We start from the raw sequence: 57,671 nt of genomic DNA, 5'->3' as shown, positions 1-57,671 counted from the left end.
AACGCGCGCACCGCCGGGGTACGGTGGGCGTTCTGCGCGAGCAGGGCGTAGAACTGCGGGATCTCGATGCCCGGTTCGGACAGCCGCAGCGGCCCGGCCGGCTGGCGCTCCAGGCCGGTGGCGATCCGGCGCAGGTCCAGCCACGGGATGCCGACCCCGCCGCCGGGGGCGTGCGGGTTCAGCCAGAGGCCGTAGTGGTCGGGGTAGAGGGTGCGGGCCACGTCGAGCCCGTCGACCACCTCGTACGACCTGTTCCAGCCACTCGCGCTGAGTTCCTGGGCGGAGGTGACGCAGGGGGCGTAGCCGTGCCCTTCGACCTCCATGTTTCCGTACTGGGCGTCCGGGGAGCCGGCCTGGCCGTGCCACAGCAGCATCCAGACCTGGCCGGAGGAGGGGGTCGCGAGCGCGCGCAGGAGCGCCTCGTAGGCGTCGTAGCGCCCGGGCGTGACCTGGCGCAGCATGTGCTCGACCGAGCCGGTCGCGGCAGTGCCAGCGCTCACTTTTTATCGCCCCTTCGAGAAGTTGCCCCGCGTCGGAGTCCAGCTTAGGCGCTCCGCCGGTCCGGCCGTTGAGAGCGCGGGGCCCGCTGCGATCGTCGGGCCGCGGATCCCGCGTGGCCGGGCGTGCCCCGCGGCACAGCCGCACCCGGACACGGCCCCGTGCCCCTCGGGCGGGTTCACCGGTCCCTCGTGTAGAAGGGGCGGACGCGGGCTCTCAGCCAGTCGCCCACCGGGTCCTGGGCGACGTCCAGAAGGACCAGGTTGACCGGCCAGGGGGCCGAGGTCCTGCCCAGAGCCCTGCCCAGGGCCTCCAACGGCAGGGCCCTCAGGTCGCCTTCCAGCCGGGAGAGTTCCACTCCCACGAACATCACCGGGTCCGCCGTCTCGATGGCGGCCAGGCAGCGGCGGGCCGTGCGGACCACGCCCGTGGCCTCGAACTCGGCCGAGGCCGCGGCCAGGAAGTCCATCGGGTCGTCCTGCCAGTCGGGCTCGTACAGACGGACCCGGCCGCCGGCCGCGGTGCCGTCCAGCGGAGTGCGGCCCGCCCGGCAGAGCTCGGCCACGGCGGGCGGGGGCAGCGGGACGCCGACCACACCGTCCGGGTTCACCAGGATGCCCACCTGCGGGGGCAGTCCCCGGGCGAACTCCACCGCCGGCGCGATCGTGAACGACATGTGCGAGCCGACGACCTGCCGGAACTGCTCCTCGGAGCTGAAGACCGGCACGTACACCTGGCCCTCGATCTCCATCGTGGGCAGGTCGAGGGGGCCGCTGTGCGGGCCGCCGCCGCCGGGCAGCGGCACCCAGACGAAGCTGCGTCCGAGCACCTCGACGATCCGGCCGCCGGCTCCCGGCACGCCGAGGGAGACGGAGAGCACCTCCTCCAGCTCGTTGCCGGGCCATCCGCCGTGCGGATGGGGGTGCGCCTGCGCCGGAAAGTCCGCGGAGAAGTCCGTCGGAAAGTTCGCCGGGGGGAAATCCATCTGCCTACCGCCTGCTGAGAACCGCTCACTCCGTTGTGGCTGAAAGGCTAGCGGGTACCGGGGGCCGCGCCCGAGCCCTCAGCCCGTGAACCCGATGCGGCGCAGTGTGTCGGCCGCCGCGCGGTCGAGCAGGACCGCCGAGCCGCAGCCCTGGGGCAGCCGGCCCTTCTCCACCGAGCACGCCAGCCGGGCGGCGGCGTGGCGGTGGCGCAGGAACGCGTACCGGGAGACGCCCCGGCCGCGCTCGCGCTGCCCCTCCAGGGCCGTGTCCGCGGCGACGTCCAGCAGCAGCAGGTGGAGGGTGCCGCCGCGGCGGCGGGCCTCGCGGGCCAGCCAGTCACGGACCCAGGCCTGGGTACCGCAGTCGTGCACGACGACGCCCTCGCCGCTGCGCAGCGCCCGGCGCAGTCCGGCGTAGTGGGCGAGCCGGACCAGGGGGCGGTAGAGGCCGTAGGGCAGGAAGCGGGGGGCACGGGCGTCCCAGCGGTCCCGGGTGTCCTGGGAGTCGACGCGGATGCCCTGCACGGTCCGCCGCATGAGGGTGGACTTGCCGCTGCCGGGCAGACCCGTGACCACGACCAGGTCACGGGGGCCGAAGAGCAGGCCGTGCGGGCTGCGGCCGGCCCGCTCCCGCAGGTCGCGGACGACGGGCGCCGACTGCGGGCCGGCCGCCTCCCGGGCCGGGGCGACGGGCTGCGCGGGCAGCGCGATCCCCGAGCCGGTCGCGAATGCGGTGGGCCTTGCCCTGGTCGACCTGTTCACCGTGATCGTCCTCCCCTGGGGTCAGATGGTGTCCTCATCCCCACCGAGCGTAAAGAGAAGGTAATGCGCCACGCCCGGCGATTTCGTGCGCGTACCGACACAAGCCGGTTACAGATGCGGCCTGCCGTGATCGGGGCGAGCCGTGCAATGATGGCCGCGCCAACTGCATACCGGCCGTTTGAATCCGCGCGGGAGAGTCCTCAGCAGCAGCTTCGCTGGGGCGCCGAAGGAGCAAGTCCCTCCCTTGAATCTCTCAGGCCCCGTTACCGCGCGGGCGAGGCACATCTGAAAAGCGGGCCGCTGTCTCCAGTGGCTCCACCCAAGGTGCAAGTCATGACCGATCCCGTCGCGGGTTGTCATGGCGAACCTCTCAGGTTCCGATGACAGATGGGGAGGAACGACCTCGCCGTGCCGTCATGCCTTGGGAGACGAACGCCCGATGAGCAGTACCGACCCCGCATCCGACCAGACCGCCGCGCAGCGCCACACCGCCCTCGACGCGGTGCATCGCGCGCTCGGCGCGACGATGACCGACTTCGCCGGCTGGGACATGCCCCTGCGCTACGGCTCCGAGCGCGACGAGCACCACGCCGTCCGCACCCGGGCCGGGCTCTTCGACCTGTCGCACATGGGCGAGATCACCGTCACCGGCCCGCAGGCGGCCGCCCTTCTCGACTTCGCCCTGGTGGGCAACATCGGGGCGGTCAGGAACGGCCGCGCCCGCTACACGATGATCTGCCGGCCGGACGGCGGCATCCTGGACGACCTGATCGTCTACCGGCTGGCCGACACCGAGTTCATGGTGGTGGCCAACGCCTCCAACGCGCAGGTCGTGCTGGACGCGCTGACCGAGCGCGCCGAGGGCTTCGACGCGGAGGTCCGCGACGACCGCGACGCCTACGCCCTGATCGCCGTGCAGGGCCCCGAGTCCCCCGGCATCCTCGCCGCCGTCACCGACGCCGACCTGGACGGCCTGAAGTACTACGCCGGTCTGCCCGGCACCGTCGCCGGCGTTCCCGCCCTCGTCGCGCGCACCGGCTACACCGGCGAGGACGGCTTCGAACTGTTCGTCCGGCCGGAGCACGCCGTCGAGCTGTGGCAGGCGCTGACCAAGGCCGGCGAGGGAGTCGGACTGGTGCCCTGCGGTCTGTCCTGCCGGGACACGCTGCGCCTGGAGGCGGGCATGCCGCTGTACGGGCACGAGCTGAGCACCTCCCTCACCCCGTTCGACGCGGGGCTCGGCCGGGTGGTGAAGTTCGACAAGGACGGCGACTTCGTCGGACGTACGGCGCTGGAGGCGGCCGCCGAGCGCGCCGCCTCGCAGCCCCCTCGCGTCCTCGTCGGCCTGGTCGCCGAGGGCCGTCGGGTCCCGCGCGCCGGGTTCGCCGTCGTCGCCGGCGGCGAGGTGATCGGCGAGGTCACCTCCGGCGCCCCCTCCCCCACTCTCGGCAAGCCGATCGCGATGGCGTACGTCGACGCCGCCCACGCGGCGCCGGGGACCACGGGCGTCGGCGTGGACATCCGAGGCAGCCACGAGCCGTACGAGGTCGTGGCGCTGCCGTTCTACAAGCGCCGGAAGTAGACACTGGGCGCGTTGACGCCCGCCCGCACGTGACCCTGGGCACATTTCCGCTGCTCACGTGCGTTTCCAGCAGTCCCCCCTTCACCAGCACCCTCCCGCGTACAGGAGAATTCAAGCCATGAGCAACCCCCAGCAGCTGCGCTACAGCAAGGAGCACGAGTGGCTTTCGGTCGCCGAGGACGGCGTCTCGACGGTCGGCATCACGGAGCACGCGGCCAACGCGCTCGGCGACGTGGTCTTCGTACAGCTCCCGGAGGTCGGTGACACGGTGACCGCGGGCGAGACCTGCGGCGAACTGGAGTCGACCAAGTCGGTCAGCGAGCTGTACGCGCCGGTCTCCGGCGAGATCGTCGAGGTCAACCAGGACGTCGTCGACGACCCGGCGCTGGTGAACTCCGCCCCCTTCGAGGGCGGATGGCTGTTCAAGGTACGCACGGCGGGCGAGCAGGACGACCTGCTCACCGCCGACGAATACACCGCCTTCACCGCCGGCTGAGGAGTCGTAGACGCATGTCCGTCCTGAACACGCCCCTGCACGAGCTCGACCCGGAGATCGCCGCCGCGGTCGACGCCGAGCTGAACCGCCAGCAGTCCACGCTCGAGATGATCGCCTCGGAGAACTTCGCTCCGCTCGCGGTGATGGAGGCGCAGGGCTCGGTCCTGACCAACAAGTACGCCGAGGGCTACCCGGGCCGCCGCTACTACGGCGGCTGCGAGCACGTCGACGTGGCCGAGCAGATCGCGATCGACCGGATCAAGGAGCTGTTCGGCGCCGAGTACGCCAACGTGCAGCCGCACTCGGGCGCCTCCGCCAACCAGGCCGCCCTGTTCGCGATGGCCCAGCCCGGTGACACGATCCTCGGCCTGGACCTGGCGCACGGCGGTCACCTGACCCACGGCATGCGGCTGAACTTCTCCGGCAAGCAGTTCGACGTGGTCGCCTACCACGTGGACGACGCCGGACTGGTCGACATGGCCGAGGTGGAGCGGCTCGCCAAGGAGCACCGCCCGAAGGTGATCATCGCGGGCTGGTCGGCGTACCCGCGGCAGCTGGACTTCGCGGAGTTCCGCCGGATCGCGGACGAGGTCGGGGCCTTCCTGTGGGTCGACATGGCCCACTTCGCGGGTCTGGTCGCGGCAGGTCTCCACCCGAACCCGGTGGAGTACGCCGACGTCGTCACGTCCACCACCCACAAGACGCTGGGCGGCCCCCGCGGCGGCATCATCCTCGCGAAGAAGGAGTTCGCGAAGAAGCTGAACTCGTCCGTGTTCCCGGGTTTCCAGGGCGGCCCCCTGGAGCACGTGATCGCGGCCAAGGCGGTCTCCTTCAAGGTCGCGGCGAGCGAGGACTTCAAGGAGCGTCAGGCCCGCACGGTCGAGGGCGCGAAGATCCTCGCCGAGCGCCTGACCTCGCCGGACGCCCGCGCGGCCGGGGTGAACGTCCTGTCCGGCGGCACCGACGTGCACCTGATCCTGGTCGACCTGCGCGAGTCCGAGCTGGACGGTCAGCAGGCCGAGGACCGGCTCCACGAGGTCGGCATCACGGTCAACCGCAACGCGGTCCCGAACGACCCGCGCCCCCCGATGGTGACCTCCGGACTGCGGATCGGCACGCCCGCCCTCGCGACCCGCGGCTTCACCGCCGAGGACTTCGCCGAGGTCGCGGACGTGATCGCCGAGACGCTGAAGGCGCCGTCCCCGTTCCCTGCGGCCGACGCGGCGGCGCTCAAGGCCCGGGTCACGGCCCTGGCCGACAGGCACCCGCTGTATCCCGGTCTGGGCAAGTAGTTCCCTTTCCCGGGTGCCGCGCACACTGAGAGGTGTGGGCGGCACCCCGCACCACCCTGCATTGAGGAGTTCCCCGTGGCCATCTCGGTCTTCGACCTGTTCTCGATCGGCATCGGCCCGTCCAGCTCCCACACGGTCGGCCCGATGCGCGCGGCCCGCATGTTCGCCCGGCGGCTGCGGGGCGAGGGTCTGCTGGACTCCGTCGCGTCGGTGCGCTGCGAGCTGTACGGCTCGCTCGGCGCGACCGGCCACGGCCACGGCACGCCGAAGGCGGTGCTGCTCGGCCTGGAGGGCTCCTCGCCGCGCACGGTGGACGTGGAGGGCGCGGACGACCGGGTGGAGCAGATCAAGGTCTCCGGCCGGCTGCGGCTGCTGGACTCGCACGAGATCCCGTTCTCCTACGACGACCACCTGGTCCTGCACCGCCGCAAGGCCCTGCCCTACCACGCCAACGGCATGACGATATGGGCCCACGACGCCCAGGGCGCCGAGCTGCTGGCGAAGACGTACTACTCGGTCGGCGGCGGCTTCGTCGTGGACGAGGACGCGGTCGGCGCGGACCGCATCAAACTCGACGACACGGTCCTGAAGTACCCCTTCCGCACCGGCGACGAGCTGCTGCGGCTGGCGAAGGAGACCGGCCTGTCGATCTCCTCGCTGATGCTGGAGAACGAGCGCGCCTGGCGCACCGAGGACGAGATCCGGGACGGCCTGCTGGAGATCTGGCGGGTGATGCAGGCCTGTGTGTCCCGGGGCATGTCCCGCGAGGGCATCCTGCCCGGCGGCCTGCGGGTCCGCCGCCGGGCGGCCATGACGGCACGTCAACTCCGGGCGGAGGGCGACCCGTTGGCGCTCTCCATGGAGTGGATCACGCTGTACGCGATGGCGGTGAACGAGGAGAACGCGGCCGGCGGCAGGGTGGTGACGGCCCCGACGAACGGCGCGGCCGGCATCATCCCGGCGGTCCTGCACTACTACGTGAACTTCGTGGCCGGCGGCGCCTCCGAGGGGGAGAAGGAGGACGGGGTGGTCCGCTTCCTGCTCGCGGCCGGCGCGATCGGCATGCTCTTCAAGGAGAACGCCTCCATCTCCGGCGCCGAGGTCGGCTGCCAGGGCGAGGTCGGCTCGGCCTGCTCGATGGCGGCGGGCGCGCTGGCCGAGGTCCTCGGCGGCTCCCCCGAGCAGGTCGAGAACGCGGCCGAGATCGGCATGGAACACAACCTCGGCCTGACCTGCGACCCCGTGGGCGGCCTGGTCCAGATCCCGTGCATCGAGCGCAACGGCATGGCCTCGGTGAAGGCGGTCACCGCGGCCAGGATGGCGATGCGCGGCGACGGTTCGCACAAGGTGTCCCTGGACAAGGTCATCAAGACGATGAAGGAAACGGGCGCGGACATGAGCGTCAAGTACAAGGAGACGGCCCGGGGCGGGCTGGCGGTGAACATCATCGAGTGCTGACCCGGCAGCGGGTCGCGGGGACAGGGGAGCTTCGCCGTATGAGCGGGTCGGTCAGCGCTGTCAGCAGCAGCGGGACGTACTCCTTCACCAAGCCGAACCGGGAGAGCGTCACGCTGGTCGCCGGGGTCGGGGTGGTGGGGGACGTGCATGCCGGGGCCACGGTGAAGCACCGGTTCCGGATGGAGAAGGATCCCTCGCAGCCGAATCTGCGGCAGGTGCACCTCATCCACGAGGAGCTGTTCGAGGAGGTGCGTACGGCCGGGTTCGAGGTGGCCGCCGGACAGCTCGGGGAGAACGTGACCACGCGCGGGATCGACCTGCTCGGGCTGCCCACCGGGACGCGGCTGCGGCTCGGCGGACAGGCCGTGGTCGAGGTGACCGGGCTGCGCAATCCCTGCAAGCAGATCGACGACTTCCGCAGGGGCCTGATGAAGCAGGTCGTCGGGCGGGGCCCGGACGGACGGCCGGCCTTCAGGTCCGGGATCATGAGTGTGGTGCTCAGCGGGGGTGTGGTGCGGCCCGGGGACTCGATCACGGTCGAGCTGCCGGACGGACCGCACCACCCCCTGCGGATCGTCTAGGTGACTGATGCGAAGGTGTGAGTGGTCGAGAGAGACCTCACCTGCTCGCGCAGGCTGACACCAGCCGCGTGCACCCACGGCGATCTGCCGCCCGAGCCGGGCCACGGCGATCTGCCGCCCGAGCCGGGCCACTACGGGCGGAGCCCGGCCGGGCGGGTGGGAGCTACGGGAGGCGTGTCGCAGTCCGGATGAGGTCGGCGACGGCCCTGGACCGGCTGTGCGGTGGCCAGGCGATCACGGTGGTCACTGTCGGCGCGTCCAGCACGGGCACGGCGGCGAGGTCACCGTGCGGTTGGGCTCGGCACGACTCCGGTGAGACCGCACAGGCCTGCCGAGCGCGACGAAATGCAACAACTGCGCATGGTCGCGGACCTGCGGGCCTGGGCACCCTCGGCTGGAGCGTCGGCGTCGGCGCCCGCGACGACCGGCGCCGAAGCGTCGCGGTGGAGAAACTGCGCGCCGCGGGCATCGACGCGTTCGCCGTACCGCTGGACGTGACCGACGACGCGAGCGCGAGGGCCGCCGCACGGCTGATCGACGAACAGGCCGGACGCCTCGACGTGCTCGTCAACAACGCCGCCATCGCAGGCGACATGCCCCAGGAGCCCACCCGGATCGACCCCGCCACCATCCACACGGTCGTGGACACCAACGTGATCGGCGTCATCCGCGTCACCAACGCGATGCTGCCGCTGCTGCGCCGCTCCGCCGCACCACGGATCGTGAACATGTCCAGCGGCGTCGGCTCCCTCACCCGGCAGTCAGGACCCGCCGCCGAGCGGACGGCAGGTCCGGTGTCCGCGGCGTACGCGCCGTCGAAGACGTTCCTGAACGCCGTCACCCTCCAATACGCCCGGGAGCTGAGCGGCACGAACATCCTGATCAACACCGGCTGCCCCGGCTACGTCGCCACCGACCTCAACGGCTTCCGCGGCGTGCGCACCCCCGAACAGGGCGCGGCGATCGCCGTCGAACTCGCGACTCTGCCCGACGACGGCCCCACCGGACAGTTCTTCGACGACGCCGGCGCGGTGCCCTGGTGACGTGCACGGCGGCCATCACCCGCCAGGCTGACGGCCGACGAACGGCAGACCCTGCTCGACATGCTCCACGCCGGACCCGGCCTCGGGCGCGAATCGTCAGACACGCCCTGGGCCGGTTCTAGCCGCGGAAGGTGGCCGGGCGTTCCGGGCTCGCCTCGGCGAGGGCCGCGGTGACCGCCTCGGTGCCGGCCCGCAGGCCGTAGACGGGGGTGTCGGGCTGCTGGCGCCATGAGTCGTCGATGCCGCCCGCGTCGACGGTGTCGAAGCCGAGATCGTCGATCAGGGCGCGGACCTTCGCCTTCGCCGCCTCGTCGTCGCCGGCCACCGGGAGCGCCATGCGGTCGGGGTCGCCCGCGGGGAGCGGGCGGTCCAGGATGTCCTGGGCGTAGGTGCCGTTGAAGGCCTTGATCACGGCGTGGCCGATGTGGCGTTCGATCCAGCGGCTCTCGGTGAGGCCCTCGTCCTCGATCTCCGCGATCCGGCCGTCGCGCTGCTGCGGGTAGTAGTTGTTGGTGTCGATGACGGCCACACCGTCGGCCGCGCCGTCCAGGACGCCGGACGGCAGGCCCGGGACGGCCTTGAGCGGAATCGTGACCACCACGACCTCGGCATCGCGCGCCGCCTCCTCGACGGTGACGGGGGTCGCTCCCGTCTCCTCGGCGAGATCCTTGAGCGTCTGCGGGCCGCGGGAGTTCGCGACGGAGACGTCGTGGCCGAGCGCGCTGAGGCGCCGGGTGAGGTTGCCGCCGATGTTGCCCGCGCCGATGATGCCGATCTTCATGAGAGGCCTTGCCTTCCGGGACCGAGACGATTCGGATTCGATGCACATGCATGCACCTGTGGGTCCAACCCCGGCGGGCGGCGGGCTATTCCGGCTCCGCGACGATCCCTTCGAGATTCTCCGCGGCCCGGCGCCGTCCGTCGATCGGATCCTCCGGTTCCGCCCCGAGGACGGCCGCTTTGAATTCCGGGCCCCCGTCCGCGACACCGCGGACCGGCGCCTCGCGGGCCTCGCGGGCCTCGCGGGCCTCGCGGGCCTCGCGGGCCTCGTCGGCCTCGTCGGCGGTGCCGGGCTCCCGGACGCGCAGTCCGGTCAGGGCCAGGAGGTCGACCAGGCCCTTGGGCGGGGAGGCACCGCACGCCGGACCGTGCGCGTCGAGCGCCGGTCATGAGGAGGGGGCGCCCCGCATCGCGAGGCGCCCCCTTTCCGCTCGTCTCACTTGTTCAGGTGCGCCCAGAACTCGTCGAACGAGAGGAGCTTGTCACCGTCGAGGTCGCGGCTCTTGATGATGACCTCGGCGACCGACTCGGTGACGTTCCAGTCACCCCCCTGGGCCAGGGCGGTCTTGAACTCGGCCGCGGTGACGAAGCCGTCACCGTCCGTGTCGATCCGCTGGAACTCCTTGCGCGCTTCTTCGATGTCGGCCACCGATCCGCCCCTCTTCGTCATGCCTTGCGGTCATACTCGCTGTTCTACTGACGCAGGTCAGGTTAACGGCCCTGGTGAGCGCGGAGTGCGGCGACCACCCAGGAGAACTCCCCGTCGTACGAGGGCTGGCGTCCGACGCCGTTCACGATCGCCGACAAGTGGCGGTACCGGGCGACCCGTACGTTGGAGGCGGCGGTCAGCCGGTCCAGGACGGCGGCCCGGTCGGCGTCGCCCAGCAGGTCCCGCAGGAGTTCCCCGGCCGCCGGGTCGCCGGGGGCGACGCCCTGCCGCAGCGCCTCGCCGCCGAGCCGCACGAGACGGCTCATGAACCACAGGGAGGTGCCGGCCGGGACGTCCGGCCCGCGGTCCGCCGCGTTGAACTCGACCATCGTGCGCATCAGCACCCGGAACTCCGGGTCCTGGATCAGCTCGGCCGGGTCCACCCAGGCGTCCACCTGTTCGGGAGCGGGATCGTCCGGCAGGTCCGCCGCGGCGAACCGCAGCCGGGTGCGGATGTCGGGGTCGGCGGTGTCGACGCCGTCGAAGATCTCCGCCGTGAAGTCGTCGAGAAGCCGTTTGCGTTCGGCCGCCGACAGCCGGGCCAGTCTGTTCATCAGGGTCATCTCCTCCGCGGTCGAGCCGCGTCGCGCCACGGACGACAGCACGGCCCGGGTCACCTTCAGCGCTCCGATCTGCGCGTCCAGCGCCGTCACGTGCGCCGCCGCGACCTCCGCGACCGTCCGCTCCCCGGCCAGCACCCGGCGCACGTCGGCCAGACCGAGGCCCAGCTCGCGCAGGGTGCGGATCAGTTCGAGACGGGCGGCGGACTCGGCGTCGTAGAGGCGGTAGCCGCCGGCCGAGCGGGCCACCGGGGTCAGGACGCCCTCGTCGGACCAGTAGCGGATGGTGCGCACGGTCAGTCCGGTGGAGCGGGCCGGCTCTCCGATGGTGAAAAGTCCGGTGCCGTCGTCGATCATGTGTGCGAGTGTGGGCCTTCCAGTGGGTGGAGACTCAAGGCGCGCGAAGGGAACCGGTGCGGTGGGGAACCTGCGGGACGTTCTCGACGCGGCCGCGCGCGGTGTCTTCCCTCCCCCCGACGGCCGCACGACCGTCCTCCCCCAGCCCTCCCCGCGCGACGCGGGCGTCCTCTCCTTCACCGCGCACTCGGTGGTGTTCGTCGACGAGGACCCCGCGTGGGTGTACGACACACTTGCCGCCGCCGACTGCGACGCCCTCGCCGCGTCGATGAGCCCCCGGTTCCTGACGGCCCTGCTGGACCGCACGGGCCGGGTCGCGGAGACGGTCGACGCGCTGGTGGTCGGCTCCCCGCTGCCGGGCCCGCCGCCCCTCGCGCTGACGGAGATCGAGGACCCGGACCATCCCCGGGTGGTCAGCTCGCGCAGGCGGCGCGACGCGGTGCGGGTGTGGGCCGCCGAGGGCGGTGTGGTCGTCCTCGGGCGCGGGGTCGCGGACCGGCTGGAGGTCGCCGTGGAGGTCGAGGAGGGCGTACGGCACCGGGGGCTGGGCCGGGCCCTGGTGGGCGCGGCGCGGCACCTGGGCGGGGGCGAGCCGGTGTGGGCGCAGATCTCGCCGGGGAACGCCCGCAGCACACGGGCGTTCCAGGCGGCGGGCTATCTGCCGGTCGGGGCGGAGGCGCTGCTCACCGTCCGGCGGGAGCCGGGCGTCGGGGCGGTCAGTGCCGCGGTACGTGGTCCAGGTCGCTCGCACACCCGCTGAGCACCTCGGTGTTGGCGGCCTTGCCGACGGGACACGCGCCGAGGACGTACTGGCGTGCGACGCCGCCCGGAACGGACACGCTCGGCCGCTCGTGATCAATACACCTAGCGGAAGATGCCGGTGTGACCGAGGGAGTAGCGGCCCGGCTGCGGGTAGACGGCCAGACCGTGCGGGCCCCTGCCGACCTTGATCCGGGCGAGCTGCTCCCCGGTGCGGGTGTCGATGGCGTACACCTCGGAGTTGTACCGCCCGGACAGCCACAGCACCTTGCCGTCCGCCGAGACGCCGCCCATGTCGGGGCTGCCGCCGTTCGGAAGACGCCACTTCTCGGTGAGCGCGTTCTCGTGGAAGTCGAAGACGGAGACGGTGCCCTCGCCGCGGTTGGAGATGTACATCTCGCGGGAGTCTCGGCCGATGTACAGCCCGTGGCAGCCCTTGCCGGTGTGCAGGAACTCCGGCTTGCCGAAGGTGTCGCCGTCGACGATCCACATCCCGTCGGCCATCATGTCCGCGACGTAGAACCGCTTCCCGTCGGGCGAGACCTTCACGTCCTGCGGCATGGCGCCCCTGTAGGGCAGTCGCTGCTGTCCGACGACCTTCATCTTCTCGGTGTCGACCTTGAGCAGTTCACCGCTGAACTCGCAGGACACGATGAAGTACCTCCCGTCGAGGGAGAAGTCGGCGTGGTTGACGCCGTAGCAGGTGACCGGTTCCGTCTTGATCCGCTTCATGGTGTGCGGGTCGCGGAAGACGAGTTCACGGTCGAGGGAGGCCATGACGACGGCGTATCTGCCGTTGGGCGTGAAGTAGAGGTTGTACGGGTCGTGCACCTCGACCGGCTTGCCCGTCCTGCCGGTCCTTGGGTCGATGGGGGTGAGGGTGTGCCCCCGGTTGTTGTTGACCCACAGCGTCTTCATGTCCCAGGAGGGAACGACGTGCTGCGGCTGGCGCCCCACCCGGAGGGTCTCGATCACCTCGTACGTCTTCGGGTCGATGACGGAGACGGTGTCGGACTCGGTGTTGGGGACGTAGACCCGGGACGGGAAGTCCTTGACCACCGGGGAGAGCCTGCCGGGCCGGTCGGCGGCGTAGACGTCCTTCGGGTCGAGCACCGGCGGCATGCCGGGCAGGCCTTCGACGACGGGCTTGCGGGCCTTCCTCGCCGGTGCGGGAGCGGCCGCCTTCGTGGCACCGCTCCGTCCTTCCCCGGCCGCCCCGCCCCCGCCCCCGGCGCCGCAGGCGGCGAGGACGGTGAGCGCGGCGCCGGTGAGCAGGACGCTTTTCACGAGGGTGCGGTGCATCAGCCGATCAGCTCCGTGGTGGTGACCGCGCGCAGTCCGCGGCGGTCGAGTTCGTCGAGTACGGCGGGGAGTGCGGCGACCGTGTCCGCGTACCCGAAGTGCAGGCTCACGACGGACCCGTCCCGGACCCCGCCGAGGATGTTGCGGGTGACGGCGGCGGCACCGGGCGAGGTGAAGTCGAGGGAGTCCACGTCGTAGGAGAGGACGTGCGGGTAGCCGGCGCGACGGGCCAGCGTCGCCACGAGCGGGGAGGCGCGGGTGGCCCGGGAGGGCCGGAACCAGGTCCCGATGGATCCGGTGAGTCTGCGCAGCCGCTCGGCGCACCCGGTGATCTCGGCCGCCGCCTCGGCCTCCGGCATGGCGTTGATGTCCAGATGGCGCTGGGTGTGGTTGCCGAGGTCGTGGCCGCCGTCGAGAATCCGGCGGGCGAGGTCGGGGTGTTCGTCGAGCCAGGATCCGACGGCCAGCACGGTGACCCGCGCGCCGTGCCGCTCGGCCTCCCCCAGCAGGGCCCGGGCGACGGAGGGCTCCCCCTGACCGTGGAAGGTGAGAGCGACCCGGGACCGACCGCTCGGACCGTGACTGATCTGGGCGGGCTGGCGGGGGAAGGCGCGGGGCGCGGGGGCGGCGAGCGGACGGGCGGAGGCCTCGGGGGCTCGGGTGGGGGACGCGGGGCCCGGGGAGCCGGAGGCGGGGGCATGCGGGGCGACGGCGCCGGAAGGGGACTTGAAGGGCGAGCACGCGGCCGCGAACGCACCCCCGGCGACGAGCCCGGCGCCCGCCCGCAGCACGGAACGACGGTCGGATGTGGTCACCCGCACCATTTAAGGGCGAATATGGGGCATTTCCGGCCATTGACGCAACGCAGTGTGCCACCAGGGCATGCACGCGCAGCCTGTCCGGCGTTCGAGGGCGAGGCCCGTTCAGGGACGAAGCGGGGGCCCGGGGGCCGCGGCCCCCGGAAGGCGGCCACGAGACCCACCCGCACATACCCGACCGACCGCCGCGGACATCAGCGGTCGGCGACCCGCATCTCGAACCACGTCGTCTTGCCGCGGGGAAGCAGATCCACGCCCCAGCGGTCGGAGAGCTTGTCGACGAGGAACAGCCCCCGCCCGCTGACGTCCAGTTCCTGGACCGGCATCAGACAGGGCAGCCCCCGGGAGGGATCGCGGACCTCGACCCTGATCCAGCCGCGTCGGCGCCGCATACGGAGGCCGAAGACCCGCGCACCGGTGTGCCGTACGGCGTTGCCGACGAGTTCGGAGACGAGGAGGACCGCGTCCTCGGTCATCTTGGGGGTCAGTCCCCACTGGCGCAGGACGACGACCTGGGCCAGCCGTCGGGCCGTGGCGGCGGACTCGGGGCGGGACGGCAGCGGAACCTCGCCGTCCGTCGGGTTGCCGAACAACTCCAGCGCCTTCAAGGCCCGTTCGTCCTCGACCGCAGGCGACCAGCGCGCCGCGGTCGCACGGCTCGGCCCCCGCGGCTGTTCGATGCCCTCCAGCCCCGCCATGCCCCCATCATGGCCGCCCGGAGCCCCCTCCGGGGCCGTTCCGACGGAATACGCCCCCCGGAATCCACTGTTCCGGATGGATCGATCGGCATATGCCAGAGACAGTTCAAAGCCCCACAAACCGGGACTGACCTGCGGCGACAACTCGCCGGGAGACGCTCGGCGGGGCCGCTCGACAAGGCAGGCTTAAGGTCGCCTTAAGGTTCCCATAAACCGCCCCATCGAGGGACCCGGATGAGACGCCCCGTCAATTGCAAGTGATTCCGGGGAGTTCGAAGGAGACCTCCCTCACAGGAACTTGGCCTTGCCCGGGCCTTCCTCGACGAAGCTGCGCATGCCGATCTCGCGGTCGGCGGTCGCGAACAGACCCGCGAACCAGTTCCGTTCGACCGCCAGACCCGTCTCGATGTCGGTCTCCAGACCGGTGTCGATCGACTCCTTCGCGGCGCGCAGCGCGATCGCCGGACCCTGCGCCAGCTTCGCGGCCCAGCGGTGCGCCTCCGTGTACACGTCGGCGGCCGGGACGACCCGGTCCACCAGACCCAGGGTCAGCGCCTCGTCGGCCTTCACCATCCGGCCCGTGAAGATCAGGTCCTTCGCCTTGGAGGGGCCGACCAGCCGGGAGAGGCGCTGGGTGCCGCCGGCGCCGGGGATCAGCCCGAGCAGGATCTCCGGCTGGCCCAGCTTGGCGTTGTCCCCGGCGATCCTGAAGTCCGCGCACAGCGCGAGCTCGCAGCCGCCGCCCAGCGCGTAACCGGTCACCGCCGCGACGACCGGCTTGGGGATGCGGGCCACCGCGGTGAAGGAGTCCTGGAGGGCGCGGGCGCGCAGGACCATCGCGGTGTGGTCCATCTCCTGCATCTCCTTGATGTCCGCGCCCGCCGCGAACACCTTCTCGCCGCCGTACACGACGACCGCGCGTACGTCGTCACGACGGGTCGCCTCCTCGGCGAGCTCCTTGAGCCGGTCCTGGGTGGCCACGTCCAGCGCGTTCATGGGCGGGCGGTCGAGGCGCAGCGTGCCGACGCCGTCGGCGACTTCGAGATTCACGGTCATGGCAGCAGGTTAACGCTGACTAACGATGGCGGAGCCGGTGCGGTCGGTCACATCGGCCGGGGGAGGAGACGACGAAGGGCCCGGTGCCGTGGGTCGCGGCGCCGGGCCCTTCGGAAAGTCATCGAGCGGGTGCTACTTCGTCCACTCCGCCCACGGGATGTTCCAGCCGTTGAGGCCGTTGGCCGGGTTGACCGTCGGGTCGGTGGAGTTCTTCACGACCACCACGTCGCCGACCATCGAGTGGTTGAAGAACCACGCGGCCGGCACGCCGCTGTCGTAGCCGCCGCGCACGTCCCGCAGGCCGATGCAGCCGTGACTGGCGTTGTAGTTGCCGAAGGCGTCGCCGCCCCAGTAGTTGCCGTGCACGAAGGTGCCGGAGTCGGTCAGGCGGATGGCGTGCGGGACGTCCTTGATGTCGTACTCGCCGTCGTAACCGACCGTGTCGCCGTTCATGCGGGTCACGGTGAACTTCTCACTCATGACCATCTGGCCGTTCCAGGTGGCGTAGCCGGGCTTGCCGGTGGTGACCGGAATGGTCTTGACGACCTTGCCCTCCTGCGTGACCTTCATCGTGTGCTTCTTGGCGTCCACGACGGACACCTGGTCGCGGCCGATGGTGAAGGAGACCGTCTTGGCCTGCTTGCCGTAGACGCCCTTGCGCCCCTCGACGCCGTCGAGGTTCAGCTTCACGGTGACCTTGGTGCCGGCCTTCCAGTACTTCTCGGGACGGAAGTCGAGACGGTCGTTGCCGAACCAGTGGCCCTGGACGTCGACGGCCGGCACGGTCGTGACGGAGATGGCCTTCTCCACGTCGTCCGGGTGGGTGATGCCCCGGGTGAAGCGCACCGAGAAGGGCATGCCGACACCGACCGTGGAACCGTCCTCGGGCGTGAAGTTGCCGGTGAAGGTGTTCTGCGGGCTCAGCGTGGTGAAGGACGAGTCCTCGGCGGCCGTGCGGCCCTCGGAGTCCTTCGCGACCGCGTGCACCTGGTACTTGGTGGACCCGGCGAGGTGCGTGGCCGGCGTCCAGCCGACGCCGTCCGCGGAGATCGCGCCGGCGACGGCCGTCCCCTTGTCGTCCTTGACGACGACCTCGGTCAGTTTGCCCTTGGCGGCCGTCACCTTCAGGGCGCCGCTGGTGTCGACGTCCTTGGCACCGGTCTTCGGGGCGATGGTCACGACCGCCTCGGACTGCTTGCTCTCGGCGGCGGCCGAAGCGCCCTTGCCTTCGGAGCCCGCGTCCTTCGCGGACCCGGAGTCCGAGTCCCCGCCCCCGCCGCAGGCAGTGACGGCCAGCAGCAGTCCGCCGACGATCAGCGCCAACCGCTTGTCGCGGCCGCGCGAGCGCCCCCCAACCGACGCCCCCGATATCGGTCGCACGTTCAAAGTCGTTCTCCCCACTCCCCCGGGCCCTCCCCGGGCCCGCACCGCGACGCGTCCCCCGCGTTCGCCGCATATTAACCACAAGGTCAACGGCCTGGACGGGCCAAGATTGTCACCGTTCAGTCCCAACTAGGACCGTGCGAACGCGGGGAAGGTTGCATCGGGGAGCGAGGTCATTTCCGGGCGCCGCCGGCGATCCACTCCTTCCAGGTCATGTTCCAGCCGCCGAGCCCGTTGTCCGGGGCGACCTGCTTGTCCCTGCTGTGCACGACCTCGATGACGTCACCGACGAGCGAGCGGTCGAAGAACCAGCCCGCGGGCGTGTCCGAGGCGCCGCCCTTGACGTCCCTGAGGCCCACGCAGCCATGGCTCACGTTGGCCCGGCCGAAGACGTCCTCCGCCCAGTAGTTGCCGTGCAGGAAGGTGCCGGAACTCGTCAGCCGCATGGCGTGCGGCACGTCCGGAATGTCGTACTCGCCCTTGCCGTTCGCCTTCTTGAAGCCGACCGTGGCGCCGTTCATCCGGGTCAGCTCCAGCATCTCGGTCACCACCATCTTCCCGTTGTAGGTGGTGTTCTTCGGCGCCCCGGCCGTGATCGGCACGGTGGCCAGCAGTTCGTCGTCGCGCCGCACCTGCATGGTGTGCTTCGCCGCGTCCACCAGGGACACCTGGCTGCGCCCGACGGTGAAGGAGAACGACTTGTCCTGGAGCCCGTAGACACCGGGCGCCCCCTCGACGTCCCGCAGCCCGAGCGTGACGGTGACCCGGGTGCCGGGCTTCCAGTACTCCTCGGGCCGGAAGTCGAGCCGGGTGTCCCCGAACCAGTGCGGCCGGATGTCCACCGCGGGTTCGGCCGTGACCCGGACGGCGCGCTGGACCGCGGCCCGGTTGTCGATCTCCCGGTTGAACTCCAGCGAGACGATCATCCCGGTGCCCACGGTGGAGCGGTTCTCCGGGGTGACGTAGCCGATGAAGCGCTCTTCTGGGACGTAGGTGGTGAAGGTGGTGTGCCGGGCCGAGCGGTTCCCGTCGCCGTCCAGGGCGACGGCGTCGACGGTGTAGCGGGCGGCGAGCCCGAGCCGGCCCTCGTCCGGCCGCCAGCTCGATCCGTCCGCGGTGATCCTGCCCGGGACCGGGGTCTCCTGGGCGTCCTGCGACCTGACGACCTTCACGGACTCCAGCCGCCCGCCCGGTACCCGCACCAACAGCCGCTCCTCGGGCCGTACTCCTTTCGTTCCGTCCGCCGGGGTGACGCGGATGACGTCCTCGGGGGCCGGGGGCTTGCCGAGCACCCGGTCGAGTCCGCTCCGGCTGTCCTCGCCGGTGCAACCGGCGGCCCCGGCCAGTAGTCCTGCCCATGTCAGTACGGCGGCCAGTGCGACCCCCGCGCGCCGTGCGCGCCCTTGTACGTGCCTCACATGGTGCCCAACGATCGGGCACGCTCCGGGGAAACGTGAGTGCGAGGGCCGCTCTGGGCAGAAATGGGGGGAGGACGACGCGACGGGGAGCCGCGGCCGGGACACCGCGCGCTCTTTTCCCACGTCGTTCCACGAGCCGCGGGAGGCTGAACGGTGTCCAGCGCAGCCGAGCAGGAGGCGGTGGCGGAACGCGCCACGCCGGACACCGTCATGAACGGTGCGTCGCGCAAGGTGCCGGGTCCACCCGTGTGGCCGGGCGCGTCCACACCACTGGGCGCCCGGTTCCGGGTCGGCCCGGACGGGGTCGCGGGCACCAACTTCGCACTGTGGGCGGGTGGGGCCGAGTCGGTCGAACTGTGCCTGTTCGACGAGGCCGGCCGGGAGACCCGGGCCCGCCTCACCGAACTCACGCACGAGATCTGGCACGGCTTCGTGCCCGGGGTCATGCCGGGCCAGCGCTACGGCTACCGGGTGCACGGCCGCTGGGACCCGTGGACCGGCGGCCGCTGGAACCCGGCGAAGCTGCTCCTGGACCCCTACGCCAGGGCGGTGGACGGCGAGTTCAGCCTGCCGCCGGAGGTCTACGGGCATGTCCGCGACTGGCCCCAGCAGCAGGTCGCCGACACCGTGCGCGACGAACGGGACTCGGCGCCGCACGTCCCCAAGGGCGTCGTCGTGCACGATGACGACGACTGGGCCGACGACCGCCGCCCGAAGACGCCCTGGGCGGACTCGGTGATCTACGAGCTGCATGTGCGCGGCTTCACCCGGCTGCACCCGGGGATCCCGGAGGAACTGCGCGGCACGTACGCCGGTCTGGCGCACCCGGCGGCGGTGGAGCACCTGGTGAGGCTGGGCGTCACGGCGGTGGAGCTGCTGCCCGTCCACCAGTTCGCGCACGAGGACCATCTGCTGCGCCGGGGGCTGAAGAACTACTGGGGCTACAACTCCGTCGGCTACTTCGCCCCGCACGCCGCGTACGCCTCCGCCGGGACGACGGGCGGCCAGGTCGGCGAGTTCAAGCGGATGGTGCGCGCCCTGCACGCGGCCGGCATCGAGGTGATCCTCGACGTCGTCTACAACCACACGGCGGAGGCCGGCGAGCTGGGGCCGACGCTGTCGCTGAAGGGCATCGACAACCGGGGCTACTACCGGGTGCAGTCGGACGCGCGCAGGTACGCCGACTACACGGGCTGCGGGAACACCCTGCACGTGGTCCAGCCCCATGTGCTGAGGCTGATCACCGACTCGCTGCGCTACTGGGTGACGGAGATGGGCGTCGACGGCTTCCGTTTCGACCTGGCGGCGGCGCTGGCCCGCTCCATGCACGACGTCGACATGCTGTCCCCGTTCCTCGCGGTGATCGCGCAGGACCCGGTGCTGCGCCGGGTGAAGCTGATCGCCGAACCCTGGGACGTGGGCTCGGGCGGCTACCAGGTGGGCGCCTTCCCGCCCCTGTGGACGGAGTGGAACGACCGCTACCGCGACGCCGTGCGGGACTTCTGGCGGCAGTCGCTGCCGGACGTGCGGGAGATGGGCTACCGGCTGTCGGGGTCGAGCGACCTGTACGCGTGGGGCGGACGCCGGCCCTACGCGTCGGTCAACTTCGTGACCGCGCACGACGGCTTCACCCTGCGCGACCTGGTGTCGTACGACCGCAAGCACAACGAGGCCAACGGCGAGGGCAACCGGGACGGTACGAACGACAACCGCTCCTGGAACGGCGGCACCGAGGGCGAGACGGCCGACGAGCGGGTGCTGGCGCTGCGGCGGAGGCAACTGCGGAACCTGCTGACGACACTGCTGCTGTCGACGGGCGTGCCGATGCTGGTCGCGGGCGACGAACTGGGGCGCACCCAGCGGGGCAACAACAACGCCTACTGCCAGGACAACGAGATCAGCTGGGTGGACTGGGGGCTGCTCGAGGAGCCGCGGTGGCGGGCCCTGTTCGACCTCACCGCCCGGCTGATCGCGCTGCGCCACCGGCACCCGGTGCTCCGCCGCCGCGCCTTCTTCTCCGGGCGGGCGCATTCGGCGGACGGGCTGCGGGACCTCGCCTGGTTCACCGAGCGGGGCACGGAGATGACCGAAGGGGACTGGTACGCGCCCGCGGCGACCCTCGGGATGTACCTGTCCGGACGGGACATTCCCGGCCGGGACGAGCGGGGCGCGCCGATCACCGACGACAGCTTCCTCGCCGTCCTGCACGCCGGGGACCGACCGGTGAGCTTCGTCCTGCCGGGGGCGCCGTGGGCGGAGCGGTACGAGGTGGTCGTCGACACGTCGAACGAGGAGCAGGGGGAGGCGCCGGGTGTGACGCACCGGGCGGGCATGCCGGTCACGGTGCCGGGGCGGGCGGTGCTGCTGCTGCGCGTGGTGGGGTGGGACGACGTTTCAGGCCCGTGAACTCCCCCGCGGATTCCTGGTCCTGAAGCCGGCCGGCCGAGCACGAGGGCGGCCTGGGAGCGGACCGCGGCCGGGCTGCCGCCGTACACCGACCGAGCCGCGCCCCGCAGGGACGGGTCACGGGCGGCGCGGGATCGGCCGACTCGCCCGAACGGGCCTCGGCCGATCGGCTGACGTGCCCGTACGACCCCTCGAACACGCAGGTCGCAGGACCGGCGGCGGAGTCCGGTCCGGCCAAAACTCGGTGGGCGTTGTCAGTGCCGGTCCGTAGGCTCGCGGTGATGCCCAGGACACCTGCAACCGCTTCCCAGGACCGCTCCGCCGTACGTTCCCTGCTGCGTCTGTGGCCGTACGTCCGTCCCGTGCGGATACGGCTGTTCGCGGCCGCCTTCGTCGCCGTGCTCGCCTCCTGTACGGGGCTGGTCATCCCGCTCGTCCTGAAGTGGATGGTGGACGGCCCCGTCGCCGACCGGGACACGGCCGGGGTCTGGCTGGGCGCGCTCTGCCTGTTGCTGCTCGGCTTCGCGGAGGCGCTGCTGTTCGGGTTGCGGCGCTGGCTGGTGGCACGTCCGCTGTCGCATGTCGAGGCCGAGATGCGGGCCGATCTCTACGGGCGGCTCCAGCGGCTGCCGGTGGCGTTCCACGACCGTTGGGCCTCGGGGCAGTTGCTGTCCCGGGCGACCTCCGATCTGGGTCTGCTGCGCATGTTCCTCGCCTTCCCGCTGACGTTCCTGCTGGTCAACGCGGTGACGATCCTCTTCGGGTTGGTCATCATGCTGCTCCAGGACTGGACGCTCGGACTGGTCGTCCTCGGGCCCGCCATCCCCGTCGTCGTGATGTGCGTGTACTTCGAGAACCGGTACGCCGTCGTGGCACGGCGCGCCCAGGACCAGGCCGGGGACCTGACGACGGTGGTCGAGGAGAGCGTCCTCGGGATCAGGATCATCAAGGGCTTCGGGCGGCACCGCAGTCAGGCGCGGGCCTTCCGGGAGCTGTCGTCGACGCTGCGCGGCACGGAGCTGCGCAAGGCACGGCTGCTGGCCACGATCTGGGCCGTCATCGTGACGCTCCCGGAGGTGGCGGTCGGGGCGGCGCTGGTGCTCGGCGCGGTGCGGGTGGCCGACGGCGAGCTGTCCGCGGGCACCCTGGTCGCCTTCCTGTCCACGGCGCTCGCGCTGCGCTGGCCGGTGGACTCGATCGGCTTCCTGCTGGCGATGAGCCAGGAGGCGGCGACGGCGACGGAGCGCTACTTCGAGGTGATGGACGAGGCGCCCGAGGAGCCCGACGGCCGGGGCGGGCGGGCCGCCGCGTCCGACGGCGGTCTGCGCTTCGACGGCGTCACCTTCCGCTATCCCGACGCCTCCCCCGACTCCCCGCCCACCCTCGACGGCGTCGACCTGCACATCCGGCCCGGCGAGTCCATGGCGCTGGTCGGGGCGACCGGCAGCGGGAAGACGACGCTCACGGCCCTGGTCCCCCGGCTGCACGAGGTGACCGCCGGCCGCATCACGCTCGACGGCGAGGACATCACCGCGATGTCCCGCGAGGAGCTGCGCTCGCGGGTCGCCGTCGCCTTCGAGGAGCCGACCCTGTTCTCCGCGAGCGTCGGGGAGAACGTCCTCATGGGAGCGGCGGACGGGGCGGGCGCCGCCGAGCTGGAGCGGGCGCTGGGCGTGGCCCAGGCGGACTTCGCGCACGCGTTGCCGCAGGGCGTCGAGACGCAGGTCGGCGAGCAGGGGCTCAGTCTCTCCGGCGGGCAGCGGCAGCGCCTCGCACTGGCCAGAGCCGTGGTCGGGCAGCCCCGGTTCCTCGTCCTGGACGACCCGCTGTCCGCGCTGGACGTGCACACCGAGGCTGCCGTGGAGGCGGCTCTGCGGCAGGTCCTCGCCGACACCACCGCGCTGATCGTGGCGCACCGCCCGTCCACCGTGCTCCTCGCCGACCGTGTCGCCCTGCTGTCCGACGGGCGCGTCACCGCCGTGGGCACCCATCACGAACTGCTGCGCAGCAACACCGAGTACGCCCACCTCATGTCCGGAGAGCCGTCCGGATCACCGACCGGAACACCGCCCGCAGAACCGTCCGGAACACCGACCGGAACTCACTTCGGGGAACAGGAGGCCGACCGCCGATGACCGCCCCCACCACCGCTCTCCCCGTCACCGACGACGACCCCGAAGTCCCTCCGCGGACCGCCGCCGACGACCCCTTCGACAAGGACGTCCTGCCCACCCCGCCCGGCGCCACGGGCGCGCTGCTGCGCTCCCTGCTCGAGCCCATGCGGGCGCGGGTCGCCTTCACCTCGCTCCTGCTGCTGCTCCAGCAGGCGGCCGTGCAGGCCGGCCCGCTGCTGGTGGCGTACGCCATCGACCGCGCCGTACCGGCGTTCCGGGCCGACGACCACGGGCCGCTGGTCGCGGTCGGCGTCGGCTATCTGCTGTGCGCGCTGGTCTCCGGCGGACTTCAGTACGCGTTCCTGATCGCCTCCGCCCGCGTCAGCCAGGACGCGCTGCTCGATCTGCGCGGCCGGATCTTCCGGCACGCGCAGGCGCTGAGCCTGGACTTCCACGAGCGCTACACCTCGGGCCGGCTGATCTCCCGCTCCACCACGGATGTGGAGTCGCTGCGCGAACTGCTCAGCGAGGGTCTCCAGGAACTCGTGACAATGTTCCTCTCCTTCCTCTACATCTCGGCCATGCTGCTCTGGCTGGACCTGGGCCTCGGGGCCGTCGCGGTGGCGTCCTTCGGTCCGCTGTACCTCCTCGTCAGGGTCTACCAGCGGCGCGCCGGGCAGGTGTTCCGGGCCCGCTCCACCGCGATCGCGGCCGTGATCGTGAAGTTCGTCGAGACGATGAACGGCATCCGGCCGGTGCGCGCGTTCCGCCGCGAGCCCGTCAACGACGCCGGCTTCCGTGTCCTGAACCAGCGGCACGAACGGATCAACGGCAACGCGCTCCTGGAGATGGCCCGGTACGTCACCGGATCGCGGCTGGTCGCCAACACGGCGGTCGCGGGGATCGTGCTGTGGGGCGCCACCCGGGTGGCCGACGGCTCGCTGGAGCTGGGCGTGCTGGCGGCGGCCGTGCTGTATCTGCGGCGGCTGTACGACCCGATAGACCGGCTCGCCATGTTCCTCAACTCCTACCAGTCGGCGGCCGCCTCGCTGGAGAAGATCGCGGGGCTGCTCGCGCAGACGCCGTCCGTGCCCGAGCCGTCGGCGCCGCGGGAGCTGCCGCCGGCGGGTGAACTGCCCGGCCGGGAGGTCGTCTTCGACCAGGTCTCCTTCGGCTACCGCACGGGTGGCGAGATCCTCCCCCGCTTCGACCTGACCCTGCCCGCCGGGCAGACCGTCGCCGTGGTCGGCTCGACCGGCGCGGGCAAGTCCACGCTGGCCAAGCTGCTCGCCCGCTTCTACGACCCGTCCGAGGGGCAGGTGCTGCTGGACGGGGTCGACCTGCGCGAGCTGGCCGTGCCCGAACTGCGGCGCGGGGTGGTCATGGTGACGCAGGAGGCGTTCCTGTTCTCCGGCACGGTCGCCGAGAACATCGCCATCGGCCGGTCGGACGCGAGCCGGGAGGAGATCGAGCGGGCGGCGAAGGCGATCGGCGCGCACGAGTTCATCAGCACCCTGCCCGACGGCTACGACACCGACGTCCGCAAGCGCGGTGGCCGTATCTCCGCCGGGCAGCGACAACTCGTCGCGTTCGCCAGGGCGTTGCTGGCCGACCCGGCGGTGCTGATCCTCGACGAGGCGACCAGCTCGCTCGACGTCCCGGGCGAGCGGGCCGTGCAGGCGGCGATGGCGACGGTGCTGAAAGGCCGTACGGCGGTGGTGATCGCGCACCGGCTGTCGACCGTGGAGATCGCCGACCGGGTCCTGGTCATGGAGCACGGGCGGATCGTCGAGGACGGCAGCCCGGCCGCGCTGATCACGGGCACCGGCCGGTTCGCGGACCTGCACCGGGCCTGGCGGGACAGTCTGGCGTGAACGTCCAGGGGGAACTGCGGGGGCCGGAGGGACGAGTTGATGATCGACGCGTACGAGGATCCCGGCACGCCCGACAGCCGCGGCGGCTGGGCCTACCTGGCGTGGCTGGTGCGCTGCCAGCCGTGGCGGGCGCTGGCCGGGGCGGTGCTGGCCAGCGTCTGGATGGTGCTGCTGGCGGTGGCGCCGTACCTGTTGTCGAAGGCGGTGGACGACGGTCTCGAGCCCGGTGACACGGCGGCGCTGGCCGGCTGGACGGCGGCCCTGTTCGCGGTGGGCGCCTTCAACGCCTGGGTGAGCATCATGCGGCACCGCACGATGACCCGGGTGCGCATGGACGGGTACTTCCGCACCACCAAGGTCGTCGTCGGGCACACGCTGCGGCTCGGTGCCGCGCTGCCGCGCCAGGCGGGGGCCGCGGAGGTCGTCACCATCGGGGTGAGCGACGTGCACACGATCGCGGGCGCGCTGACGGTGATCGGGCCGGGCGTCGGCTCGGTCGTCGTCTACGTCTTCGTCGCCGGGCTGCTGCTGTCGGTGTCGCCGCTGCTGGCGGCGGTCGTGCTGCTGGGGATGCCGGTGGTCGCGGTGCTGGTCGGGCCGCTGATGTCGCGGTTGCAGGGCACGGAGACCGAGTACCGGGAGCGGCAGGGAGTGCTCACCGCGCGGATCGGCGATCTCGCGGGCGGGCTGCGGGTGCTCAACGGGCTCGGTGGCAAGGAGCTGTTCGCGGCCTCCTTCGACCGCGACTCGCAGCGGCTGCGGGCGCAGGGCTACCGGGTCGGCGCGGTCACCAGCTGGATGCAGGCGCTCGGGTTGGGCCTGCCGACGCTGTTCCTCGCCGTGGTGACCTGGCTGGCGGCCCGGCTCGCCGCCCAGGGGGACATGACGGTCGGCGAGTTGGTGTCGGTGTACGGCTATGTCGCGGTCCTGATCGGCCCGGTGGCGTTCCTCGTCGACATGGGCTACCAGCTCAGCCGGGGCGTGGTGGCCGCCCGGCGCGTCGTACGGCTGCTGCGGCTGACGCCCGCCCCCGACACCGAGATCAGCGCCGGCGCCGGCACCGGTGTCGCCGACGCGCCCGTCGAGCCGTCGGTGCTGCACGACCCCGTCTCGGGCGTGCGGGTGGCACCGGGCCGGCTGACCGCGCTGGTCGGCGCCCGGCACGCGGAGGTGACCGCCGTCGTGGACCGGATCGGCCGGTACGGCCCCACGGACGCCACCTGGGGCGGAGTTCGGCTGGACGCCGTCCCACTGGACCAGGTCAGGGACCGGATCCTGGTCGCCGACAACGAGGCCGACCTGTTCGCCGGGAGTCTGCGCGAGGTGGTGGGCGGACGGCTTGCGCCCTCCCCGGCGGACGTCGGGCGGGCGGTGCGGGCGGCGGCGGCCGACGACATCGTGCAGGGCCTGCCGGAGGGACTCGGGTCACCCGTGACCGCGCAGGGCCGCAGCCTTTCCGGCGGCCAGCGGCAACGGGTCCGGCTGGTACGGGCGTTGCTCGCCGACCCAGGGACACTGCTGGCCGTCGAGCCGACGTCGGCGCTCGACGCGCACACGGAGGCGGCGGTCGCCCAGCGGCTGCGCGCGGCACGGACCGGCCGGACCACGGTGGTGACCACCACCTCACCGCTGCTCCTCGCCCAGGCGGACACCGTCCACTACCTGGTCGACGGAAAGGTGACGGCGACCGGCCGCCACCACGACCTGCTGGAACGGGAACCGGGATACCGGTCCCTGGTGGCACGAGACGCCGACGACACCGACACCGACGACCTCGATCCGGACTCGGATCCGGACTCGGCCGCGGACTCGGCCTCGGGTGGCGATGCGGGTGGGGACAAGGGCACGGATTCGGACACGAACACGAACACGGGCGCCGATGCCGGTGCCGGCGCCGGTTCCGAGGAGGTCGTGCGGTGACGGTGGTCGACGAGGGCTCGGGCAGGTTGCCGGTCGCCGAGCCCGGTGCCGTGCGGCGGGCGGCGGTCCGGCTGTTGCGGGCCGACCGGCGCGCCTTCGGCGCCGCCCTCGCCCTCAACGTGCTCGCCGCGGGGGCCGGCCTGGCCGGGCCGTGGCTGCTGGGGCGGATCATCGACGAGGTGCGGGCCGGACACGGCACCGGAGCCGTGGACCGGCTCGCGGCGGCCATCCTGGCCTGCGCGCTCGCGCAGCTGCTGCTGGCCCGCTGGGCCCGGTACGCGGGCCACCGCTTCGGTGAGCGGACGCTGGCGCGGGTGCGGGAGGAGTTCGTCGGGCGGGCGCTCGCGCTGCCCGCGTCGGTCGTGGAGCGGGCCGGCACCGGCGATCTGACCACGCGCGGCACCGCCGACGTGGCGGCCGTGGGCACCACCCTGCGGGACGCCGGGCCCGAGCTGCTGGTCTGCACGGTCCAGGCGCTGATCACCCTCGGCGCGGTGTTCGTGATCGACCCGCTGCTCGGGGCGATCGGAGTGCTGGGGCTGACCCCGATCTGGTTCGCGCTGCGCTGGTATCTGCGGCGGGCACGCGCGGCCTACCTCGCCGAGGGCGCGGCCACCTCCGAGATCGCCGAGATCGTCGCCGCCACCGCGTCCGGGGCGCGCACGGTCGAGGCGTTCCGGCTCCAGGAGCGGCGGACGGCGGCGAGCCGGGACGCGCTGGAGATCGCGCGCCGCACCCGCTTGCGTACCCTCCACCTGCGTTCGGTGTTCTTCCCGGTGATCGAGGTGTCGTACTCGCTGCCGGTGGCGGGCGTGCTGCTGCTGGGCGGCGCGCTGCACGCGCGGGGCGCGATGAGCCTGGGCGCGGTGGTGGCGGCCGCGCTGTATCTGCGGCAGTTCACCGAACCGCTCGACCAGATCCTGCTGCGCGTCGAGCAACTCCAGAGCAGTGGGGCCTCGTTCGCCCGGGTGGAGGGCCTGGCCGGGGCGCCGCGCGCCGAGCCGGACGGCGGCGCGCCCACTCCGGCGGACGACCGGATCGACGTGACCGGCGTGCGGTACGCCTACGAGCGCGGCGGCGAGGTGCTGCGCGGGGTCGACCTGACGGTGCGGCCCGGGGAGCGGCTCGCGGTGGTCGGCCCGTCGGGCGCGGGCAAGACCACGCTGAGCAGGCTGCTCGCGGGCGTGGACGCGCCGAGCGCGGGCGCGGTGACGGTGGGCGGAGTGCCGGTCGCGGAGCTGGCGCCCGAGACGCTGCGCCGACAGGTCGTGCTGGTCACCCAGGAGCACCACGTCTTCCTCGGTACGGTCCGCGACAACCTCCTGATCGCCGAACCGGCCGCGAGTGACGGGCAGTTGTGGGCGGCGCTGGCCGCGGTCGGCGCCGCCGACTGGGTCCGGGAGCTGCCCGGCGGCCTCGACGCCGTGCTCGGCGGGGGCGGTGCCCGTACGGACGGCTCGCAGGCCCAGCAACTCGCCCTGGCCCGGGTGGTGCTGGCCGATCCGCACACGCTGATCCTGGACGAGGCGACGGCGCTGCTGGATCCGGCGACGGCCCGGCACACCGAGCGCGCACTGGCCGCCGTGCTCCGGGGCCGGACCGTCATCGCCATCGCCCACCGCCTGCACACCGCGCACGACGCGGACCGGGTCGCCGTGATGCAGGACGGCCGTCTCACCGAACTCGGCACCCACGAGGCGCTGGTGACGGCGGACGGGGCGTACGCGGCGCTCTGGCGGACGTGGCACGGGGAGCGCGCGGGGGACTCCCGGGCGGGAGAAGGGGCTGGAGCGCCCGGAGGGGCCGGACAGGCCGGAGAAGCGGGAGAGGCCGGAGGCGCGGGAGAGGCCTGCCAGGCTCAGACCCCGTAGGCCCGCATGAACGTGTCCACTGCGGCCTCGTCCACCGCACGCGTCCCGTCGCGAAGACGCCGCGGGTGCCGAGGCGGGTGCGGGTCTCCAGGGGGGCGATGAGCAGCGCCAGGTACCTCTCCGCGGCGGCTCACGGGTCGCACGGGTCGCGTGGGCCGCACGGGCCCAGCCGGCCGGCGCCGGGCCGCTCGACATGACCTGTCGGCCAATCGACCGCATATCGAACATGAACTACCGGACAACGAACTGTTTCCGGCCAACTTCCTGACGCGCTCCTGACAGATAGCGCAATCCACTGCCACTCTTCCCACTGCTGGTTCACAGCAACCCCACAGCTACGCCCGCTCCACGTTCCGCATTTGTTCTGCGTACCGCCTTTGTCGTGCCCGCACGGCTCACCCGCCGTCGGGTCTCCCCTGGCCGCGTGACCCGTGGCCGCGCAGAAGGAGTCAGTGTTGAGCAGCAGTCCCTCTCGCAGACGCACCCCCCACAGCACCTCCCGTCGTGCCGCGGCCGTCGCCCTCGTCGGCGTCTCCGCGCTCATCGCCGCCGCCGTGCAGTCCGGCGCCGCGACCGCCGCCCCGGTGAAGGCACCGCAGGCGGCGAGTCAGGCGAACCCGGGCGCCGAGTCGGTACGCCTCACCCCCGCCCAGCGTGCCGCGCTGATACGCGACGCGGACGCCGGCAAGGCGGCCACCGCCAAGGAGTTGGGCCTCGGCGCCAAGGAGGCGCTCGTCGTCCGTGACGTCGTCAAGGACGCCGACGGCACCCTGCACACCCGCTACGAGCGCACCTACGGCGGTCTGCCGGTCCTCGGCGGCGACCTGGTCGTCGAGACCGCGAAGTCCGGCGCCACCGAGGGCGTCACCAAGGCCACCCGGACAGCCATCAAGGTCGCCTCGCTCTCGCCCGCCGTCAGCGCGGCCAAGGCGCAGAAGCAGGCACTGAGCCTCGCCGCGGCCGCGGGCGCCGAGCAGGCGGACGCCGACCGCGCGCCGCGCAAGGTGATCTGGGCGGCGAACGGCACCCCGGTCCTGGCGTACGAGACGATCGTCGGCGGCCTCCAGGAGGACGGCACCCCGAACGAGCTGCACGTCATCACCGACGCCACCACCGGCGCGAAGCTCTACGAGTACCAGGGCATCGAGACCGGCACCGGCAACACGATGTACAGCGGCCAGGTGACCCTCGGCACCACACAGTCGGGGTCCACGTACAACCTGACCGACGGCACTCGCGGCAGCCACAAGACGTACAACCTCAACCGGGGCACCTCCGGCACCGGCACGCTCTTCTCGGGCTCCGACGACGTCTGGGGCACCGGCGCCGCGTCCAACCTGGAGACCGCGGGCGCCGACGCGCACTACGGCGCGGCCCTGACCTGGGACTACTACAAGAACGTGCACGGCCGCAGCGGCATCAAGGGCAACGGCGTCGCCGCGTACTCACGGGTGCACTACGGCAACGCGTACGTCAACGCGTTCTGGGACGACAGCTGCTTCTGCATGACGTACGGCGACGGCTCCGGCAACACCCACCCGCTGACGTCCATCGACGTGGCCGGGCACGAGATGACGCACGGCGTCACCTCCAACACCGCGGGTCTCAACTACAGCGGCGAGTCCGGCGGCCTCAACGAGGCGACCTCGGACATCTTCGGCACCTCGGTGGAGTTCTACGCGCAGAACGCCTCCGACGTCGGTGACTACCTCATCGGCGAGGAGATCGACATCAACGGCGACGGCTCGCCGCTGCGTTACATGGACAAGCCGAGCAAGGACGGCGCGTCGAAGGACAGCTGGTACTCGGGGATCGGATCGGTCGACGTCCACTACTCGTCCGGCCCGGCGAACCACTTCTTCTACCTCCTGTCGGAGGGCAGCGGCACCAAGACCATCAACGGTGTCACCTACAACTCGGCCACCGCGGACGGTCTTCCGGTCACCGGCATCGGCCGCGACAAGGCGGAGAAGATCTGGTTCCGCGCGCTGACCACGAAGTTCACCACGACCACCAACTACGCGGCGGCCCGCACCGGCACGCTGGCGGCGGCCGGTGAGCTGTACGGCACGACCTCCACCGAGTACAAGGCCGTACAGGACGCGTGGGCCGGCGTCGCGGTCGGCGCCCGTTCCGACGGCGGGGGCGGCGGTGGCGGCACCTCCTTCGAGAACACCGCCGACGTATCGATTCCGGACAACGGGGCGGCGGTCACCTCCTCGGTCACCGTCTCCGGCCGGACCGGCAACGCGCCCTCGAACCTCGCGGTGGCCGTCAACATCGTCCACACCTACATCGGTGACCTCCAGGTGCAGTTGCTCGCCCCCGACGGCACGGCCTACACACTGAAGGCCTACGGCACCGGCGGGAGCACGGACAACATCAACACCACGTACACCGTGAACGCGTCCTCCGAGGTCGCCAACGGGGTCTGGAAGCTGCGGGTCCAGGACAACGCGGCCCAGGACACCGGCTACATCAACAGCTGGAAATTGACCTTCCCGTAGGTCACAGGCCCCCAGGGTTCGCGCACAGCCGACCGACGGGCCTCGCACAGGACGCCGTCCCGGAGTCTCGACTCCTCCGGGGCGGCGTCCCCTTTTTGCCAGCGCCTTACCTACGCCCTGTTGGCCTTTGACCCAGGTCAAGTCCGTTTACATTCCGGCAATGTTCACCAGACAGTTGATTTTCAGCCAACATCACTTCGGGGTCCTGACATGTACGCGCCTTGATGCCAGTCTTCCTGTCACCCGCCGCACAACTTCACAGCAGTCACGGACAGCCACCCCACGCTGCCCGGGCACCCCCACATCCAAGGAGCTTGTGTGACCTCCCTCTACGCGCGTCACAAGCGCACCACCCTGGCCATCGCCACCGCCGTCGCGGCCGGAGCCCTGGTCACCACCGGCCTGACCGCCGGTACCGCCGCCGCCCAGAGCCCGGCGGACGCCGCCGGCGCGACGCCCCTCGCCGTGCCCACCGCGCTGGCCCCGGCCGCCCGCACCGCCCTGATCCAGGACAAGCAGGCCGACGCGCCCGAGACCGCGCAGGAGATAGGCCTCGGCGCCCAGGAGAAGCTGGTCGTGCGCGACGTCGTGAAGGACGCGGACGGCACGGTCCACACGCGCTACGAGCGGACCTACGCGGGTCTGCCGGTCCTCGGCGGCGACCTGGTCGTCCACGAGTCGGCCGCGGGCGCGAACAAGGGCGTCACCAAGGCGACCAGCACCACCATCAAGGTCGCCTCGCTCACCCCCGTCGTCACCGCCGCCAAGGCCGAGAAGCAGGCCCTGACCCTCGCCAAGGACGCCGGCTCCGCCAGCACCGAGGCCAGCGACGCGCCCCGCAAGGTGATCTGGGCCGGCAACGGCAGCAAGCCGGTCCTCGCCTACGAGACGGTCGTCGGCGGTCTCCAGGACGACGGCACCCCGAACGAGCTGCACGTCATCACCGACGCGGCCACCGGCAAGAAGCTGTACGAGTACCAGGGCATCGAGACCGGCACCGGCAAGAGCCTCTACTCGGGCACGGTGACGCTCGGCACGACCCTCTCGGGCTCGACGTACCAGCTGACCGACGGCACGCGCGGCGGCCACAAGACGTACAACAAGGCGCACGCCACCACCTCCTCGGCGGGCACCCTGTTCACCGACGCGGACGACACGTGGGGCACCGGCGCCGCCTCCAGCTCGACCACGGACCAGACGGCCGCGGTCGACGCCGCGTACGGCGCGCAGGCGACGTGGGACTTCTACAAGTCGACGTTCGGCCGCAGCGGCATCAAGAACAACGGCGTCGCCGCGTACTCCCGTGTCCACTACGGCAACGCCTACGTGAACGCCTTCTGGGACGACAGCTGCTTCTGCATGACGTACGGCGACGGGTCGAGCAACACCCACCCGCTGACCTCGCTGGACGTGGCCGGCCACGAGATGACCCACGGCGTCACCTCCAACACCGCGGGCCTGAACTACTCGGGCGAGTCCGGCGGCCTCAACGAGGCGACCTCCGACATCTTCGGCACCGCCGTCGAGTTCTACGCGGCGAACACCTCCGACGTCGGCGACTACCTCATCGGCGAGAAGATCAACATCAACGGCGACGGCACCCCGCTGCGCTACATGGACCAGCCCAGCAAGGACGGCGGCTCGGCCAACTACTGGTCGTCCTCGCTGAAGAACCTGGACGTGCACTACTCGTCCGGCCCGGCGAACCACTTCTTCTTCCTGCTGAGCGAGGGCAGCGGCAGCCGGACCATCAACGGGGTCAGCTACAACTCCCCGACGTACAACAGCTCCACCCTCACCGGCATCGGACGCGCCAAGGCCGTCCAGATCTGGTACAAGGCGCTGACGACCTACATGACCTCGACGACCACCTACTCGGGCGCCCGCACGGCGACCCTGAGCGCGGCGTCGGCGCTGTACGGCTCGACCAGCACCGAGTACAAGGCGGTGGCGGCGGCCTGGACCGCCGTCAACGTCGCCTGACGGCAACGTAGTTGAGACTGGGCGGTACCCGGGACGAAGGCATCCCCGGGTACCGCCCTACTCTTGGCTCCCATGTCTTCGAAGGACTTCACGTACGACGATGTCGGCGCGACCCGCGACCGCCCCGGCCACTGCCCTCCGGGCTTCCACTCCCTCCACGTCCGCACCCGCCTCGGCGAGGGCCACGAGGTCTTCCGCCGAGCCGCCGAAGCGGTCCTGACCTGGGAGATGCACCGCGCCCTGGGCGTCGGCATGGACACCACCGCGGACCGGGCGGCCCCCGACGTCGACGTCACGGTCACCCTGGCCGGCCTCATAAAAGCCCCCTGCCGAGTGGTCTGGACGGTGGACGAACACCGGCGGGCCGGCTGGGCGTACGGCACCCTCCCCGGCCACCCCGAACGCGGCGAGGAGTCCTTCGTCGTCGACCGCACGGGTGACGGCACCGTCTGGCTGACGGTCTCCGCCTTCAGCCGCGGCGCGAAGTGGTACGCGAGGGCCGGCGGCCCGGCGACCCGCGGCTTGCAGCAGGCGTACGCACGACGGTGCGGGGTGGTGCTGCGGGAGCTGTGCGAGGGCGACAAGACCTGACCGAGGACGAGTCACAGCCGAGGACGAGTCGCAGCCGAGGACGAGTCGCAGCCGAGGACGAGTCAGGGCCTGGCGGGCCGCCCCGGCCCACCGCGCACCGCGCACCGCGCACCGAGCACCGGCAGGTCAGGTCAGGTCAGGTCAGGTCAGGTACGGGACACCACGCCGCAGCCCCCGGCGTGGCCGGCGAGGTCCTGGCTGCGGTCGTACGGGTCCGTCGTCGGGCCGGTCGCAGGCGCGCCCGTCGGCTCGGCCGACTCGAACTGGGGGTGCAGATAACCGTCGTAGACGTCGCAGGCCGAGTTGCCGATCTCCTGGTCGTACTTCGTGACGGTGATCTTCCCCGGCGTGACGATCCATTTGGCGGGATCGAAGAGCTCGATGTCGACGACCCGGCGCACGATGGTGCGCTCCACCTCGGTCGGGGCGTCCTTGTCGACGCGCACCAGCGGATACACGAAGGTGTAGTCGGCGTGGACGACGACGGAGGCACTCTCGCCCGCCTTGAACGTCATCCGTCCCCGCGTCTTGACCACGTCACCGGCCAGGCGCAGTTCGGCGGGGTCGAAGCGGCTGAACATCAGCACCGGGTCGTGCTCCTCGTCCGGCTCGCTCAGCGAGGTGTCCAGCAGGTCCAGCAACTCCTTCTGCCGTGGTTCGATCACGGAGAGCGCCGTCTCGGGACGTCCGCCGCGCAAGGTGGCCGGATCGAGGTTCGCGTCGATCAGCAGCTTCCTGGTCTGCTCAAGCGCCTGCTCCACCTGGGCCTTGGACAGCGATCCGACGCGGGTCGCCTTCGGCGGGACGATGCCGGCCGCGCCGTCGGCCCACCGCAACGCCGGGGAGCCGGCGAACGGCCGCTCGACCGTGGGAATCGCCATGCCGGCCGAGCCGGGCGCGCCGGTCGGGGCGACGGTCTCCATGGGCAACGGCGAGGCGGAGACGGCGGATTCGGGCACGCCGGCACCGAAGGGGTTCCCCGGCAACAGCGACGGCCGCATCGCCACGACGGCCAGAGCGATCACGGCAGGCACCCCGAGGAACGTCCACAGCCGCCGCCTCCTCCGGGACACCCGCTCCTGTGTCTGCTGCAGATCCGCAACGGTTCGCCACCCCTTGGGCGTCCGCCCGAGCGCGTCCTGCCGCCGCAGCCGCTCCGTGACCTCGCGGGCCCGCGCGGACGGCTCCTTCGGGGCGGAGTCGGGTATGGCGCGTTCACTGTCCTGGACGAAATTCGCCCATTCCTCATCGGATATGGAGCTGCCGTCCCCCTCCCCCTCCCCCTTCTGCGAACCGGATCCGTGCTCCTCGGACGGTCTGTCAGACACGCGCCGTCGGCCTCTCTCTGCGTCGGTCACCGGGCGGCACAGCCTATGTCAGCCCTGCTCAGGCGTGGCGAGAGGCCTGGTCTCGACCGGATCCCCGGGCTGCCACTCCTCGGAGGTCCACTCCGGCGTGGGCGCCGGACGCGGCGGCGCGGGCGGAGGATCGGACCCCCGGTTGGGATTCTGCGCGACAGAACCCGACCCGCCTGACCCACCGCCGCTCGTACCGGAACCGCTCGACCTGCCGGAGCCGCCGTCCGCCTGCGCCGACGAGTTCTTCGTCGCCCGCGGAGCCGAGGTCCTCGACGGCGACGGCGAGGCCGACGCGGTCGCCGAACGACTGGGAGCAGGGCTCGGTGAAGCTGCACCGCTCGAGGAACTCACCGACGCGGACACCGGGCCCGAGGGCGAACTCTCCCTGTCCTTCGACCCGTCGGCACCGGAACCCCCGGCGGCCGAACACCCCACCAAGCACAGACCGGCCACCACCACGACAGCCCTCAGGACACCCGCCCCCCGACGACGGACTCCGGACATCTCGGGTCTCTCTTCGCTCACTCGCTTCATTCCGCTCATCCGTTGCTCCGACGTGCCGAACGCGCGGAATCCCCCCGCCCAAACGATCACGAGGGGGCAAGTTCTAAAGGATCTCCCAGCGGGAGCACAAGATATTCACACAGTCCCCTTGGCCGAAGTGAACGTGATCACACGACATTCACCACAGATCGCCCTCCCCGGTCACCCGATCTCCACCACCCGGGCCCAGGCGGGCGGCTCGTCCGGAACGTAGTCGGGGTCGTCCTCGTCGTACGACGCCGAGCCGCGGGGGAACAGGCCCACCACCGTGCGGCACGGCGGGCGGGTGCTCGGCCACGGGGTCTGGCCGTCGGTCAGGGCGACGATGACGTCGGGGCGGGGCCGCGCGCGGAGGGCCTTGGTGAAGCCCGCGCGCAGATCCGTACCGCCGCCGCCCATCAGCGGGATGCCCTCGCCCCGGCACAGCGGGTGCACGATGCGGGCCGCCGCGTCGCAGGGCACCACCGTGACCAGGTCGCGTCGGCCGCCCACGGCCCGGGAGATCGCGGCGACCTCCAGGATCGCGCTGCCCAGTTCGGCGTCGCTGACCGATCCCGAGGTGTCGATGACCACGCTCACCCGGGGCGGTCTGCGGCGCAGGCTCGGCAGGACCGTGCCCGGGACGCCCGCCGAGCGGCGGGAGGGTCGGCCGTAGGAGTAGTCCTCCCCCGCGCCCGGGGCCGAGGCCGCCGAGCGGACCGCCGCGCCCAGCAACTCCCGCCACGGCTGCGGCGGATGGAAGGCCTCCTCCGCCCACCGCCGCCACCCCGCCGGGGCGGTCCCCCGGCGGCCCGCGATGCCCTGCGCCACCCGGAAGCGGACGGCGTCCCGTTCCTGTTCGCTCAGGCCGTGCGCGCCGTCCGGGCCGAGGTCCCACTCCCGTTCCCGTCCGTCGGCGCCGCTGCCGCAGTCCAGCCACACCAGGTTCTGGGTGTGCGGTCCGAGCCGGAACTGGCGCAGGTAGTCCTCCATCAGCTCGCCCGACCGCAGCCCGAGGGAGTCCGGCGTGACGGCGCCCCCGGGCTCGACCAGCCCGTCCCCGAACGCGTCGTCGTTGATCTCGCAGTCGGCGGCGATGTTCATCCGCAGCTGTTCGCCGGGGCCGGTCAACCCCCGCTCCCGGGCGACCCGTTCGCTGCGCCCGTGGTGGTCGCGCAGCAGGTGCGACACCTCGTGCACCCACACCCCGGCCAGCTCCTCCACCGGCATACGGTCCACGAACGCCGGTGAGACATAGCAGCGCCAGTGCCGGTCAACGGCCATCGTCGGCACCCACCGCGACTCCACCGGGTGCAGGGCGAACAGGGCCGTCGCCAGGTAGGGCCGGGCCCGGGCGGCCTGCAGCCGAGCGGCGAAGAGCTTGTCGAGGTCCAGGGGCCTCGGCTGCACCGCGCCCCGGGACCTGCCTGTGACGGCCCGCGCCTCGTCGGACCTCGGCGGCTTGTCGGGGCCCATCGGCCCGTCGGCGCTCAACAGTTCGTCCGGGCTCAACAGTTCGTCCGGGCTGAACAGTTCGTCCGGGCTCAACAGTTCGTCCGGGCTCATCGGCCCGCCTTCGCGGCGGCCGTGATCCGCGCCGTCGCGCGATCCGCCGCCCGGTCCGCCCGCCGGGACAGCGTCACCACTCCCGCCAGCTTCTCGATCGACTCCGGTACGTCCCAGTCCTCCCGGCGCAGGGAGGCGAGCGTCGTCGCGGGGACGACCACCAGATCCGGTGCGCCGGTCTCCAACGCCCGTACGAGGAGCGCCCACGCCGCGTCCCAGCGGGACCTGTCGGGGCGGGTACGGACCGCCGCCACGACACCGTCCAGCACGGCCTGGCGCAGATCGCCCCGCTCCGGCAGGTCGGCGCCCGCCGGGTCGGCGAGCAGTGTCTCGGGGTCCGGGAGGTCCATCCGGTCCAGGCTCGCCAGCAGTTCCAGTCCCGGACCGTCGCCGACCGTGCCCCTGACCAGCAGCGAGAGTACGTCGCGGGAGGAGCCGGCCGCGCTCGCGAAGGCGATCAGGGTCAGGGTCATGTCCCAGCTGCGCGGCGACGGCCAGGCGCCGCCCCGGCGCGCTTCACTGCTGGGCAGCTGGTGCACGAGCTTGGGCCGGGCGGCGAGCAGTCCGCACACCGCGCGCCGAGCGAGGTGCACGGCCTCCGGCAGCTTCGCCGGGTCGAGCCGGGGCAGGGTCGCCCGGGGCCAGGTCCCACCGAGTCCGCGGACGACGACCTCATGGTCGTGGGTCCACTGGAGGTGGACGAACCGGTTGGCCAGCGGCGGGCTCAGTTCCCAGCCGTCGGCGGCCGAGCCCCGCGGGTTGGCGGCGGCCACGATCCGTACCCCGGGCGGCAGGGTCAGCGTGCCGATCCGGCGCTCCAGTACGAGCCTGAGCAGGGCGGCCTGCACGGCCGGCGGCGCGGTGGACAGCTCGTCGAGGAACAGCAGCCCCCGGCCGGCCCGCACCAGGCGCACCGCCCAGTCCGGCGGGGCCATCGGGACGCCCTGTTCCGCCGGATCGTCCCCGACGATGGGCAGCCCGGAGAAGTCGGACGGCTCGTGCACGCTGGCGATCACCGTGGTCAGCGGCAGGTCCAGCGCCTTTGCGAGCTGGGTCAGCGCGGCGGTCTTGCCGATCCCCGGCTCGCCCCACAGCAGCACGGGGAGGTCGGCGGCCACGGCCAGGGTGAGTGCCTCCAACTGGCTGTCGGGGCGCGGTTCGGTGGTGGAGTCGCGCAACAGGGCCAACAGCTCACCCGCCACGTCGAGTTGGGAGGCGGAAGCCGGGACGGAAGGGGTCGGGACGGAGGGGGGCGGAGTGGCGAGGAGGGTGCGCGTGGGCATGGGTGTGGGCATGGGTGATCACCTTTGGGGTTCGTAGAAGTAGGCCGGAGTGCGCAGAAGTTCGCAGGAGTTCGCAGGAGTTGGCGGAACGAGAAGAGGGAGGTCAGCGAGGAACGCCGTGGCGTGGGTGCGCGCGCATATGGCCGGGACGGCGGCGGTCCTGGCCGGGCCCCGGGCCGATCAGGCCGGCCCTGAACAGTCCGTAGGTGATCCGCGCCTTCGCGGCCGCCTCCAGTTCGTCCCTCAGCGCGCCGTCGCGCAGGACCGCTTCCGGGCCCAGCAGCCCCTCCACGACGGCCAGCGCACCGGCGACATCACCGTGGACGAGGCGTTCGCGCACGCCGACGAGACAGTCCGGACGCCGGTGCGCCCGGTCGATCGCCTGGAGACAGGGCAGCGGAGTGCCGGTGAGCGAGGCCAACAGCTCCTCGCGCCGGATCTCGGCCGGGTCGTGGTCCAGCGGAGCCAGTACCCCCTCGACCAGGCCGATCCGGTGCGTCGCCCCCCGGCACTCCACGAGCCTGGCCCGTCCCGCCAGGTCGGAATGCCGGCCCGGTACGGGCGCCGCGTACTCCGTTCCGAGGTGCTCCGGCACGACGTGGTCCGGCACGAGCGCCGAGGCGACCAGCGGATGCAGTCGCTCGGCCTCGATCGCCCCCGTACGGATCAGCTCCAGGTCGGGCAGCACCCAGGTCGCCGCGTCGGGCAGTACCGGCAGCGCGGAGACACAGCCCGTCGCACCGCGCAGGACAGGCCGCGCGTCGCGCAGTTCGCCCTCCTCGGCCCGATCCAGGACCAGCCGCCGCCCGGACCCGAGGCGCACCAGGACGGAACCGGTGGTCCGGCCCTCCGCCCGCAGCACGATCCCCGCCTCGGCCGCCCACCGGTCCACGGCACAGCCGGGCAACGGCAGTTCCGTGTCCGACGCGGGCGTGTCAGACGCGGGCGGGTCCGGCACGGACGGGTCCAGGGCGGGCGGGTCGCCTCCCGGCGGTCGATCGGCTCCGCACCGGACCCGCAGCTCACCCGCTCTGCGCGCGTCCCACAGGTGGCGGTGCAGGTCGAGACGGAACCGCCGGTCGGGACGCGGATGTGGATGCCGGCGGTCGCCCGCCGGCGAGCCGGACGCGTCCCACAGCGCGAGACCGACCCGCTGCCCGGCATCCGCCCAGGCGGGCGGAGTCCGCACCACAAGGTGCACGGGCCACCGGGTGTCGTCCCGCCCCCCGACGCCGACATCGGCGTCGTACCGGGCCAGGGAGATGGTCACCCCCGGCCGCAGCAACCCGTCAGGAGCGACCCTGGGCATGTGCCATCGCAGCAGGTCAGGAGCCAGGTGACGGAGATCGGCCCGAAGCCGGGACACGAATGCGCGACCGTGGGTCCGTGCCACGGCACGTAGGTCGAGATCGACGTCGATACCCGCGGCGGCGCATGCCCCGGCCCAGTCCCCTACGCGGCGACGGGCGGTCGCGGTCTCGATCATGGAGGCCGGCACGGCGAACTCGCGCACGCGCAGCCAGAAGGAAAGTCGGGAATCCTCGTTCGCGATCCGAGTGAGCATCAGCACTCACCTTGCGCGGACGGGGCCCCCGATCTGTCTACAGAAGAAGTAGTCATCGCCGGGGAGCATAGCCCGCCGGCGGCGAACTGCCCACCGGAAATTCTCCGCGCCCCGTCAGCGCGGCCGACCGACCTCGAACCACAGCGGTTTCCCCACCCCGACCCCTGACAGGTCTCCCCCGACCGGCCGACTGGACCGTCGCCACCACGCAGTTGCCCACCCGGGACGGCGGAAGCAGTACCGCGATGTTCCTGTGGAACAAGTCCACCGGTGAGCTCGACCTGTGGGAGGACCTGGCCGCAGACCTCGAGACCGGCGACCTCACCTACACCGCATACCCGGTCGCCACCGGGTGGAACACCGGAGCCGACCTGAGCCTCCAAGCCGCCGATGCCAACGGCGACGGCACACCCGACCTGTGGGCCGTCTCCGAAGGCCGGACGGTCACGACCGATCTCTTCACCGATCTGTCCAGCACCGCACCGGCGACTCTCACGCGCGTCACGGGGACCCTCACCACCGACTGACGGATCGTGGCGACACCGTTCGAGGCGCCGGCGTCCCCCCGCCGGCGCCTCGAACGGGCGGCTACCGCAACACGACCCCCGCCCCCTCGACCGCGTCCTCCGACGGTGTTTCCACCAGGCCCAGTTCCGCCCCGGAGGCCAAAAGTCGGTGGGCAGGGAGGATGCGGACCGTGTAGCCGTAGGGTCCGGTGCGGTCCAGGGACAGGGGGCCCTCGTAGAGCCAGCGGCCGTCCAGGTCCGGGCCGCCGGACGGTTTCAGGGGGACCGTCGTCGCGTCCGTGATGCGGTCCTCCTCGTCGACCCGGCCCGAGACGGCCTGCACCTCCACGTCGTCGGGGGTGAGGTCGCCGAGGCCGACGCGGACCCGTAGCGCGAGGGTCGTGCCGAGTTCGGCGGTGGTGGTGGCCACCGACGTCTCGACATGGTCCACCTGCACCGCGTGCCAGGCCGAGCGCACCCGCTTCTTCCAGAGGGCGAGTTCGCGCGCGGTGTCGGGCGTCATCGTCCGGTGCGCGTGGGCGGCCGGCGTGTAGAGGCGTTCGACGTACTCGCGGACCATGCGTCCCGCCAGCACCTTCGGGCCGAGCAGGGTGAGGGTCTGGCGGACCATCTCGATCCAGCGGTCGGGCAGGCCCGCCTGGCCGCGTTCGTAGAAGCGGGGGGTGATGCGCTGTTCGAGGAGGTCGTAGAGGGCCGCCGCCTCGATGTCGTCGCGGTGGTCGGGGTCGGTGCCGACGCCGTCGGCGGTGGGGATCGCCCAGCCGAAGTCGGGCTGGAACCACTCGTCCCACCAGCCGTCCAGGACGGAGAGGTTGAGACAGCCGTTGAGCGCCGCCTTCATGCCGGACGTGCCGCAGGCCTCCAGGGGCCGCAGCGGGTTGTTGAGCCAGATGTCGCATCCCGGGTACAGCTTCTGCGCCATCGCCATGCCGTAGTCGGGCAGGAAGACGAGACGGTGCCGGACGCGGGGGTCGTCGGCGAACCGGACCAGTTCCTGGACCAGCCGTTTGCCGCCGTCGTCCGCGGGGTGCGCCTTGCCCGCGACGACGATCTGGATCGGCCGCTCCGCGTGCAGCAGCAGGTCCATCAGCCGGTCGCGGTCCCGCAGCATCAGCGTCAGGCGCTTGTACGAGGGGACCCTGCGCGCGAAGCCGATGGTGAGGACGTCCGGGTCCAGGACGCCGTCGATCCAGCCCAACTCGGCCGTGCCCGCGCCGCGTTGGCGCCAGGAGGCGCGCAGCCGCTCCCGTACCTCCACCACCAGCTGTTCGCGCAGTTCGCGGCGCAGCTCCCAGATGTCCTGGTCGGGGATGCCGGCGACGGCGTCCCAGCGGTCGGAGCCGCCGACGCTCAGGGCGTCCTCGGCCCGCCCGGACCCGACCTGGCGGGCGCCGAGCCGCAGGACCTCCGGGGCCACCCAGGTCGGCGCGTGCACACCGTTGGTGACGGAGGTGATCGGCACCTCCTCCGGGTCGAAGCCGGGCCACAGGCCGGAGAACATCTCCCTGCTCACCTGGCCGTGCAGCAGGGACACGCCGTTCGCGCGCTGCGCCAGCCGCAGGCCCATCACGGCCATGTTGAACAGGTTCGGCTCGCCGCCCGGGTAGGTCTCCATGCCCAGCCGCAGGATGCGGTCGACGTCCATGCGCGGGAGCTCGGCCTGGGGGCCGAAGTGGCGGGCGACCAGCTCACGGTCGAAGCGGTCGATGCCCGCCGGGACGGGGGTGTGGGTGGTGAAGACGGTGCCTGCCCGGACGGCTTCGAGGGCGGAGTCGAAGTCCGACCCGGAGTCGGCGAGTTCGGCGATCCGTTCCAGGCCGAGGAAGCCCGCGTGGCCCTCGTTGGTGTGGAAGACCTCGGGCGGGGCGTGGCCGGTCAGCCGGCAGTACGTGCGTACCGCCCGGACACCTCCTATGCCCAGCAGCATCTCCTGGAGCAACCGGTGCTCGCTGCCACCGCCGTAGAGCCGGTCGGTCACCCCGCGTTCGCCGAGGTCGTTCTCCTCGACGTCCGAGTCGAGCATGAGGAGCGGGACCCGGCCGACCCGGGCCAGCCAGACCCGGGCGTGCAGTTGTTTGCCGGCGGGGAGGGCGAGCGAGATCCGCGCGGGGGTGCCGTCGTCCTCCTTCAGCAGGGTCACCGGCAGTTCGTTGGGGTCGAGGACCGGATAGTGCTCCTGCTGCCAGCCGTCCCGGGAGAGCGTCTGGCGGAAGTAGCCGTGCCGGTAGAGCAGCCCCACGCCGATCAGCGGGACGCCCAGGTCGCTGGCCGCCTTCAGATGGTCGCCGGCCAGGATGCCGAGACCGCCGGAGTACTGGGGCAGCGCGGCCGTGACGCCGAACTCGGGTGAGAAGTAGGCGACGGCGGCGGGCAGCCCGGCGGTGGGGGGCTGCGCCTGGTACCAGCGGTCGCCGGTCATGTAGTCGTGCAGGTCGTCGGCGGCGGCACTCAGCCTGCGCAGGAAACGGCGGTCCCCGGCGAGCTCGATGAGACGTGCCGGGCGCACGCCGCCTAGGAGTCGCACCGGATCGCCGTCGGAGACGGCCCAGCGCTCGGGGTCGACGGACTGGAAGAGGTCGCGGGTCTCCGCGTGCCAGGACCAGCGCAGGTTGCGGGCCAGATCGCTGAGTGGCCGCAGGGGTTCGGGGAGGAGGGGTCGGACGGTGAATCGACGGATCGCCTTCACATTCCACCTCGGCGTGCGTGAGGAAGAGACGCACGGCGGTGTGCGTCCACGTCGTCTACGAAGGTACCGGCGCCGACACGGGCCTCGCTGGGGGCTGGCCGCCCGCGGACCCTCGCTTTTCGGCCCGACCCGCGACAACGGGCCGAAACCCTGTTTCGTCCCGGTAGGCCACCTTGTGGCCCTTCGCCCCGCACGAGAGGCTGCCCAGTGGCGTACCCGGCGAAGTCGGATCGGTCGGCGGAGCCGTCGTGCGCCGAGTCGAGGAGGGGAACTCGAACCATGGCACGGACGCGAAGGCGGCGTCTGCGCCGGGTGGGGGGCCTGACCGCGGTCGTCACGACCGTGGTCCTTTCGGCCGTCGCCCCGCCCGCGCACGCCGCACCGGAGGGGAAGATACTCGGCGCCGGTCTGCCCGGTTCCGTCGGCGGAAGTTATCTGGTCACGCTGAAGGGGGACACGGACGCGGCGTCGAAGGCCGGGCGCGGTCTCGCCGGTTCGTACGGGGCGACCGTCAGCCGGACCTACGGCACGGTCCTCAACGGGTTCGCCGTCGAGGCCGACGAGAGACAGGCCCGGCGCCTCGCGGCCGATCCGCGGGTGGCCTCGGTGGTCCAGGACACGCGGGTGACCCTGGATGCGGCCGGGGTCGCGAAGAATCCGCCGTCCTGGGGCCTGGACCGCGTCGACCAGCCGGGCCGGACGCTGGACAACAGCTACAACTGGCCGAAGTCGGCGGGTGCCGGGGTCACGGTGTACGTGATCGACACCGGCATCCGGATCACGCACAGCGACTTCGGCGGCCGGGCGAGCCACGGCTGGGACTTCGTCGGAGGTGACCGGGTCGCCGCCGACGGCAACGGCCACGGCACGCATGTCGCCGGCACCGTCGCGGGCACGCGTCTCGGCGTCGCCAAGAAGGCCAGGGTCGTCGCGGTACGGGTGCTCGACAACGCCGGTGCGGGCACGACCGCGCAGGCCATCGCGGGCGTCGACTGGGTCACCCGGCACGCGCACCGGCCCGCGGTCGCCAATCTCAGCCTGGGCGGCGGCTACAACGCGGCGCTGGACGCGGCCGTCCGCGCCTCCATCCGGTCCGGTGTCACCTACACCGTCGCCGCGGGCAACGTGGGACAGCCGGCCGCCCTGTACTCCCCGGCCGGCGTGCGGGAGGCCATCACCGTCGGCGCCACCGACCGGGGGGACGCCAGGGCGGGCTTCTCCAACTACGGTTCGGCTCTGGACCTGTTCGCGCCGGGAGTGTCGATCACCTCCGCCTCGGCCACGAGCGACACCGGCCGGGTGACCCGCTCCGGTACGTCGATGGCGGCGCCGCACGCGGCGGGGGCGGCCGCGCTCCATCTCGCCGACCACCCGAAGGCCACGCCCGCTCAGGTGGCGCGGGCACTGGTCGAGGGGGCGGCGAACGGCAAGGTTTCCGGCCGGGGGACCGGTTCGCCGAACAAAATCCTCCAGGTTCCACCGTTCACCTGACGGGGCGCCGAGGCCGGCTCCGTTCCCCTCGAACGGGGCCGGTCTTGTGCGTTGACAAACGCGCGGGGAGTTAACAACGTGCCGGATTGCTCACCCGCATAGGGTGGAAGGCTCCTCCGGTACTCCCCCGCAGGACCCCCTCCCCACCACATCCATCCGCCTACCCCCCGTTGATGCGGACAGGAGCGGTCATGCCAGCAAGGCACCACCCGTCATCACCCCCGACGCCTCGCACCAAGAACGACAAGAGCGGCAAGAGCGGCAAGAGCACCGACGGCGCGGGCAACGCCGGGAAGGACACCGCCGTCCCGGCGCTCACGCCCGCACCCGGCCCGCCGGCCCCGGAGCGACCCTCCTCGGGCGGCGACACCACCGCCGTCGGGCGCATACCCGTCCTGGACGTCCGCCCGTTCGTCCAGCGGGGTCGCCGGCCCGCCAAGGCGGTCACGGGTGAGACGTTCGAGATCTCGGCGACCGTGTTCCGGGAAGGCCACGACGCCGTAGCCGCCAACGTCGTGCTGCGGGATCCGGACGGCAACCCGGGCCCCTGGACGCCGATGCGTGAACTCGCCCCGGGCACCGACCGCTGGGGCGCGGACGTCACGCCGGACGCGACGGGCCGCTGGACGTACAGCGTGGAGGCCTGGAGCGACCCGGTCGCCACCTGGCGGCACCACGCCCGCATCAAGATCCCCGCGGGGATGGACACCGAGCTGGTCCTCGAAGAGGGCGCGCGGCTGTACGAACGGGCGGCCGGCGCAGTGCCGGAGGCCCCTGACCGCACCGTGGTGCTGGCGGCGGCCGAGGCACTGCGCGACGAGACCCGCCCGGCCGTCTCCCGGCTGGCGGCGGCGCTGACGCCGCAGGTCGACGCCGTGCTCGGCCGGTATCCGCTGCGGGAACTGGTCACGGCGTCCGAGCCGTTGCCGCTGCTGGTCGAGCGCGAACGCGCCCTGTACGGCGCCTGGTACGAGTTCTTCCCGCGCTCGGAGGGGACCGCCGAGCGCCCGCACGGCACCTTCCGCACCGCCGCGCGCAGGCTCCCCGCCATCGCCGCGATGGGCTTCGACGTCGTCTACCTCCCGCCGATCCACCCCATCGGCACGACCTTCCGCAAGGGCCGCAACAACACGCTCGACCCCGGCCCGGACGACGTCGGCGTGCCCTGGGCGATCGGCTCGCCTGAGGGCGGTCACGACGCCGTCCACCCGGAGCTGGGCACGCCGGAGGACTTCGCCCGGTTCGTGGAGCGGGCCGGTGAGCTGGGCCTGGAGATCGCCCTCGACTTCGCCCTCCAGTGCTCCCCCGACCACCCCTGGGTGCACAAGCACCCCGAGTGGTTCCACCACCGCCCGGACGGCACCATCGCCTACGCCGAGAACCCGCCGAAGAAGTACCAGGACATCTACCCGATCGCCTTCGACGCCGACCTGGACGGTCTGGTCGCCGAGACGGTGCGGGTCCTGCGGCACTGGATGTCGTACGGGGTGCGGATCTTCCGGGTCGACAACCCGCACACCAAGCCGGTCGTGTTCTGGGAGCGGGTCATCGCGGACATCAACCGCACCGACCCCGACGTGATCTTCCTCGCCGAGGCCTTCACCCGCCCCGCGATGATGCACACCCTCGGCCAGATCGGCTTCCAGCAGTCGTACACCTACTTCACCTGGCGCAACACCAAGCAGGAACTGACGGAGTACCTCACCGAACTCTCGGGGGACGCCGCCTCCTACATGCGGCCCAACTTCTTCGCCAACACCCCCGACATCCTGCCCGCCTACCTTCAGCACGGCGGCCGCCCCGCCTTCGAGATCCGCGCCGTCCTCGCCGCCACCCTCTCACCGACCTGGGGCGTCTACAGCGGCTACGAACTCTGCGAGAGCACTCCTCTGCGCGAGGGCGGCGAGGAGTACCTCGACTCGGAGAAATACCAGCTCAAACCCCGTGACTGGGCAGCCGCCGAACAGGCGGGCACCAGCCTCGCCCCGCTGCTCACCCGGCTCAACGAGATCCGGCGGGCGAACCCGGCCCTGCACCAACTCCGCGATCTCCACTTCCATCCGACCGACAAGGAAGCGGTGATCGCCTACTCGAAGAGGAACTCGAAGAAGAGCGGTTCGAACACGGTTCTGGTGGTCGTCAACCTCGACCCCCACCACACCCAGGAGGCGACGGTCTCGTTGGACATGCCGCAACTCGGCCTGGACTGGCACGAGTCGGTGGCGGTGCGCGACGAGCTCACCGGCGAGACCTACCACTGGGGCAGGGCCAACTACGTGCGCCTCGAACCGGGCACCCGGCCCGCGCACGTACTCACCGTCCTGCGACCGTCCAACCCGCAGATCGGAGGGTCACCCACACCATGATCGTCAACGAGCCCGTTCCGGACACCTTCGAGGACACTCCCGCCAAGGACCGCGACCCCGAGTGGTTCAAACGCGCCGTGTTCTACGAGGTCCTCGTCCGCTCCTTCCAGGACAGCAACGGCGACGGCGTCGGCGACCTCAAAGGCATCACCGCCAAACTCGACTACCTGCAATGGCTGGGAGTCGACTGCCTCTGGCTGCCGCCCTTCTTCAAATCGCCCCTGCGCGACGGCGGATACGACGTGTCCGACTACACCGCCGTCCTCCCCGAGTTCGGCGACCTCGCCGACTTCGTCGAATTCGTCGACGCCGCCCACCAACGCGGCATGCGCGTCATCATCGACTTCGTGATGAACCACACCAGCGACCAGCACCCGTGGTTCCAGGAATCGAGGAAAGACCCCGAAGGCCCCTACGGCGACTACTACATGTGGGCCGACGACGACAAACAGTACGGCGACGCCCGCATCATCTTCGTCGACACCGAAGTCTCCAACTGGACCTTCGACCCCGTCCGCAAGCAGTACTTCTTCCACCGCTTCTTCTCCCACCAGCCGGACCTCAACTACGAGAACCCGGCCGTGCAGGAGGAGATGATCTCCGCGCTGCGGTTCTGGCTGGACCTGGGCATCGACGGCTTCCGCCTCGACGCCGTGCCCTACCTGTACGCCGAGGAGGGCACGAACTGCGAGAACCTGCCGGCCACGCACGAGTTCCTCAAACGGGTCCGCAAGGAGATCGACGCCCACTACCCGGACACGGTGATCCTCGCCGAGGCCAACCAGTGGCCCGAGGACGTCGTCGACTACTTCGGCGACTACGCCTCCGGCGGCGACGAATGCCACATGGCGTTCCACTTCCCCGTCATGCCCCGCATCTTCATGGCCGTCCGCAGGGAATCCCGCTACCCGGTCTCGGAAATCCTCGCCAAGACCCCCGCGATCCCCTCCCGCTGCCAGTGGGGCATCTTCCTGCGCAACCACGACGAGCTCACCCTCGAAATGGTCACCGACGAGGAACGCGACTACATGTACGCGGAATACGCCAAAGACCCGCGTATGCGCGCCAACATCGGCATCCGCCGCCGGCTCGCACCCCTCCTCGACAACGACCGCAACCAGATCGAACTCTTCACCGCCCTGCTGCTCTCCCTGCCCGGCTCGCCGATCCTCTACTACGGCGACGAGATCGGCATGGGCGACAACATCTGGCTCGGCGACCGCGACGCCGTCCGCACCCCCATGCAGTGGACACCCGATCGCAACGCAGGTTTTTCGTCCTGTGACCCCGGAAGGCTCGTTCTGCCGACCATCATGGATCCCGTCTACGGGTACCAGGTCACCAACGTCGAGGCGTCGATGTCGTCGCCCTCCTCGCTGCTGCACTGGACCCGGCGCATGATCGAGATCCGCAAGCAGAACCCCGCCTTCGGCCTCGGGACCTACACCGAACTCCAGTCCTCCAACCCGGCCGTCCTCGCCTTCCTGCGCGAGGCCCCCCTGACCAAGGAGGGAGAGGACGACCTGGTGCTGTGCGTGCACAACTTCTCGCGGTTCGCGCAGCCCACGGAACTGGACCTGAGCCGGTTCAAGGGGCGGTACCCGGTGGAGCTGTTCGGCGGGGTGCGTTTCCCGGCGGTCGGTGACCTGCCGTACCTGCTCACCATGGCGGGCCACGGCTTCTACTGGTTCAGGCTGCGCAGGGACGCGGCCTAGAGGCCGTTTCCGCGGCCTCGAACCCCGGGCGGGGCGGTTTCCCCCGCCCCGCCCGGGGCACGCATCAGTAACGCCCCGACCCCGACACCCGGGGAAAGGAATGTGACACCTATGGCGGCGACTGTCACACTTTCCGGTCGGACCGACCCCGGCCTCCTCGCTTCGCTGGACCCCTTGCTGCGGGAGTGGCTGCCCCGGCAGCGCTGGTTCGCCGGCAAGGGCCGTCCGGTCACCGGGTTCTCGCTGGTGGCGGCCACCGAGCTGCTGCCGGCCCACACCAGACTCGGGCTGTACCACCTGCTGGTACGCGCCCATCAGCCGGCGGTGCCCGGCGACTGCTACCAGCTCCTGATCGGCGCACGCGAGGCCCTGCCGCCCCGGCTGGCGCCCTCGCTGATCGGCCATGTGACCCAGGGTCCGCTGGCCGGGCGGACCGTGTTCGACGCCCTGTACGACACCCGGCCCGCCGAGGTACTGCTGGAGGCGCTGCGCACCGGGGCCCGGATCGGCGGGCTGCGCTGCGAGCGGGATCCCGGGCAGGAGATCCGGTCCGGGCTGGTCCCGCGCCGGCTGACCGGCGAGCAGTCGAACTCGTCCGTCATCTATGGAGATACGTTCATTCTGAAGCTGTTGCGCCGGGTCGTGCCGGGCGTCAACCCCGACCTGGAGCTGCCGCTGGCGCTGGCCCGCGAGGGCTGCCCCCGGGTGCCCGCGCCGACCGCGTGGATGTACGGGGACCCGGGTGAGGGCGAGGGCGATCCGTACGTCCTGGCCGTGCTCCAGCCGTATGTGCAGGGTGCGGCGGACGGCTGGGAGCTGGCGCTGCGGGAACTGGCCAAGGGCGAGGACTTCGCCACGGAGGCGCGGGCGCTGGGGCGGGCCACCGCCGAGGTGCACGGGGCGCTGGCGCGGGCGCTGCCCACGGCGACCCTGGGGCAGGCGCAGATACGGCCGATGGTGGACGGCATGACCGGGCGGCTCGACGCCGCCGCGCAGGCGGTGCCCGCGCTGCGCCCGTACGCGCCGGCCCTGCGCACCGCCTTCACCGCGCTGGCCGACCTCGCGGCCGAGGGTCACACCTGGACCGCCCAGCGCGTCCACGGCGATCTGCACCTCGGGCAGTGTCTGCGCTCGCCCTGCGGGCAGTGGTCGCTGATCGACTTCGAGGGGGAGCCCGCCAGGCCGCTGGCCGAGCGGCGGATGCCCCAGCCGCCCGTGCGGGACGTGGCGGGCATGCTGCGCTCCTTCGACTACGCGGCCCACTCGGCGGATCCGCCCGCCCCGGCCTGGGCACACGCCTGCCGGGCGGCCTACTGTTCCGGGTACGCCGAGGTGGCGGGCGTCGATCCGCGCACCGACCCCGTGCTGCTGCGGGCCCACGAGACGGACAAGGCGGTCTACGAGGTGGTCTACGAGGCACGGCATCGCCCCGACTGGCTCCCCGTACCCCTTTCCGCGATACACCGCCTCGCCGCACCCGACCTGCCTTGAGGAGGCTCCGTACGTGACTCCCCCGAAGAAGAAGGCCACCGCGAAGAAAGCGGTGACCAAGAAGGCGGCGGCCGACAAGGCGGCGAGGAAGAAGACGACGGACAAGAAGACGGCGGCCGGGAAGGCGACGCGCAAGAAGGCCACGGCCGAGGAGACGTCGGCAGCGGCGGCGACGGAGCCGGCGGCCGCAGCGACAAGGGCAGAGCCGGCGGCCGAAGCGGCAGCGGCAGCCGAGGAGGTCGCCGCGAAGGCACCGGTGAAGCTCCCCGTGGACGCCTCCCCCGATGCTGCAGAGCCGGCAGCGGCAGCCGAGGAGGTCGCCGCGAAGGCACCGGTGAGGCTGCCCGTGGACGCCTCCCCCGATGCCGGCGCCGGCCCCTCCCCGACCGTCGTCGTGGAGCCCGCCGTCGACCCCGCCATCGGCCCCGCAGACCGTGAACGCCTGCTGCACGGCACCCATCACGACCCGCACTCCGTGCTGGGCGCGCATCCGGTGCCCGGCGGGATCGTCTTCCGGGCGCTGCGCCCCTACGCGCGGTCCGTCACGGTGCTGTCGGGCGACCTGCGCGCCGAACTACACGACGACGGCGACGGCTTCTTCTCCGGCCTGCTGCCTCTGACCGAGGCCCCGGTCCACCGGCTCCTGGTGACCTACGAGAGCACCACCGTGGAGACCGAGGACGCCTACCGTTTCCTGCCCACACTGGGCGACCTCGACCTGCACCTGATCGGCGAGGGCCGGCACGAGCAGTTGTGGACGGCGCTGGGCGCGCGTCCGACGACCCACCAGGGTGTGAGCGGCACCGCCTTCTCCGTGTGGGCGCCGAACGCGCGCGGGGTGCGGCTGGCCGGCACCTTCAACTTCTGGGACGGCACGGGGTACCCGATGCGGTCGCTGGGCTCGTCCGGGGTCTGGGAGCTGTTCGTGCCCGGGATCGGCGAGGGCGAGCTGTACAAGTTCGACATCACCCGCCCCGACGGCTCCCACACCCTGCGGGCCGACCCGATGGCGCGGCGCACCGAGGTGCCGCCGGCGACCTCGTCGGTCGTGCACGCCTCGCACTACGAGTGGGGCGACGAGGAGTGGCTGGCCCGGCGGGCCGGGATACCCGTGCACGAGGCCCCGTTCTCCGTCTACGAGCTCCATCTGGCCTCCTGGCGACCGGGGCTCACGTACCGGCAACTGGCCGACCAGCTGCCCGCGTACGTCCGGGACCTCGGCTTCACGCATGTCGAGCTGATGCCGGTCGCCGAGCATCCCTTCGGCGGTTCGTGGGGCTACCAGGTCACCGGTTTCTACGCGCCCACCGCCCGGCTCGGCACCCCCGACGACTTCAGGTACCTGGTGGACGCGCTGCACCGGGCCGGCATCGGTGTCCTGATGGACTGGGTGCCTGCGCACTTCCCGCGCGACGAGTGGGCCCTCGCGGAGTTCGACGGGCGTCCGCTCTACGAGCACGAGGACCCGCTGCGCGCCGCGCATCCCGACTGGGGGACGCTGGAGTTCGACTTCGGGCGGCGCGAGGTGCGCAACTTCCTGGTGGCCAACGCGGTCTACTGGTGCGAGGAGTTCCACATCGACGGGCTGCGCGTGGACGCCGTCGCCTCGATGCTGTATCTCGACTACTCGCGCGAGCCGGGTCAGTGGACCCCGAACGAGCACGGGGGCCGGGAGAACCTGGACGCGGTGGCGTTCCTCCAGGAGATGAACGCGACGGTGTACCGCCGCAGCCCCGGGGTCGTCACGATCGCGGAGGAGTCCACGGCCTGGGACGGTGTCACGCGGGCCACGCACCACGCGGGTCCGAGCGGCTTCGGCGGTCTGGGATTCGGGCTGAAGTGGAACATGGGCTGGATGCACGACTCGCTGGAGTACATGAGCCACGAGCCGGTGCACCGCAGGTACCACCACCACGAGATGACCTTCTCGATGGTGTACGCCTACAGCGAGAACTACGTGCTGCCCCTCTCCCACGACGAGGTGGTGCACGGGAAGCGCTCGCTGGTGTCGAAGATGCCCGGTGACTGGTGGCAGCAGCGCGCCGCGCTGCGGGCGTACCTGGCGTTCATGTGGGCCCACCCGGGCAAGCAACTCCTCTTCATGGGACAGGAGTTCGCCCAGGGCGCGGAGTGGTCCGAGGCCCACGGCCCCGACTGGTGGCTGCTGGATCCGGCGTACGGCGCCGAGGCCGACCACCGGGGTGTCAGGGACCTGGTCCGCGACCTGAACGGCGTCTACCGCGCGGTGCCGGCCCTCTGGCAGCAGGACACCGACCCCGCCGGTTTCCAGTGGGTGGTCGGGGACGCGGCCGAGGACAACGTCTTCGCCTTCCTGCGGTACGACGCCGAGGGCTCCCCGCTGCTGTCCGTCTCCAACTTCTCCCCGGTCGTCCGCCACGACTACCGGCTCGGCGCACCCGACGACGTCCCGGCCTGGCACGAGGTCCTCAACACCGACGCGGTCGGCTACGGCGGCAGCGGTGTCGCCCATCCCGACCCCGTCAAGCCGGAGCCGCAGGGGCATCACGGCCGGCCGGCGAGCGTCCGGCTGACGCTGCCGCCGCTGGCGACGGTGTGGCTGCGGCCCGCCTGAGCCCTGCCCCGGGGTGACGACCCGGGGGCGACGAGCCGGGGTGAATCCGTCGGCCGGCTGCCGGGCGGTGCGTCGGTGTGCGGGCGGGGGTCCCCGCCCGCACGCGCTCACCGCACCGCCCGCACGCGCTCACCGCACCGCCCGTACACGCTCACCGCCACCGGCCGCGCACCGAAGTGATCGCGGCGCGACCGTCCGCCGTGCCGGTCCCGCGTTACGCCGGAGGTTCCCCGAGGGCCGCTGCCAGCGCCTTCGGGAGGGTCCTGCTGTGCAGCACCCCCAGCCGCTGCGTCGCCCGGGTCAGCGCCACGTACAGGTCGCTGGTGCCGTACCGGGAAGGCTCCACCACCAGCACGGAGTCGAACTCCAGGCCCTTGGACTGGCGCGGGTCGAGCAGAACGACGCTCCGGGTCAGGTCGGGCTCGGCGCCCGCGGTCACCCCTTCCAGCCGGGCCGCCAGCTTCCGGTGCAGGTCGCGCGGGGCGATGACGGCGAGCCGGCCCTCGGCGGGAGTGAGTTCGCCGACCGCCTTGGCGACCGCGCCGGGGAGGTCGTCGGTGGCGCGCGCCCACGGCCGTACACCGGTCGACCGCACCGAACTGGGCGGCTCGAAGCCGGGGTGCTCCGCGCGGACCACCGCCGCGGCCACGTCCATGATCTCTGCCGGGGTGCGGTAGTTGACGCCGAGCCGGGTGTGCTCCCAGCGGTCCTCGACATACGGCTGGAGGATCTCGGACCAGGAACCGACACCGGCCGCCTCGGCGGTCTGCGCCGGGTCGCCGACCAGGGTCATCGAGCGGGTGGGGCTGCGTCGCATCAGCAGCCGCCAGGCCATCGGCGACAACTCCTGCGCCTCGTCGACGATGATGTGCCCGAACGCCCAGGTGCGGTCGGCGGCGGCGCGTTCGGCGGCGCTGCGGTGGTCGTCCTCCTCGTGGCGTTCGGCGAAGCGTTCGGCGTCGATGATGTCGTGCGCGGACAGGACCTCGGAGTCCTCCTCGTCCTTGTCCTCGAACTCGTAGGTGCGGGAGGCGTACGAGACGTCCAGGACGCCCTGCGCGTAGGCGACCTGGGTCTCCCGCTCGCGGTCCGCGCGGGCCCGCGCCACCCGGTCGTCCTCGCCGAGCAGTTCGGCCGCCTCGTCGAGCAACGGTACGTCGGCCACGGTCCAGGCCCGGTTCGCCGGGCGGCGGATGGCGGCCGCGTCGTCGTCGGAGACGTAGCCCACGGGGTCCGCGAGGAAGTCGGCGACCAGGCGCTGCGGGGTCAGCCGCGGCCACAGCTGGTCGATGGCGGCCCAGACCTCGGGGTTGTCGGCGAGCTCGTCGCGGATCTGGGTGATGTCGCTCGGGTCGAGCAGGTTGGAGCCGTCGTAGGGATCCGTGCCGATGCGCTCGGAGACCATGTCGGTGAGCGTGTTGAGGATGTGGCCCTCGAAGATCTCGCGGGCCGCGTTGTGCGGCAGCCGGGCGGCCCGGGTGCGCTCGCGGGCCATGTTCACCAGACCGTCGTCCAGCATCAGGATCTCGCGGTCGTGCCCGATCGCGATCACCGGATCGGGCAGTGCCTGCCAGTCGCGTACGACGTCGGCGAGCACGTCCGCCATGTCGGCGCGGCCCTTCACGGCCGCCGCCGCCCGGGTGTCGGTCGCCGTCGCCTTCACGCCGGGGAAGAGTTCGCCGACCGTCGCCAGCAGCACACCGGTCTCGCCCAGCGAGGGCAGCACCTCGCCGATGTAGCCGAGGAAGGCGGGGTTGGGGCCGACGATCAGGACGGCCCGCTTGGCGAGCAGTTCCCGGTGTTCGTAGAGGAGAAAGGCGGCGCGGTGCAGGGCGACGGCCGTCTTGCCGGTGCCGGGGCCGCCCTCCACCACCAGGACCCCCCGGTGGGGCGCCCGGATGATCTCGTCCTGCTCGGCCTGGATGGTCTGCACGATGTCGCTCATCCGGCCGGTGCGCGCGGAGTCGATCGCGGCGAGCAGCACGGCGTCGCCGGTCGGGTCCTCGTGGCCGGTGCGGGTGGCGTCGCCGATGTCGAGGATCTCGTCGTGCAGGGCGGTGACCCGGCGGCCCTCGGTGGTGAGGTGCCGGCGCCTGCGCAGCCCCATCGGGGTGTGACCGGTGGCCAGGTAGAAGGGGCGGGCGACGTCGGCGCGCCAGTCGATGAGGACCGGGGTGCGCTCGGTGTCCTCGGCACGCAGGCCGATGCGTCCGATGTGGTGGTTGGTGCCGGAGGTGAGGTCGATGCGGCCGAAGCAGAGGGAGCCGTCCACCGCGTTCAGCGCGGCGAGCAGTCCGGAGCGCTCGGCGACGAGGATGTCCCGCTCGAGCCGGGCCTGCATGGGTGTGTTGCCCTGGGCCAGCGCGTCGGTGACGGCGCCCTCGGTGTCGCCGCGCAGCGCGTCCACGCGCGCGTACAGGTCGTCGATGAATTCCTGCTCGCAGCGCAATTCACTGTCCGGAAAGTCGGCGTTTGACAATTCCACTCCCGCCCGCATATACTGTGCTCACTGAGCTTCTTTGCGACTTCATTCACGTCAAGTCGCGAACCATCGAATATACGCAGAGAAATCCCCCGAGCGCAATTGCTCGGGGGATTTCTCTGTGCTGCGGAGCCTCCCGCCCGGTCAGTTCACCGCGCGCTCACAGGACCTCGTCCAGCTCCGCCAGCAGCCGGCGCTTGGGCCGGGCGCCCACCATCGACTTCACGGGCTCACCGGCCCGGAACACCATGAAGGTCGGCATCGACAGCACCCGGTACGCGTGGGTGGTCTCCGGGTTGGTGTCCACGTCCAACTGCACCACCTTCAGCCGCTCGCCCTCCTCCGCGGCGAGCGCGGTGAGCACCGGCCCCATCTGCCGGCACGGCGGACACCAGTCGGCGGTGAACTCCACCAGCACCGGCAGGTCCGCCCCCAGCACCTCCGCCCCGAAATCCGCGTCCGTCACCTCGGCCACCCCGTCCGCCTTGATCACCGTTCCCGCCCTCCCAGTTCGCACTCGGGCTCCGGACCCCCCGGAACCCCCGCCTCGGCGGCCAGCTCGTCGCGCGCCAGCTCGGCCCGCACGAGCTGCCCGGCGACCGTCTCCCGCACCGCCCGCAGCTCCCCGATGAGCGCGTCGAGCTCGTCGAGCTTGCGCCGGTAGACCGCGAGCGACGCCGGGCACGAGTCGCCCTCCGGGTGCCCGGCCCGCAGGCACTCCACGAAGGGCCGGGTCTCCTCCAGGTCGAACCCGAAGTCCTGGAGCGTCCTGATCTGCCGCAACAGCCGCAGATCACCCTCGTCGTACGTCCGGTACCCGTTGTCGCCGCGCCGCGCGGGCAGCAGCCCGCGCGACTCGTAGTACCGCAGCGTCCGGGTGGTGGTCCCGGCCCGTGCGGCCAGCTCGCCGATGCGCATGCCTACGAACGTAAGGCTTGACGCCCACGTCAAGGCAAGAGCGGTTTCCGCTCGACCGGCGAGGTGAGCACGATCGACGTCGTCGTGCGCCCGAGGGCGGAGACGGCCTCGAGAACGCCCTCCAGGTGGACGGTGTCGCGGACGGCGACCTTGAGGATCCAGCAGTCCTCCCCCACCACGTGGTGGACCTCGGTGATCTCGGGGCGCTCGATCAGCTCGAGGGTCCTGGGGTGCTTCAGGGTGTAGCCGCCGTGCGGGTCGACCCGGACGAACGCCTGGATGCCGTAGCCGAGCCGGGCGGGGCTGACGTGTGCGCCGTAACCGCTGATGACGCCCGCGGCCTCCAGCCGCCGCACCCGTTCCGTCACCGCCGCCGGACTCAGCCGCACCCGGCGGCCCAGCTCGCTGAGCTTGATCCGGCCGTCGGTCTGGAGCAGTTCCAGGATCCGCCGGTCCAGCGCGTCGAAGGCCACCGATGTTCCGTCGGCGGCGGCCCGTGAATGCCGAGGTTCTTTCGGTGCGACGACCGGAACTCCCATGGTTACCCCTTCAGGACGGGCGTGTACGCCAGGAGAATCATGGTCATGGAAATGACGCAGGAGGTAAAGGCCCGGGAGGTGGCGGCCACAGGGGCGGCGGCCGGAATAGCAGCGGCCGAGGACGTGGCGGCCCGGCAGGGAAATGCCCGTGAGGTATTGGTCATCGGCGGAAACCGCTATTTCGGAAAGCGACTGATCGCGCGCCTGCTGGCCGCCGGGGACCGGGTGACGGTACTGAATCGCGGTTCGTCCGCGCCGCCTCCGGGCGCTACCCACCTGATCGCCGACCGCGACGACGAGAACGCGCTGGACTCGGCGCTCGGTCCACGCACCTTCGACGTCGTCGTCGACCAGGTCTGCTACACCCCGCGGCAGGCGGCGATCGCCCGCCGGGTCTTCGCCGGCCGCACCCGGCGCCATGTGCTGACGTCGACGGTCGAGGTGTACGAGTACGAGGACTCCGTCGCCTTCGTGCGGGAGCAGGACGTCGATCCGCTGGGCGTCCGGGTCGACCTCGAACTCCCCTGGGACAAAACGGAGTTCCTCGACTCCCACTACGGCGAGGGCAAGCGGCAGGCGGAGGCGGTGTTCGCGGCGGAGCCGGCGTTCCCCCATGTGGCCGTCCGCGTCGCCCATGTGCTGGGCGGGGACGACGACTTCACGGGACGGCTGGAGCACTACGCCTCCCGCATCCGCGCGGGTGAGCCGATCGCCGTGCCGCCGGTGAACCGTCCGGCGACGTACATCCATGTCGAGGAGATCGCCGA

At 71.8% G+C, this 57,671-nt stretch carries 44 protein-coding genes and 2 riboswitches (2 of these 46 only partly in view); of the genes, 23 read left to right on the top strand and 21 right to left on the bottom strand.

Going from position 1 to position 57,671, the window contains the following annotated elements; all coding sequences use genetic code 11:
* The 3 genes from QQM72_RS01535 to QQM72_RS01525 form a co-directional block, all read right to left on the bottom strand.
* A protein-coding gene (locus tag QQM72_RS01535) for an enhanced serine sensitivity protein SseB C-terminal domain-containing protein (RefSeq protein WP_314219162.1) crosses the window boundary here: on the bottom strand, window positions 1-461 show its 5' portion. Its footprint begins 295 nt before the window's first position; 461 of the gene's 756 nt are visible here — the first part of the coding sequence; it begins with the start codon at window positions 459-461; its stop codon lies off the left edge, out of view.
* Between the two features lie 215 nt (window positions 462-676).
* Complete coding sequence (locus QQM72_RS01530) at window positions 677-1,483, bottom strand: enhanced serine sensitivity protein SseB (protein ID WP_314218955.1); 807 nt, start codon at window positions 1,481-1,483, stop codon at window positions 677-679.
* A gap of 78 nt (window positions 1,484-1,561) precedes the next feature.
* Entirely contained in the window at window positions 1,562-2,251 is a 690-nt protein-coding gene (locus tag QQM72_RS01525; protein WP_314219161.1) for an AAA family ATPase, read from the bottom strand.
* Between the two features lie 173 nt (window positions 2,252-2,424).
* A riboswitch (glycine riboswitch) is annotated at window positions 2,425-2,524 on the top strand.
* A riboswitch (glycine riboswitch) is annotated at window positions 2,525-2,642 on the top strand. It begins immediately after the preceding riboswitch.
* Between the two features lie 42 nt (window positions 2,643-2,684).
* Between QQM72_RS01525 and gcvT the strand changes: the two genes are divergently transcribed.
* The 6 genes from gcvT to QQM72_RS01495 all read left to right on the top strand — a co-directional run bounded on the left by gcvT (window position 2,685) and on the right by QQM72_RS01495 (window position 8,697).
* Window positions 2,685-3,827 (top strand): glycine cleavage system aminomethyltransferase GcvT, encoded by a 1,143-nt coding sequence (gcvT, locus tag QQM72_RS01520; RefSeq protein ID WP_314218954.1) that lies wholly within the window; start codon window positions 2,685-2,687, stop codon window positions 3,825-3,827.
* Window positions 3,828-3,945: 118 nt separating this feature from the next.
* A complete protein-coding gene (gene gcvH / locus QQM72_RS01515) occupies window positions 3,946-4,323 on the top strand; it encodes a glycine cleavage system protein GcvH (protein ID WP_020131386.1) in 378 nt (125 codons plus the stop codon).
* Between the two features lie 14 nt (window positions 4,324-4,337).
* Entirely contained in the window at window positions 4,338-5,615 is a 1,278-nt protein-coding gene (glyA, locus tag QQM72_RS01510) for a serine hydroxymethyltransferase (RefSeq protein WP_314218953.1), read from the top strand.
* Between the two features lie 75 nt (window positions 5,616-5,690).
* On the top strand, window positions 5,691-7,073 hold the full coding sequence (locus tag QQM72_RS01505) for an L-serine ammonia-lyase (RefSeq protein ID WP_314218952.1): 1,383 nt from the start codon (window positions 5,691-5,693) through the stop codon (window positions 7,071-7,073).
* A 38-nt stretch (window positions 7,074-7,111) separates the two neighbouring features.
* On the top strand, window positions 7,112-7,654 hold the full coding sequence (locus QQM72_RS01500) for an MOSC domain-containing protein (protein ID WP_314218951.1): 543 nt from the start codon (window positions 7,112-7,114) through the stop codon (window positions 7,652-7,654).
* 188 nt (window positions 7,655-7,842) lie between these two features.
* Complete coding sequence (locus QQM72_RS01495; protein WP_314218950.1) at window positions 7,843-8,697, top strand: SDR family NAD(P)-dependent oxidoreductase; 855 nt, start codon at window positions 7,843-7,845, stop codon at window positions 8,695-8,697.
* Window positions 8,698-8,815: 118 nt separating this feature from the next.
* On the opposite strand, the gene QQM72_RS01490 is transcribed toward QQM72_RS01495, so the two are convergent.
* Complete coding sequence (locus QQM72_RS01490) at window positions 8,816-9,478, bottom strand: NADPH-dependent F420 reductase (protein ID WP_314218949.1); 663 nt, start codon at window positions 9,476-9,478, stop codon at window positions 8,816-8,818.
* On the opposite strand from QQM72_RS01490, the gene QQM72_RS01485 reads away from it, so the two are divergent.
* A complete protein-coding gene (locus QQM72_RS01485; RefSeq protein WP_314218948.1) occupies window positions 9,462-9,869 on the top strand; it encodes a hypothetical protein in 408 nt (135 codons plus the stop codon). The genes QQM72_RS01490 and QQM72_RS01485 overlap by 17 nt on opposite strands.
* Window positions 9,870-9,913: 44 nt before the next feature.
* Here QQM72_RS01485 and QQM72_RS01480 read toward each other — a convergent pair whose 3' ends face one another.
* Entirely contained in the window at window positions 9,914-10,126 is a 213-nt protein-coding gene (locus tag QQM72_RS01480) for an EF-hand domain-containing protein (protein ID WP_314219160.1), read from the bottom strand.
* Between the two features lie 62 nt (window positions 10,127-10,188).
* Entirely contained in the window at window positions 10,189-11,103 is a 915-nt protein-coding gene (locus tag QQM72_RS01475) for a helix-turn-helix domain-containing protein (RefSeq protein ID WP_314218947.1), read from the bottom strand.
* Window positions 11,104-11,164: 61 nt separating this feature from the next.
* Between QQM72_RS01475 and QQM72_RS01470 the strand changes: the two genes are divergently transcribed.
* The gene (locus tag QQM72_RS01470; RefSeq protein ID WP_314218946.1) at window positions 11,165-11,863 is read left to right on the top strand and encodes a GNAT family N-acetyltransferase; all 699 of its coding nucleotides are present in this window, start codon (window positions 11,165-11,167) and stop codon (window positions 11,861-11,863) included.
* A gap of 104 nt (window positions 11,864-11,967) precedes the next feature.
* Here QQM72_RS01470 and QQM72_RS01465 read toward each other — a convergent pair whose 3' ends face one another.
* The 6 genes from QQM72_RS01465 to QQM72_RS01440 all read right to left on the bottom strand — a co-directional run bounded on the left by QQM72_RS01465 (window position 11,968) and on the right by QQM72_RS01440 (window position 18,537).
* Window positions 11,968-13,164 (bottom strand): YncE family protein, encoded by a 1,197-nt coding sequence (locus QQM72_RS01465; RefSeq protein ID WP_314218945.1) that lies wholly within the window; start codon window positions 13,162-13,164, stop codon window positions 11,968-11,970.
* Window positions 13,164-13,988: a polysaccharide deacetylase family protein gene (locus QQM72_RS01460; protein WP_314218944.1), complete on the bottom strand. Its 825-nt coding sequence runs from the start codon at window positions 13,986-13,988 to the stop codon at window positions 13,164-13,166. Before QQM72_RS01460 ends, QQM72_RS01465 begins: the two co-directional genes overlap by 1 nt.
* A gap of 188 nt (window positions 13,989-14,176) precedes the next feature.
* Window positions 14,177-14,680 carry an ATP-binding protein gene (locus QQM72_RS01455; RefSeq protein WP_054239841.1) on the bottom strand — a complete coding sequence of 168 codons (504 nt, stop codon included), beginning with the start codon at window positions 14,678-14,680 and terminating at the stop codon, window positions 14,177-14,179.
* 288 nt (window positions 14,681-14,968) lie between these two features.
* Window positions 14,969-15,736 carry an enoyl-CoA hydratase/isomerase family protein gene (locus QQM72_RS01450; RefSeq protein ID WP_314218943.1) on the bottom strand — a complete coding sequence of 256 codons (768 nt, stop codon included), beginning with the start codon at window positions 15,734-15,736 and terminating at the stop codon, window positions 14,969-14,971.
* 132 nt (window positions 15,737-15,868) lie between these two features.
* Window positions 15,869-17,122 (bottom strand): L,D-transpeptidase, encoded by a 1,254-nt coding sequence (locus QQM72_RS01445; RefSeq protein WP_399075546.1) that lies wholly within the window; start codon window positions 17,120-17,122, stop codon window positions 15,869-15,871.
* A gap of 170 nt (window positions 17,123-17,292) precedes the next feature.
* A complete protein-coding gene (locus QQM72_RS01440) occupies window positions 17,293-18,537 on the bottom strand; it encodes a L,D-transpeptidase (RefSeq protein WP_314218942.1) in 1,245 nt (414 codons plus the stop codon).
* A 153-nt stretch (window positions 18,538-18,690) separates the two neighbouring features.
* Between QQM72_RS01440 and glgX the strand changes: the two genes are divergently transcribed.
* The 8 genes from glgX to QQM72_RS01400 all read left to right on the top strand — a co-directional run bounded on the left by glgX (window position 18,691) and on the right by QQM72_RS01400 (window position 33,803).
* Complete coding sequence (gene glgX, locus QQM72_RS01435; protein ID WP_314218941.1) at window positions 18,691-20,943, top strand: glycogen debranching protein GlgX; 2,253 nt, start codon at window positions 18,691-18,693, stop codon at window positions 20,941-20,943.
* 281 nt (window positions 20,944-21,224) lie between these two features.
* Window positions 21,225-23,078: an ABC transporter ATP-binding protein gene (locus QQM72_RS01430; protein ID WP_314218940.1), complete on the top strand. Its 1,854-nt coding sequence runs from the start codon at window positions 21,225-21,227 to the stop codon at window positions 23,076-23,078.
* The gene (locus QQM72_RS01425) at window positions 23,075-24,931 is read left to right on the top strand and encodes an ABC transporter ATP-binding protein (RefSeq protein ID WP_314218939.1); all 1,857 of its coding nucleotides are present in this window, start codon (window positions 23,075-23,077) and stop codon (window positions 24,929-24,931) included. Before QQM72_RS01430 ends, QQM72_RS01425 begins: the two co-directional genes overlap by 4 nt.
* A gap of 39 nt (window positions 24,932-24,970) precedes the next feature.
* Window positions 24,971-26,851 (top strand): ABC transporter ATP-binding protein, encoded by a 1,881-nt coding sequence (locus QQM72_RS01420; RefSeq protein WP_314218938.1) that lies wholly within the window; start codon window positions 24,971-24,973, stop codon window positions 26,849-26,851.
* The gene (locus QQM72_RS01415) at window positions 26,848-28,722 is read left to right on the top strand and encodes an ABC transporter ATP-binding protein (RefSeq protein ID WP_314218937.1); all 1,875 of its coding nucleotides are present in this window, start codon (window positions 26,848-26,850) and stop codon (window positions 28,720-28,722) included. The genes QQM72_RS01420 and QQM72_RS01415 overlap by 4 nt, the downstream gene beginning before the upstream one ends.
* A gap of 452 nt (window positions 28,723-29,174) precedes the next feature.
* Window positions 29,175-31,229: a M4 family metallopeptidase gene (locus tag QQM72_RS01410; RefSeq protein WP_399075539.1), complete on the top strand. Its 2,055-nt coding sequence runs from the start codon at window positions 29,175-29,177 to the stop codon at window positions 31,227-31,229.
* 318 nt (window positions 31,230-31,547) lie between these two features.
* Entirely contained in the window at window positions 31,548-33,212 is a 1,665-nt protein-coding gene (locus QQM72_RS01405; protein WP_314218935.1) for a M4 family metallopeptidase, read from the top strand.
* Window positions 33,213-33,284: 72 nt separating this feature from the next.
* On the top strand, window positions 33,285-33,803 hold the full coding sequence (locus QQM72_RS01400; RefSeq protein ID WP_314218934.1) for a DUF1990 domain-containing protein: 519 nt from the start codon (window positions 33,285-33,287) through the stop codon (window positions 33,801-33,803).
* Between the two features lie 146 nt (window positions 33,804-33,949).
* Here QQM72_RS01400 and QQM72_RS01395 read toward each other — a convergent pair whose 3' ends face one another.
* The 4 genes from QQM72_RS01395 to QQM72_RS01380 all read right to left on the bottom strand — a co-directional run bounded on the left by QQM72_RS01395 (window position 33,950) and on the right by QQM72_RS01380 (window position 40,096).
* The gene (locus QQM72_RS01395) at window positions 33,950-35,131 is read right to left on the bottom strand and encodes a hypothetical protein (RefSeq protein ID WP_314218933.1); all 1,182 of its coding nucleotides are present in this window, start codon (window positions 35,129-35,131) and stop codon (window positions 33,950-33,952) included.
* Between the two features lie 735 nt (window positions 35,132-35,866).
* On the bottom strand, window positions 35,867-37,159 hold the full coding sequence (locus tag QQM72_RS01390; RefSeq protein ID WP_399075727.1) for a vWA domain-containing protein: 1,293 nt from the start codon (window positions 37,157-37,159) through the stop codon (window positions 35,867-35,869).
* Between the two features lie 86 nt (window positions 37,160-37,245).
* Entirely contained in the window at window positions 37,246-38,532 is a 1,287-nt protein-coding gene (locus tag QQM72_RS01385; protein WP_314219158.1) for an AAA family ATPase, read from the bottom strand.
* A gap of 103 nt (window positions 38,533-38,635) precedes the next feature.
* A complete protein-coding gene (locus QQM72_RS01380) occupies window positions 38,636-40,096 on the bottom strand; it encodes a hypothetical protein (protein ID WP_314218931.1) in 1,461 nt (486 codons plus the stop codon).
* Window positions 40,097-40,341: 245 nt separating this feature from the next.
* Between QQM72_RS01380 and QQM72_RS01375 the strand changes: the two genes are divergently transcribed.
* Window positions 40,342-40,623 (top strand): hypothetical protein, encoded by a 282-nt coding sequence (locus QQM72_RS01375; RefSeq protein WP_314218930.1) that lies wholly within the window; start codon window positions 40,342-40,344, stop codon window positions 40,621-40,623.
* A 61-nt stretch (window positions 40,624-40,684) separates the two neighbouring features.
* Here the strand turns inward: QQM72_RS01375 and QQM72_RS01370 are convergent, their stop codons facing one another.
* Window positions 40,685-43,309, bottom strand: a complete 2,625-nt coding sequence (locus QQM72_RS01370; RefSeq protein WP_314218929.1) for a glycosyltransferase family 1 protein — start codon at window positions 43,307-43,309, stop codon at window positions 40,685-40,687.
* Between the two features lie 279 nt (window positions 43,310-43,588).
* Between QQM72_RS01370 and QQM72_RS01365 the strand changes: the two genes are divergently transcribed.
* The 5 genes from QQM72_RS01365 (at window position 43,589) to glgB (ending at window position 52,965) form a co-directional block, all read left to right on the top strand.
* A complete protein-coding gene (locus QQM72_RS01365; protein ID WP_314218928.1) occupies window positions 43,589-44,800 on the top strand; it encodes a S8 family peptidase in 1,212 nt (403 codons plus the stop codon).
* 191 nt (window positions 44,801-44,991) lie between these two features.
* Complete coding sequence (locus QQM72_RS01360) at window positions 44,992-47,166, top strand: alpha-1,4-glucan--maltose-1-phosphate maltosyltransferase (protein ID WP_314218927.1); 2,175 nt, start codon at window positions 44,992-44,994, stop codon at window positions 47,164-47,166.
* Window positions 47,163-48,881 (top strand): maltose alpha-D-glucosyltransferase, encoded by a 1,719-nt coding sequence (gene treS, locus QQM72_RS01355; protein WP_314218926.1) that lies wholly within the window; start codon window positions 47,163-47,165, stop codon window positions 48,879-48,881. The genes QQM72_RS01360 and treS overlap by 4 nt, the downstream gene beginning before the upstream one ends.
* Window positions 48,882-48,992: 111 nt before the next feature.
* The gene (locus QQM72_RS01350; protein WP_314218925.1) at window positions 48,993-50,372 is read left to right on the top strand and encodes a maltokinase N-terminal cap-like domain-containing protein; all 1,380 of its coding nucleotides are present in this window, start codon (window positions 48,993-48,995) and stop codon (window positions 50,370-50,372) included.
* 346 nt (window positions 50,373-50,718) lie between these two features.
* Window positions 50,719-52,965, top strand: coding sequence for a 1,4-alpha-glucan branching enzyme (gene glgB / locus QQM72_RS01345; protein WP_399075723.1), 2,247 nt, complete (start codon window positions 50,719-50,721; stop codon window positions 52,963-52,965).
* A 214-nt stretch (window positions 52,966-53,179) separates the two neighbouring features.
* Here the strand turns inward: glgB and QQM72_RS01340 are convergent, their stop codons facing one another.
* From QQM72_RS01340 to QQM72_RS01325, 4 genes are all read right to left on the bottom strand, one after another.
* Window positions 53,180-55,462, bottom strand: a complete 2,283-nt coding sequence (locus QQM72_RS01340) for a HelD family protein (protein ID WP_314218924.1) — start codon at window positions 55,460-55,462, stop codon at window positions 53,180-53,182.
* A gap of 145 nt (window positions 55,463-55,607) precedes the next feature.
* On the bottom strand, window positions 55,608-55,940 hold the full coding sequence (locus QQM72_RS01335) for a thioredoxin family protein (RefSeq protein ID WP_314218923.1): 333 nt from the start codon (window positions 55,938-55,940) through the stop codon (window positions 55,608-55,610).
* Window positions 55,937-56,365, bottom strand: a complete 429-nt coding sequence (locus QQM72_RS01330; protein ID WP_314218922.1) for a MerR family transcriptional regulator — start codon at window positions 56,363-56,365, stop codon at window positions 55,937-55,939. Before QQM72_RS01330 ends, QQM72_RS01335 begins: the two co-directional genes overlap by 4 nt.
* Window positions 56,366-56,394: 29 nt before the next feature.
* The gene (locus QQM72_RS01325) at window positions 56,395-56,838 is read right to left on the bottom strand and encodes an Lrp/AsnC family transcriptional regulator (RefSeq protein ID WP_314218921.1); all 444 of its coding nucleotides are present in this window, start codon (window positions 56,836-56,838) and stop codon (window positions 56,395-56,397) included.
* A gap of 117 nt (window positions 56,839-56,955) precedes the next feature.
* On the opposite strand from QQM72_RS01325, the gene QQM72_RS01320 reads away from it, so the two are divergent.
* On the top strand, window positions 56,956-57,671 hold the 5' portion of the coding sequence (locus tag QQM72_RS01320) for an NAD-dependent epimerase/dehydratase family protein (RefSeq protein ID WP_314218920.1). It continues 280 nt past the right edge of the window; 716 of the gene's 996 nt are visible here — the first part of the coding sequence; its start codon is at window positions 56,956-56,958; its stop codon lies beyond the right edge, outside the window.

Origin of the sequence: Streptomyces zaehneri, from assembly GCF_032248645.1 — a bacterium.
Classification (GTDB): Bacteria; Actinomycetota; Actinomycetes; order Streptomycetales; family Streptomycetaceae; genus Streptomyces; species Streptomyces coriariae.
This window is presented reverse-complemented; position numbering and strand designations above follow the sequence as displayed.

Excerpts from the sequence above, each read along its gene's own strand:
- QQM72_RS01530 (WP_314218955.1), bottom strand. The coding sequence starts at position 1,483 with ATGGATTTCCCCCCGGCGAACTTTCCGACGGACTTCTCCGCGGACTTT.
- gcvT (WP_314218954.1), top strand. The coding sequence starts at position 2,685 with ATGAGCAGTACCGACCCCGCATCCGACCAGACCGCCGCGCAGCGCCAC.
- gcvH (WP_020131386.1), top strand. The coding sequence starts at position 3,946 with ATGAGCAACCCCCAGCAGCTGCGCTACAGCAAGGAGCACGAGTGGCTT.
- glyA (WP_314218953.1), top strand. The coding sequence starts at position 4,338 with ATGTCCGTCCTGAACACGCCCCTGCACGAGCTCGACCCGGAGATCGCC.
- QQM72_RS01500 (WP_314218951.1), top strand. The coding sequence starts at position 7,112 with ATGAGCGGGTCGGTCAGCGCTGTCAGCAGCAGCGGGACGTACTCCTTC.
- QQM72_RS01495 (WP_314218950.1), top strand. The coding sequence starts at position 7,843 with ATGAGGTCGGCGACGGCCCTGGACCGGCTGTGCGGTGGCCAGGCGATC.
- QQM72_RS01485 (WP_314218948.1), top strand. The coding sequence starts at position 9,462 with ATGATGCCGATCTTCATGAGAGGCCTTGCCTTCCGGGACCGAGACGAT.
- QQM72_RS01490 (WP_314218949.1), bottom strand. The coding sequence starts at position 9,478 with ATGAAGATCGGCATCATCGGCGCGGGCAACATCGGCGGCAACCTCACC.
- QQM72_RS01475 (WP_314218947.1), bottom strand. The coding sequence starts at position 11,103 with ATGATCGACGACGGCACCGGACTTTTCACCATCGGAGAGCCGGCCCGC.
- QQM72_RS01465 (WP_314218945.1), bottom strand. The coding sequence starts at position 13,164 with ATGCACCGCACCCTCGTGAAAAGCGTCCTGCTCACCGGCGCCGCGCTC.
- QQM72_RS01460 (WP_314218944.1), bottom strand. The coding sequence starts at position 13,988 with ATGGTGCGGGTGACCACATCCGACCGTCGTTCCGTGCTGCGGGCGGGC.
- QQM72_RS01455 (WP_054239841.1), bottom strand. The coding sequence starts at position 14,680 with ATGGCGGGGCTGGAGGGCATCGAACAGCCGCGGGGGCCGAGCCGTGCG.
- QQM72_RS01450 (WP_314218943.1), bottom strand. The coding sequence starts at position 15,736 with ATGACCGTGAATCTCGAAGTCGCCGACGGCGTCGGCACGCTGCGCCTC.
- QQM72_RS01430 (WP_314218940.1), top strand. The coding sequence starts at position 21,225 with ATGCCCAGGACACCTGCAACCGCTTCCCAGGACCGCTCCGCCGTACGT.
- QQM72_RS01425 (WP_314218939.1), top strand. The coding sequence starts at position 23,075 with ATGACCGCCCCCACCACCGCTCTCCCCGTCACCGACGACGACCCCGAA.
- QQM72_RS01420 (WP_314218938.1), top strand. The coding sequence starts at position 24,971 with ATGATCGACGCGTACGAGGATCCCGGCACGCCCGACAGCCGCGGCGGC.
- QQM72_RS01400 (WP_314218934.1), top strand. The coding sequence starts at position 33,285 with ATGTCTTCGAAGGACTTCACGTACGACGATGTCGGCGCGACCCGCGAC.
- QQM72_RS01390 (WP_399075727.1), bottom strand. The coding sequence starts at position 37,159 with ATGGGCCCCGACAAGCCGCCGAGGTCCGACGAGGCGCGGGCCGTCACA.
- QQM72_RS01385 (WP_314219158.1), bottom strand. The coding sequence starts at position 38,532 with ATGCCCACGCGCACCCTCCTCGCCACTCCGCCCCCCTCCGTCCCGACC.
- QQM72_RS01380 (WP_314218931.1), bottom strand. The coding sequence starts at position 40,096 with ATGCTCACTCGGATCGCGAACGAGGATTCCCGACTTTCCTTCTGGCTG.
- QQM72_RS01375 (WP_314218930.1), top strand. The coding sequence starts at position 40,342 with ATGTTCCTGTGGAACAAGTCCACCGGTGAGCTCGACCTGTGGGAGGAC.
- QQM72_RS01365 (WP_314218928.1), top strand. The coding sequence starts at position 43,589 with ATGGCACGGACGCGAAGGCGGCGTCTGCGCCGGGTGGGGGGCCTGACC.
- QQM72_RS01360 (WP_314218927.1), top strand. The coding sequence starts at position 44,992 with ATGCCAGCAAGGCACCACCCGTCATCACCCCCGACGCCTCGCACCAAG.
- treS (WP_314218926.1), top strand. The coding sequence starts at position 47,163 with ATGATCGTCAACGAGCCCGTTCCGGACACCTTCGAGGACACTCCCGCC.
- QQM72_RS01350 (WP_314218925.1), top strand. The coding sequence starts at position 48,993 with ATGGCGGCGACTGTCACACTTTCCGGTCGGACCGACCCCGGCCTCCTC.
- QQM72_RS01340 (WP_314218924.1), bottom strand. The coding sequence starts at position 55,462 with ATGCGGGCGGGAGTGGAATTGTCAAACGCCGACTTTCCGGACAGTGAA.
- QQM72_RS01330 (WP_314218922.1), bottom strand. The coding sequence starts at position 56,365 with ATGCGCATCGGCGAGCTGGCCGCACGGGCCGGGACCACCACCCGGACG.